This is a genomic window from Lysinibacillus sp. NPDC093712 (assembly GCF_050280025.1).
GTDB lineage: Bacteria > Bacillota > Bacilli > Bacillales_A > Planococcaceae > Lysinibacillus.
This window is the reverse complement of sequence record NZ_JBNNUU010000004.1, coordinates 1-57,671: the sequence shown is the minus strand read 5'-3', so window position 1 is coordinate 57,671 and position 57,671 is coordinate 1. Positions and strand designations below refer to the sequence as shown.

Below are 57,671 nucleotides of genomic sequence, written 5' to 3'. Positions count from 1 at the left end.
CTTATGAAGAAAAAATGGTTATTACCGATTTTTGCATCTTTTATGTTATTTTCAACAATTCAAATAGATAACGCTGAAGCGGCAACTGCAAATGAAGTTACTGAAACAGCGACGAAATATTTAGGTATTCCTTATGCTTATGGTGGTACAACTACTAGCGGATTAGATTGCTCTGGCTTTACTTCTAAAGTCTTCAATGATTTAGGCATTAAATTGAACCGTACATCAAGCTCACAATATCAGCAAGGTACTGCGGTTGCGAAGAGTGACCTAAAAGTTGGCGATTTACTTTTCTTTAACACGAGTGGTAGTGGTATCTCACATGTAGCGATATACATAGGTGATGGTAAAATGATTCACTCTCAAACAGGTAAAGGTGTTAGCTATTCTAATGTAAACGATCCATATTATTGGAGTTCTCGTTACGTTGGTGCAAAACGCGTAGCGGATTTTGACGCTGAACAACAAGCTGAAGTGACAAAAGTAGCGACTGCTGAAGTTAAGGACGCTGCAATTGACTTTTCAGTATATGCTTCACGTGCAGAAGTTGCTGTACAAATTGCAAAAGCTTTAAACTTAGATACATCTGATAAAAATACTTCATTTGCAGACGTAAAACCTACTTATGCACATGCTGGTGCAATTGCTGCTGTAGCAAAGTTAGGTATTTTTACAGGTGATGATCACGGCAAATTTAATCCTTCTTCTCCAATGACTCGTGCACAAATTGCAAAAGTTTTAGTAGTTGCTTTTGGTCTTGAGCATAAAGGTGATGTGGTGACATTTGCAGATGTTCCTGAAAATTATTGGGCAACAGAATATATTTCAATTCTAGCATCAAACGGTATTACAGCAGGTAAAGATAACGGTAATTTCGGTTATGATGAAATGTTAAAGATTTCTCAACTTGAAACATTTATCGAGCGTGCTAAGCAAGTGAATAAGTAATCAGTTTCTACTTCGCTTCGGACAAGGGCTACGTTTGAAGTGAAGCAATGCATGGAAGTTCTTTTAAATAACGTATAGATGGCGGAGAGTTTGCATTTGCAGGCTCTCTTCTTTTTATGAATCCATATGAAATGGGGTGATATAAAAAAATGTCGAATAGTTACAATCTATGATAGTTTTATATGTGAATTTTTGTTAAAATGGACACAATAACACGAGAACATGAAGGGAGGAAATAAGACATTGTACTTTAAAAAAATCAGTCTTATATTATGCGTCTTATTCATTTCAGCTTCTATGTTTACGATACATAGTGCAAATGCAAGTGGTGGTTTTGAAGATGTTACCCCAAAGCATGAAGCTTATGAAGAGATCAATTATTTAGTTAGTTTAGGTGTTATTAAAGGGTATACGGAAAATGGTAAAACATATTATAAACCTAATAATAGCGTAACGCGTGGACAAGTTGCAAAAATGGCAGTTGTTGCTTCTGGTAACAAACCATTAGTTGTCAATAAGTCAAATTTTTCAGATGTAACGGTTGGTACCGAGCTTTCAGGTTACGTTGAACGTGCCATACAGTTAGGGTACTTTAAAACAAATACAACTGGACAGTTCTTACCAAACAAGCCTTTAACTCGTGATGAAATGAGTTACGTATTAACAAAGGCATTTAAGCTTGATGCAAGTGAATTTGAAAATATTGATTCTCCTTTTGTTGACGTAGGCATTACACATCCTTACGTTCAGTATGTTAATACGATTTACTATAATGGTATTACAAAGGGAAGCGGTCAAAACTATAATCCAAATAGCCAAGTGACACGTGCACAGTTTGCATTATTTGTTGCTCGTGCTAAAAGTGAAAAATATCGTTTAGAGTTACCAGTAAAAGGTGAAGCTGTTCCTGATACAACACAGGTTATTGGTTTAATTCAAGTGACAACAGATGGTTTGAATATTCGTAAATCAAAAGACTCTGCATCTAGTTCGAACATTGTAGGGACAGTCGATAAAGGTGGAAAACTATCAGTCTATGCAGTTGAAGATGACTGGTTAAAAGTAACATATAAAGGTGCATTTGCTTATATTTATAAAACGTACGCACAGTTTTTAGACGCGGACGGTAATGCATTAGGGAATATTCAAAAAGAAGTTAAAACAACACAAGGCATCAATCTCTACGTGAAGGCTACTTCGTCTTCTAAAACTATTTCAACAATCAATAGTAATGTCAAACTGCCTGTCTATAAAACGGTTAATGGCTACTATCTAACAGTAGTAAATGGCTTGCCAGGATATATTGTGGCAAATAGCACAGAGGATGTGGAAGTAGAACAACCTTCAAAACCAGATCCAACTCCTCCGCCAGTTGCAGGAGACTTACTAGGTCGTGCAACTGTTGGTAGTCTAAATGTGCGCAAAGAAGCGAACTCAACTTCTACAGTATTAGGTAAATTAAATAAGGGCGACTATGTGCAGGTTAATAGCATTAGTGGCTATTGGGCTCAAATTACTTTTGATGGACAAACAGGCTATGTGCATAAATCTTACTTAAAACTATTAAACCAAAGTGGTAATGCACTGAAAAATCGTATTATCATTCTTGACCCTGGTCATGGTGGTAAAGATCCTGGAGCTGTAGTAGGTTCCAATTCAGAAAAGGCTATTACATTAAAAGTTAGCACACTTGTAAAACAGAAACTTGAAGCAGCTGGAGCGAAAGTGTTAATGACACGTACAGGTGACACATATCCTTCATTGCAAGACCGTGTAGATTTTACCGATGCAAACTTTGGCGAAATCTTTGTTAGTATACATGTCAACTCAGCAACTAACACCTCTGCACAAGGTACTGAAACATATTATGCTGTGACAACTGGAGATATGTATCAAGAAGATATAGATCTAGCTACTTTTGTAAATAACCAAATTGTTAATAACTTAAACATGAAAAATCGTGGTGTTAAAGAGCAACAATATTATGTTATTCGTAACACATTAATTCCAGCGATTCTAGTAGAGCTAGGTTTCCTTACAAATAGTGAAGACCGTGGCAAAATGACAGATGATCAATATATCGAATTATTTGCTGAAGCTATTTATAAAGGGATTTCTCAATACTACGCTAAACAATAAAAATAAAGAGCTACATCGTTCCTATTTAGAACGACGTAGCTCTTTTTTATTGGATAAAAAGTGAGATTCCAGACAATCTATTAGCGCTAACCAAATGTTATTTAGCGTTCGCGTGAAGTGTGCGATTAACAAATTGGGCAAAGTTTTGACGAGTTACAGTGTTGTTTGGTTTAAATGTTTGATCTTCATAGCCTGTAGTAATGTCTAATGCATAGAGAGCCTGTATATCTTTAAAATAGACATGAGATGTAGGGACATCTATGAATGTATTTTTAGTATAGCCTTGAAGCTTAAAGCCCTTTACAAGTGCATGTGCCATTGCGGCACGCGTCATCGGTTGATGGGCGTTAATTTTGCCATCTTCTAAAGATATTATTCCATAGCGAACGCCTGTAGCTAGAACTGCATAGCCATAATCGCCAGCTTTCATATCGCTGGCGTTCAAGGGAGCTGAGCTTGAAGGGGTGATACCAAGTGCACGTAATACCATTTCAGTAGCTTGTATTCGAGTGAGTGTGCCTTGAGGGTTGAATTTGCCATTACTCCCTTTCACAATACCTAATGCATGTAAGTTTTTTATATCATAATAAGCACCGTTTGATGCTAATACATCTTGAAAGAATGGGGCAACCTCAATAGTAGCCTTGTTGGAACCTTTTGTACGTGTGAGCGTTTTAATTTCTGCAATGGTTGCAAATTTTTCGTCAACATTTTTACGATCATCACGACCTTCTATGAAAGAAGTACGTATCGTATATGTGCCAGCGGCTAAATTTTCTGGCATGAAAATTTGATATTTTTCCGAGTGGGTACTAATATCTTTGCGGTCAGCATTAGTTGTGGTCGCATCGGCAGCAAGACCTGGTAAATAACGATCATGCCCTTTACCGACAACGTGATCGTTCGCATCAAGAATCTCTACTTTTAACGTACCACGAGCTGGCACATTGCCATTGTTCTTTACCGTTACTGTGGAGTAGAAGACGAATTTACCAGACGGCGCTACATAACTTTGCACACTGTCAGAGTATAGCGAAAGATTATAGCGACGTGGCACATCACTATCATGATTTTCGGCAACCCAACGTAAAGCGTGCTTCATAAATACTTGGGCGTCTAAGTCGCCTTGTGTTGTAGAATAAGCAACACCGTTTTCGTTATCTTGCCAATCTGCTTTGGCATTAATAGTAATGTAATCATAAATTTTAAATCCGATTTGTACGACTCGACCTTTGCCGTATTGAATGGCATGTGCTGCTCCAAATTCATTTTTCTTCATTGTTTGTGGCTTGTCAGTATAATCGTAATTTGAGAAATATAATAGCGGTGAAGCGGAGCCACCTTGCCAAGGTTTAATGATTTCAACCCACTCTTGATCAGATTTTGTAAGATTTAATTTGCTTTTGCCGAGCTCTTTAGTTGCGTTTTGGATAATTGGATGTACTGAATTACTATTGCTAATTGTTGCGTTACCCAACACTATATCATCGATAAAGCGTGAGTTGAAAACTTCTGATAGGTTATCCCACTCCATGACCCAAGAGTCCACATCATAGATTAATGGGGAGAGATCCATTTGACCGGCCTTCGGAAATTTTGCGGATTCGTTACGAGCTGTTTGGAACGCAAAAATAGCACCGCCACCGTTGCGTACATACATTTTGACATTTTCACGTTGTAGATGATTCATCATGACTGTATAAGGAAAGACGATTGCATCATATTGGCTTAAACTTTCTAAGCTATTTAAGTCCTTTTCGTAAATTTTCTCTACATTGAAGCCCTGTTGTTGATATAAAAGGAAAGCTTTTAGCTCCTTGTTGTATGTAGAGCTATAATCGACCTTTGGAGATACTGTTTGTCCCTCATATGTACCACCGGGGTGTGTGGCGTTGGCATATTTCTCGCTACTTTCAGAGAAAACGATACCAATTTTTTGTGTTGAAGCTTGAGCTTGCGTCGGTAATAGGAATACAACAAGCAGACAAGCGCAGACTGTAATTAATGAAATGAATATCTTCAATAAATCCACATCCTTGTTTTGTATTTTTCTCAAAAATGGTATTACTTATTTTCATCATACACCCAAATAATGACTGAATCGTAGAGATTTAGGTGAAAATGAAATTTTTGAGCTTTTTTATGTAAAATCCATAGAATACTTTCTATAAGTCTATCCGTATTTATGATATAATAACCTTTGTTTTTGTAGGGAAAACTAAAGAATATAATAGTGAATAACAACTATTGATTCACGATAGAGGAGGGCAATAACATCTATTTAGATGTATTACATGTATGAATAAACTGAAGCAAGTTTTCACAAAGGTCAATAAGATTGATACGTTTTCACCGTATTTCTTTTTACCTTTTATATTAGTGCTATATTTCTTTACAAGTCTATTCGATTTTCATCGATTTGAATTATTTAACGTTCGTGTATCAATTTTACCAGCGGTACTAGTAGCACTTGTTTGCTATTATATCGGTGTATATATTATTGATAAATTACAATGGACAATCCCATCATTCGGGTTATCGTTCTTAGGAAAATATGTTATTCACTTTGTTGTGTTACTAACAATAATCGGTTTAGCTGCTTATTTAATGATGATTTTTGGTGGAGGTTTAGGAATTTCTGATGAATCTAATCGTCGTAATCTCGATCCAAAACTAAACTTCTTTAGCCAATTATTATGGTACGGGATTTTACTGTTATTATCTTACAAGATGATTTTAGAAAAGCATATGACATGGAAGAAAGCATTAGTATACGGCACGATTTTTGCTGTTGTAATGTTCTTGTTCCTATTAATGGGCTATCGTACACCATTAATTATTATGCTATTTACTGGAATTATTATTTTCCACTATGTTGTGAAACGTGTGAAATTAACTTGGTTCCTGACAGCATTATTTGTAATCGGTGTTGCATTCTCGATGTTTGGTTTCTTACGAGTAGTGACAGAAGATACAACTAAAGAATTCAATAATCGCGATCAACCAGATGTTGAATTGACAGAAACAGAAAAAGAAAAACTGTTAACAGTTGAACAAAAAGTAAATTTAACACCTAAATGGATGCGTTCAATAAATGGTGAAAGTGTTACAGGTCATATCGTTTTAAGTAAAATTATTGAATACACGCAAGAAGAGGGCTACTTAAAAGGCGAAATTCATAAAGGTATCTTTAGTACGGTTCTTCCTGGTGAGCAAATTTCACCTCGTATGAAGGTGACGGAAGTTGTAAACTCATTGAGCGTGGAAGAAGGGAAATATATTACACGTCCAACAAGAACAACAACGCCTACCTTTATCGGACAATTATTCCTAGATGGCGGCTATGCACTTGTAGCAATTGGCTTCTTACTATATGGTATATTAATTTCATTAATCTATAATAAAGTAAAACAAGGTGGCATCCGTAGCTTCCACTCAGTAGCTTACGCATTTGTCATTACATTGTTTACAGTGTCGATGCACACAGGCTTACTTGATTTAATCTTTATTTTAATGTTAGGTTTTGTAGTAATTGCATCAGCAATTATAAAAACAGAGCAAAGAAAACTTCGATACTAACAGTAAAGGGCTGTCCTCAATAGGGCAGCTCTTTTATGTCGCTTGGAAACGATGCATGTGGGAAGCCCGTAGTGAATCGCGGAATCCCAACGCAATATCGCGGAAAAAAGGTCATGAACCGCGGAATTCCTACGTAATATCGCGGAAAAAGGTCATGAATCACGGAATTCCTATTCCATATCGCGGGTAAAAGGTAGTGAATCGCGGAATCCTTACGTCATATCGCGGAAAAAAGGTCATGAATCGCGGAATCCTTACGAAATATCGCGGAAAAAAGGTCATGAATCGCGGAATGCCTATGCTATACCGCGGGTAAAAGGTAGTGAACCTCGGAATCCTTACGCCATATCGCGGAAAAAAGGTCATGAACCGCGGAATTTCTACGCCATATCGCGAAATTAAGGTCATGAATCGCGGAATCCCAACGCAATATCGCGGAAAAAAGGTCATGAATCGCGGAATGCCTATGCTATACCGCGGGTAAACACGGCTGCACAGCGCTGTATTGTAGGAAACAAAAAAGGACCCTCCAATAAAGTGAGGGTCCTTTTCTTTATTTTACTGTATCTATAAACTGAATATAGTCTTTACTAATGTAAGCTGAACCTGGGTGGAGCTTATCAGATAGTACTTCATGCCAGCCATTAATGTTTGTATTGATAACAATGACAGGCATACCACTTCTAGCATATGTGAAGAGAGGGCTATTGCTAGTAGAAGTGTCTGTACGTACATTTAAACCAGTAGTTGTTGTTAAGCCAATTGTATAAGGATTTTTTGCATCCTTAAAACCTAACGCTTTTTCAGCACGATAGTAGTGTCCAGCAATTTTAGCTCCCCAGTACGGGTCAGATGCATATTTTACGTTAAAGCCAAGTGCTTTCGATCCAACTACTGCACCGTTTGCATAGTTTTTCCCAGGGGCACCACCTGGTGTAATATAGTTTGGTTGTAGGAACTTATCAACAAGTTCGTTAATATTAGCAGCTACACTGTCGAATTTTTTATTAAGTGGGTTAGTGTCATAGACATATAAACCAAATAGGTTGTTTAAGTTTTGTGCATGGTCACTCATACCATAAGCACTTTCATGCTGAGCAAGTGACAAAATTAACATGGCGTTAATATGTGAATTTGCCTCAACCTCTTTTAACGTTTGTCCTAAGCCGATAAGCTTACTTTTCGTTGTAGCTTCTTTATAGAGTGTAATACCTGTACTTTCCATCTCCGCAAGCTTATTCATAATGTAAGCATCGATTTCTTCTGCTGTATATTGTGTTGTTGCACGAGCAGGTAAAAATTGATAATAGTTATAAGCTTCCCCTTTAGAAGAGCCATTCCCATTTGTGAAGTAAATACCATTCCAGCTATAGTATTTTTCACCTTGCTTCATGAAAGCAGGTGCTTTTCCGTAAACATAGCTTGAAGAATATTTATTTGATGCGTAATCGTACAGTGTATGTTTAATTTCCCCATTTTCGTTTGAATAGTAAGAACGTCCCTTACTTAGTGAAAAGGGAATTAACGTTACATCCGCTTGTTTTAAATAGCCAACTTGACCAGCTAATCGAACTTTCACTTGAGCTGCATCACTGCTGATATATTCCATTTCTGTATTACCAGCAACAGCGATTTGATCTTTAATCGTTTCAGAATAAAGTGCAACATAATTATTCGTCACAACATAGCCAGAAGTCATTTTTACAATTTTATCTTTTTGGACAATAACTTGCGTATTTTTTGTTAATGCTTTATCAGCAGCTTCAAAGCTTGTGAAGCCTTGATTGCCGACTAGTGTACCATTTGAAATTTCTTTAATCGCATAAGTAGAGAAGTCAGCACCAGCATCACCTGCAAGCAGCATTAAACGTTGAATAAACGTTGCAGCTTGTCCAATTGTGGCATTTTTTTCAGGCATAAAGTAGCCATCAGAACCGATAATGATTCCTAAATGTGCACCGATTGCTACGGCAGAGCGGTATTCTTTAATAATGGATGCATTATCTTTAAATGTAATGGATGAAGTACCTTTAGGAATCTTTAAATAATCAATAGCTCTCTCCAGCATAATTGCCATATGCTGTCTTGAAATGGCGGCATCAGGTTTAAATGAACCGTCTGTGTATCCTGTTATAATTCCAGCTGAAGCAGCCAATTGAATTTCCTTTGCATACACATATGTATCTGGAACATCTGTAAATGCCATACCGTTATTTGCTTCGAGATTCATTACCTTTGCTAAATAAGAAGCAAATTCTCCACGTGTGACATTGTCATTTGGTCGATAACTGCCGTTAGCATTCGTAACTAAAGCGTTTTTCGAAATTAAGTAGCGCAGGCCATTTTCATGGGCATGCCCTGAAAGTTCATCAGCAGAGGCCATTTGGGGTTGCCAAAAAAGCAAGCTAACTACTGCCATAACCAATGCAAAGATTGATAGTTTTTTCATTTTTTTCCCTCCTAAACTTTAACATCATTTTACCAAAGTTAGAGAGTCGCGATAAGGTCAAATATAAGTATTCTCTTAAAATGCGTCAATATAAATAGTTTTTTTACCAATTATATGTAAATGGAAAATAGCTTAAATGTTCCATAGCTATTTTGGCATATTTTTGATAATCTTATAGAAGTAAAACAAAGAAGGGAAGGTGAGGGCTCTACATTTCCTGAGGAGCGCGAAAAAATGAAAAGAATAGCAAAAATTTTACTGATTTTAGTTGTAATGATGTCGATCGTTGTTAGTCCACTAAATGCCTACGCATTTCAAACAGTAAAGAAGGATTACCCACTTTCAAAAGGTGTACAGTATAAACAATATACATACAGTAATACCTATACAAACTCTATTAATCATTTATCGATTAATGTTGGAGATCCGACGACAGAAGTACAATTAGGGATGCCCGCAGCAGTCAATGGAAAAGAATCGACAGTAGCAAATGCGAATCGTCTTTCTCGTGAGGGAAATCGAGTAGTTGGTGCTATAAATGCAAGTTTTTTTAATATGTCAGAAGGTTATCCATTATTTTTACTAGCTAAAAATAATGTTATTTTGAACGGTGGAACAGTTTCCAGCGGTTCCGACCAATATATGAATGTTCCTACGGCATTTGGGATGACATCTGATGGTCGTGGTGTTATTGATTATTTTGATTTTGACGTGACACTTTCTCATAACGGAACGAATTATGAAATGTCAGGCTTAAATCGTGTACGTAATATATATGAAGCTATTATTTACACACCACAGTTTTATAGTAAAACAACAGATACAAATGAATACGGTTTTGAAATAGTGGTAGACACTGGTTCACCGATTACAGAAAATACATTTGGACAAACGTTAACTGGTAAGGTAACACAAATTAAGCCTTATGGATCGAAAGAAAAATTAACGATACCATCTACTGGCTTTGTTGTTTCTTTACAGGGCGGTGAATGGCACAATAAATTAAGCCAAGTAGCTGTTGGCGATGAAATGAGTGTTAATTTTTCAATTGATCAGCTTTGGCAAAATGCACAATTTATATTGGCGAGCGGTCCTTATTTAGTAAAGGATGGTAAACCATATATTATGATGAGCACTTCAAGCTCACGTGCAAAAGAAGTTGCACCACGTACAGTAGTCGCTACAAGTAATAATGGACAAACAGTGCATTTCATTACAGTAGACGGTCGTCAAACCCATAGTAAGGGTATGAATATGGTGCAGCTTGCTAATTATTTAGTAGCACTTGGTGTCGACAGAGCCATTAACTTAGATGGCGGTGGCTCAACGACAATGGCTGTTCGAAACTACGGCAGTAATAATGTTGTATTAGCGAATTTGCCATCCAATTCGGGTAATACGCAGCGTCTTGTATCTGCCACATTACAAGCAGTTAGTACGGCGCCAACTGGCAAGGCAACACATATTAAATTTACGAATAGTACAAACTACGCAACACTTTTAGTAGGCGCTTCGTCGAGTGTAGCTGTTCAATACGTTTTAGATGATAACTATACGACACTACCACTAGATGGTCATTTATCGTTAGCATCTCAAAACCAAAATTTACAGATTAATGGCTTGAACTATACAGCAACGCAAGCTGGGGATGACCGAATATACATCGGCTATGACGGCTCTGCTGTGCAATCATATCAAGTTAAGGTAGTAGATGCTCCTACAACAATGGCTGTTGCACCAAGCTCTAAAACGGTAGGTGCAGGTGAATCTGTTAGCTTTACGATTGATGCTAAAGACGACGCAGGTAAGCCTATTGTTTATAATCCATCTCAAGTGAAATGGTCTGTAGAAGGTAATATAGGTACAGTTACGAGCGATGGTAAGTTTACAGCGCAAAATCCAGGAACGACTGGTAAGGTAATCGCTACTTTAGGATCGAAGAGTGTAGAAGCTACTGTTACCGTAGCGAAACCAGCGTTGTTTAAGGACATTCCAAATAATTATGTTTACTATAAAGAGATTGAATATTTAACAACTCACAATATTATTACAGGACAGGCTGATGGTACATTTAGACCGAATGACAAGCTAACACGTGCACATGCAGCAGTCATTATTAGCCGAGCATTAGATTTAGATACAAAAAATGTGAAAAACCCAAGCTTCAAAGATATTCAGGCAAATCACATATACTATAAGGAAATAGCAGCTGTTGTAGAAGCTGGTATTATGAGTGGCCGTGAAAATAATACTTTTGATCCGAATGCAACATTGACACGAGCGCAGATGGCGAAAATTGTGGCAATTGCATATAAATTAAAAGGAACAAGTAGTATTGCATTTAAAGATGTTCCAAAAGATCATTGGGCTTACACTTATGTACAACAACTAGCAGCTAACAACATTACGACTGGCTACGACGGTAACATATATAAACCGAACGAAGCAATCAGTCGAGCACACTTTGGTCTGTTCCTTTACAGAACGATTAATAAGTAAAAGATTAATCAAGCCTTGGCATAATAGCGTCCAGATGTTTTCGAGCCTGCTCGAAAAGTACTTCTTAAAACTGTGACCTCCGCCGGGGCTTTTAACTTGATTCAGCTAGTGAGTGGACTTGTGCTGAAGACAGTAAAAAATGAAGTAGTACTTTTCTGCTGTTTTATGCTATGAATAATGGCCATATGGCGCTAGAAACAGGGAGAATCTCGTAGATATTCGAGGCTCCCTTTTTTTTTACTATTTTTAAAAAGAACGAATAAGTGCAATTGTGGTATAATCTCTGTATTAAAAAGTAAAAGGATGTTTTTTAATGAAAATAGGCATTGTGGGGAATTACGGCAATGATAATAATGGTGATGAATCAATATTATACGGCATTCTTCAACAAGTAAAACAAACATTTTCGGTAACGAGTGACGACATTACCGTTTTTAGCAATAACACAAAACAAACATCCGAGCGTTATGGGGTACATAGCTATCCATTGTATTATAAAAAGGGCAATCTATATAAAACGTTTATCCATACGTATAAAAATAACAAACAGTATGTATCGAACTTTGACCTCCTCATCATTGGTGGTGGTGGTATTTTAATGGATTTTTATAAACGTGAGGCTCATCTTTATGGAACATACGCAATGATGGCAAAACAAAGTAATATTCCCTACATTATTTACGGATGTGGCGCAGGACCACTAGATACGATTTCTGGTAAAATTAGTATCCGTGTTATGTGTCGTTATGCAGCAAATATCTCTGTTCGTGATCCTCAGTCTAAAAAACTATTACAAAGTATCGGGGTCAAGAAACCGATTGAAGTGATTGGTGATCCTGCATTTACGTTAAAAGGTGATCGCAAAGATTATGCTGAAAAGCCAAGAAAAATTGGTGTTTCGGCCGTTCCGTATTATAATGCAAACTATTGGCCAGAAGGTAATGTAGCAAAATACGATGCATATGTAACAGGTATGGCGAAAAATTTAGATCAAGTAATTACTGAGCAAAATGCTCACATTACATTTTTTGCAACGAAATTTCCTCAAGATGTAACAGTGACACAAGATATTCAGAAGAAAATGCAGCATCGTGCACATACAGAAATAATTGAAGGAAATCTTGTGCCTGAGCGTTTACTTGAAGTAACAGGCGAGCAAGATATAATAATAGGTACGCGTTTACACTCGCTTATTTTGGCGACCAATTCAGAGACTCCCATTATTGCTGTATCCTATCATACAAAAGTGCAAGATTTTATGTCCTTTGTTGGGGCATCAGATCGTTGCTTACAGATGCAGGATATAGAAGATGATGAGAATGCTCTTTCTAAATTAGTTGGTAAACTAAGTAGCAATTGGGAACAGTCAATTGCAGAGACGAAACAAATTGCTACACACATTCATAAAGAGGCCATGTATGGTCAGGAATTAATGAAAAAGGCAGTGACACGTCTATGAAAAAAATACTCGTCATTAGTAATATGTATCCAACATCTGATCATTTATCATTCGGTATTTTTGTAAAAAACCAAGTTACAGCTCTTAAAAAAGCTGGACTAGACGTTGAAATAGCAGTGAATACAAACCCAGCTACAGGCAAGAAAAACACCATTGTAAAATATGCTAAATGGGGATTTTCTACATTAATGAAGGGTTTAAAAAATCGAAAATCAATCGATATCACACATGCGCACTATGTGTTTCCTTCAGGGATGTTATCGCTACTTTTAAAGAAAATGTTTGGTATACCGTACATTGTTACTGCTCATGGTGGAGACATTGAACGTATGGCAAAGAAAAGTGCGAGAATTCGCAACTGGACAGCGAGTATTTTACGTGAAAGTGAGCATGTCATTGCAGTAGGTCCTGTGTTAGCACAACAAATTGAGCAAGACTTTGATATAGTTCCCGACAAAATCTCAGTAGTTAGCATGGGCGTGAATCGTGAAGTATTTTCAAAAGGTAGACAAGCAGAAGTACGTCAACAATTGCAATTAGCCAAAGAGCCTTTTGTTTTTCTATTTGTAGGAAATGTCATTAAGCAAAAGGGTGTTGAAGAGCTACTGCAGGCATTCCAAATGTTAAAAACGAAAGTGGAGCGTCCTATAGAGCTAATTATTGTAGGCTCTAGAAGAGATGAGGGCTTTTTCCAATCTTTGCAACCATTCTTCAGTGAAGACGTCAAATTTATAGACCCACTAAAACAACAGGAACTTGTAAAGTGGTTCCAGGCAAGTGATGTCTTCGTATTACCATCACATTTAGAAGGATTCGGGCTAGTAGCATTAGAGGCATTAGCGACAGACACACCTGTTATCGCTTCTAAAGTAGGTGGCCTTGTATCACTACTTGGTGAAGGTGCAGGGCATTTAGTGGAGCCTGAAGACGCAATCGCTTTATCTGAGGAGATGCTGCGTGCAGTGAACACGCCGAAAGAACAATATATGAATCGTGAAGCGGTTGAAAAAGTATTAGACGTTCACGATGAAAAAAATATAACAGCAAGATGTATTGCCATTTATAAGTCGGCCATTAAAGGTAGGGATGACTTATGAATAAATTTATAAAAGTTGTCGGGGCCGTTGCGATTATTAATATCGTTGCTCGTGTATTCGGCTTTTTACGTGAAATCATTATCGGTATCCAATATGGGAGTTCCCATACTGCGGATAGTATTTTTACAGCTTACACCATTCCGAATTTTTTATATTTAGTAGTAGGTGGTGCTTTTACGACAGCCGTTATCTCGATTTATAATCGGGAAACGACAGACCGAGCATTATTTGTAAAACAGTCCTTTACCATTGTGTTGTTGACTGTTTCGGCTATGACTATTATTTTATTAGCATTTACGAATCCAATCATGGAGATTTTTAACCAAGAAAAAATTAATGGTGATTATAGTCAAAGTGATTTAGACTTATTGAAAAACTTGTATTTTTGGATGATGCCGTCATCGATATTACTTGTTTTATCTTCTTGGTATAGTGGCTTACTGAATGTCAATGAAAAATTCCACTTATCGAGCTTTGCCATTTTAATTTACAACGCGATTTTCTTAGTAATTGCAGTTGGGTTATCTCAAATTGAAAGTATCAAAGCACTTGGGTACGGTATTAGTGCTTTAGCCAGTGCGGCGATTATGCTGTATTTCTTAATAATTGGTTATCGTAAATTAGATTCCCATAAAGTCGGGTTTTCATTTGAACAAAATATGTCCTCAAAGCAACTTTGGATTATGGTTTTACCAATTATGCTTGGAGGAGCGACGATTCAACTTTATGCCTTATTACAGCGTGTATTTGCTGGAATGCTTTCAGAAGGGGCGGTTGCTGCTGTTAACTATTCTTCAAAACTGATGCAATTTCCACAAGCTATTTTAATTACAGCTGTTACAACGGTAATTTATCCGATACTGAGCCAAAAAGAAGCCAACAATGACCTTGCTTCTATTAAGAACCTTTATTCAAAAGGTTTACATTATCTATTGTTGCTACTTATACCAGTAACAATATATTCTTACTTCTACTCAGAAAACCTTATACAAGTTATATTCCAATATGGTAAATTCGATGCTGACTCGACTGCCATTACAGCACCTGTCTTAGCAATATTCGTGTTATCCATGTATTTCTTAGCTGCGAATACGTACATTACGCGTTTTTACTATGCAAAAGGCGACTCGATGGCACCAGTTATTTTCAGTTTAATTAATGTATTTGGTGTCAATATTGCCGTCATTATGCTAATGGTAGACAATTACGGTGCTGTAGCAATTGCTTGGGGTACATTAATTAGTTCCATTACAAACTATATTATGTTAATTATTTATGCGATACCTAAGTATGACTTAAAAATGGGTATATTCAGCAAAGAGTTGCATTTTTTCAGAGCAATACCGCCAATGATTATCATTACGATTGTCATGTATTTCTCAAGCCATTATTTAGTGTTTGAATACAAGTGGTTAACCTTCATTGTAGGACTAGCTATTTTTATCGCTGTCTTTGTTGGTTCTTACTTAGTATTTGGCATTAATGAGGTAAAAGAATATATAGATAAGCTGAAAAAGAAGTTATTAAAACAATAAAAAATGAAAAGGCTGTGTAAACAGTCAGATATAAAAAATCACCATTTTTTTATTTGTTAAAAATATGCTTATTTTAGACAGAATATCTTTTTTAAAGCATGCTGGGATTACTTCCGGCATGCTTTTTATATTGTATGTAAAGCCTGTGAAAGTACATTTGTAGAGGATTGTAATGATGATTGGATTAAATCTTATAATCGATTGTATTTATTTTCAAAAGGCAAGAAAAGTACCAAACATCATATTTTTGCTAAAAATGCATAGTGTAATTTTTTGAATTGTATTATAATTAGCATTATTCAGGTAGTGAAAAGGATAATGATAAGTTGTAATATGGTATTAACTATTTTAAATACCATAATTAAACAAAAATTAATATTTATTAATAGAGTAAGGTGACAATTATGGCAAGAGGTAGGAAAATTAATTCGAATGGTGAAAGAAGTAAACAATTATTACTTGAAAAAGCTGTGGAGCTTTTCTCTGAAAGGGGATATTATGCTACGAAAATAAGCGATATAGTGAAAGCGGCAGATGTAACGCAGCCGACATTTTATTTATATTTTAAAAGTAAAGAATCGCTCTATAATGATTTGAACATAAGATTTCAACAGGGGTTTAATGAAATCATGTGCAATCAAAATGAAGAAGTAGAAAAGGGGATAGAGGGCTTTATTCAAATGCTAGAGCAAAAGTTATATATGTTGTTCCTTTATATAATTGAGAATCCAAAGCTAACGAAAATAGGCTTTTTTGAATCTAAACAATCATCATGTGTTAAATCTCAATTGACACAGCAATTTATTGAGCTAGTTTATCGTCATGATTGTGCTTGTCTGTTTCAATACCAAAATATCGATGTGAAAATAGTAGCAGATAGTTTAGTTGGCTCATTTGAACGTTTAATATTGACAAATTTATTAGAACAAAAAAGCAAGCCATGTGAACTTGCACGAAATTTAGTGCATGTATTTTTTCTCCTAAAAGAATCTTCTAGTCGTGATAGTGGATGTAGCTATACTAAATAATACTAAAACCCCTCTCCACATAGCTTGGAGAGGGGTTTTAATTTGACTTCCACTACGGGGGCGTACGCTTTCCGCGCAGCACTCGGTAAGCCGCAACCCTCGCTAACACGCGGTCTATTGCGTCTTACGTAACTGTGCTTTCCCGCAGGAAGTCACTGTCCTTCGCTCCAATTTAATTGTTTGAGTGCCTGACACTTAGTAATCAGCTCCTAAATCGTAAAAATCCACTACGATTTCCGCAGGCAAGGCCCCAGCTATTTTTAGCTACGAACGTCCACTAAAATATTCAAATCGCTCCCTGCTCCTTGAAACGTTTGCCAAAACAATTCTATAAGAAAAGCGTTTGATTTTCGCAGCAAGCATCCACTTGAAGCAAAGATCAAACGCAATCTAGTATGGGGTAGCCCCATTTTTATTTAGTTACTGCTATATGGAGATAAATCCCCTTTTGTAGTTTGCCACCTGTAGGTTTTTGAATAGTTGGATGAACAAGTAGCATATATTCTTGCCCTTCAACTAAAGGATCAGTAGGTGTAATCATTAAGGAATTATCTTTTTCCACCTTTGTTGTAAACGAAATTTCGTCTCCGCCTAAAGCAACTAGCTGTACGCTGCCTTCAGGAATAGGTGTAGAGAAAGCTTGTGAAAACTTAACAGTAAACGTTTTAGTAGTAGGCACATTTTTTAGGCTAACTAGTTCTTGATAATCTTTATATTGCGCTTTAATAGCATCATAGTGAGCTTGGAAAATTGGTGCAGTCTTCGTTTGGATGTTTGGTTTCACACCTACTTCATTAATAGTGTGACCTGCAGGGCCAGTAAATTTACCGACAGTAAGCTTTAAATAACTACCGTCATGCAATTCATAGAAGCCTTGCATTGCCCCTTTGCCGTAAGTAGTTTCACCATAGAGAATTGCGGATTGTTGATCTTGTAACGAAGCCGCTAGCATTTCAGATGCACTTGCACTATAGCGATTTACTAAAATACGAGTATCTGCTGGGAATTTAACGTTTTGTTGTTTAGCACGAACTTCGTAAGAGGCATGTGCTTCTTGCAATAAATAAGCGATTTTTGCCTTTGGGAATAAACCAGTAAGCTGTTCTGCTGTTGCAACATAGCCACCGCCATTATTTTGTAAATCCAAAATAAAAGAAGTAGCGCCACGCTGTTTAAGCTGAATCATTGCCTCTTTTACTAGTTGAGCACCATCCTCAGAGAAAGAAGACATTGCTATGTAGCCAACATTACCAAATAATAAAGCAGACTCTACGTTTGGTAGTGTGAATTTTTTACGTGTAATTGTTTTCGTGGAAGTGGAACCGTTCTCGTGTAATAGCTTAACCTGTACTTGTGTACCTTCATTACCGATTAATAGAGAAGAGGCTTCTTCTATAGAGTTACCTACAATGGATTGACCGTTAATGGCAATAATGATATCTCCAGCCACGACACCGGCCTCAGAGGCTCCACCTTCGTCGATTACTTGTAAAATATGAATACCATCCTCATGCTCCTCAATTACGACACCAATACCAATTGTGGATAGATTGATGCTATTCATAAATTCCTCAAACTCTTGTTTAGAAAAATATGTTGAATAGGGGTCTAACATATTAATGATGTCAGAAATGGTTGTTGCCTTTTGTAGGTCTCCATTAATTTTACCAACATAATTTTCCGTAATAATTTCTTTTATTTCTTCAACAAGTTGCTGGTCATTATTTGCAGCAGAAGCGTTTGATAATGGAAAAATGACAAAGCTCAATATGAACAAGAAGGACCATAATACTTTTTTCATAAGACACCTCTTTTCAGAATTATTTACATATATTATACATGAATTTCCATATTGACGTCGAATAAAAACAGACACGTCTATAAAAATAGAACATGTCTGTAAGCAATTCATACTTAGTTTTTCTTGTAAAGCTTATGAATAATGAAGCCTAAAAGTGCTCCTATCATTGCAGGGACAAGCCATCCAAGACTTTGCTCGTACAGCGGTAATGCTTTTAGGATATTTTCATAGGAAGGAACTTTAATATCCATTTGTTTTAAGCCATCGTAAAAACTAACAAAGAATGTCGGGATTAACGCTAAAATATAAACAATTCGTCCACCTTTAAAGAAATGATCGGCAAGCGATAACACCATTAATATCATAGCTAGTGGATAAATAATCAATAGTACAGGAAGTGATGTATTAATGATTGTTGATAACCCAACATTTGTAATGGCTACACTTAATAACGTAAATACGATTAAGAACGTTTTATATGAAATTTGCGGGAATAGTTTATTAAAAAACTGCGCATTGGCTGTCAATAAGCCGACAGCAGTAGAAATACATGCTAATAAAATGGTAAGCGATAAAATAATACTACCGAAGCTGCCGAAAAGGTATTGTGCAGATTTGGCGATGATGACGCCACCATTATCAGATGTACCAATTGCTCCTATACTTGTATTGCCGATATAGCCAAGTGAAATATACACGAAGGCTAAACCAATTGCAGCTACAATTCCTGCAAAAATTGTTGTTTTAACTTGTTTTCTAGTGTCTTTCATTCCCATATCACTTAAGGCTTGTATAATTACAATACCGAAAACGAGTGCACTTAGGACATCCATCGTTAAATAGCCTTGAACAAAGCCCTCGGAAAATGGCGAAATATTGTATTTACCAACAGCCATTCCTGATTCACCCATAGGTGTAATAAAGCTTTTAACAGCTAGTAGTAAAATAACAATCAAGAGTGCAGGTGTTAAAATCTTTCCTACACGATCTACTAGTTTAGAAGGATTGAATGCTAAATAAAGTATAAACGCAAAGAATACTACAGATGTAATGAATAGTGGAGCCCAATGTTCTTGTGCTGCCTCTGAAAGAAATGGTGCAATGCCAATTTCATAAGACACAGAGCCAGTACGCGGAACGGCGAAAAATGGCCCGATTGCTAAATAGACAATTGACGTGAATATGATTCCGAAAACAGGGTGAACACGACTTGCAAGTAACTGTAAATCGCCACCTGCTTTTGCGACAGCGACAATAGCAAGTAAAGGTAAACCTACACCCGTTATTAAAAATCCAATCATCGCTATTGTAATATGTTCACCGGCTTGTTGGCCAAGTAACGGTGGAAAGATAATATTGCCTGCCCCTAGGAACAATGCAAAAAGTAGTAAGCCTACTGCTAAATTCTCTTTGATGAAAATCAAGATGCTTCTCATAAATACTAAAAACTCCTTTATAATTGAAAAAATAAAACTTTCTAAAAATTTTAAATACAGTCATGTATGTTATCATAGGACTATAAAACTTGCAATTAATATACTAATAGTAGATAGTCGGATTCTGTAGTATTCTATAGGATTCATAAATTGTTTGAAAAATAGTCAGTTTTTCCGATTTTTGTTTAGTCACTTCTTTAGTATGATAGACACACAAGGAAATATTTTATCATGAACGGAGGCTATTTGATATGCTAAAATCACAAAAGTGGAGAATTCTCGCTTTAAGCACTATTGCTACTTCATTTTTCGCAATACAGACCGCAGAAGCTGCAACATATACAGTGCAAAAAGGCGATACATTATCCAAAATCGCCCAAACACATCAAGTGACAATACAAGACATAAAAAAATGGAATAATCTATCAAAGGATACGATTTATGTAGCCCAAAAACTAGAGATTACGAAACTGGCGACAACCGAAACGGTAAAACCGTCAAAGCCAACAACAACTACACCTTCTAAGCCATCGACTGCCGTTCATACAGTTATTAAAGGTGATACACTTTCAAAAATAGCAAAGCAATACAATGTGACATTAAAAGAGCTTAAAGATTGGAACGGAATAGAGAACGACACGATTTATATTGGACAAGTGTTAAAAATTTCTCCAGTAGCTGTTATACCCGAGGGTGATACAATACATAACAATGTGACTTCGGATACGGGGACGCCATCAAAAGTAACGAATCAAGATCCTACAGCGAATGGACAAGCTATATACAAAAAAACGGTGGAATTGGCTAATAAATTAATCGGAACACCGTATCTTTATGGTGGAAACACACCAGAAGGTCTTGATTGCAGTGGTTTTATTTTTTATGCTTTCAATCAAGGCGGTTTGAAAATAGGAAGAGATAGCAGCGAAGGCTATTTCAGTAGCAGTACAACGCAAGTAAAAAATCCTGTGCCAGGAGATTTAGTATTTTTTGAAAATACGTATAAAGAAGGCATTTCTCATATGGGAATTTACCTCGGTAACAATAAATTTATTCACGCAGGTACGGATGGCGTAGAACTTTCGGATGTTACGTACTCTTATTGGTCAACTAGATTAGTAGCTTATAAACGATTCGATTCAGTAAAATAATAATTAGGCGATTATTGCATTGCGCAAAAATCGCTTTTTTTTGATAGATAGAATGGAGCGAATCGCTGATAAAGCTTTTCTTTTAAAACTGGTACTTTAATATCCTTCATCCATTTTTGCGGCATCCATCAATCAACGGTTTGTTTACACTAAAAAATCCTTCTTTCTAATAGAAAGAAGGATTTTGTTAATATTATTGTGTTACTCGTGCTGTCCAGCGAGAAAGATCAGCTTGTTGAGCATCAACAAGTTCAGCTGGGAAGATGAATGTCCAAGGTTTTGTTGAGTTCGGTTGGACAGTCAGGATTGGATCCATTGTAAATGAACCTTTTGCGATTTGTTTACCTGTTGCATCGATAATTTCTAACGGTAATTGCTCTAGATTAATCGCTTTATTGTGACCATTACGGATAAAGATTGAAACATTCAGGTTACCATTATCTTCAAGTTTTGCTTGTAGACCAGTGAAGTTAACTTCCGTTTCGCCTAACTTTGGTAATGTATTCACGATTTTTGCAAGCTCTTCTTTTTGTGCTGCTGGTAATTGTTGCTCCCATGAAGGGTCTAATTCTAATTGGTGACCACGTAATGAGACAAGGTTAAAGGCAATTTTCCATCCGTCTTCTGGCACTTCGTCTACTTTAATAGTTGATTTTTCAAATTCAAATACCCATGGACGTGCACTCTCAGCTGGAATTGTGCCAAGTGCTTTAAAATCGAATTTTTTAGATGCTATTAGCTCATCATTTTTATCCATAATGAATAATTCGATTTCACCAAGCTCAATCGCTTCAGCTAATGAAGAACGGAAAAATGCGCGAACAAGCCATTTGCCTGTGCGTGGCTCATCTTCAATACTAATAGAAGAGAGCGATAATTGATTTGGTTTTAATGGCTCTAGCTCATTTGCTAGGAAATTAAAAATGTATTTTTGCTCTTGTGGTACATCCCATTCAGGGTGGAATGAAAGCTTCGTCACAACATCACGATTGTCACCTTTATTAGTAGAAACTTTTCCTAGTAAATCTTTAGAGTCAATTGTGTTCTCTTGTCCGATTTTGTCTGATTTCTTAAAAAATGAAAATAAGCCCATTATTGTACCTCCTGTTGTCCTTCAACCATTTTCATGAAGCCTGTAATTTCGATAATAATAGAACGGCGTAATTCTTGGAAGTTCTTTCCGAATAATTCAAGTCCTTCACGTTGATAAATGCGCATTGGATCTTCCTGTTGGTAATGACGTAAGCCAATACCTTCTTTTAAGTGAGCCATTGCTTCTAAATGTTTCACCCAACCACTATCTATATAACTCAACATAACTTGTGGAATAACAGTCATTACTTGCTCATTTTCTGCGAATTTCTGCATATGATCAAGAAGTTCTTGTTCAGAAGACTGTATATCAGTTAAAATTTGTTTCACTTTGCCTACTTCACGATCAATCGTAACAGGAGTGATGAATAATGAATTAAGTGACTTTTCCATTTGGTCATAAGCCCATTCTACAGAAGGGAGCTCTTCAGGCGCAGCATCGCGCACTGCGAAATCGACCGTTTCGCTTAACATTTTTTTCAGTTCGCCCATTAAATCTTCGCCAGCTAAAATTTTGTCACGTAAACCATAAATAACAGTACGTTGATCATTAATAACATCGTCTAATTTTAAATTGTACTCGCGCATGCCATATTGCGAGCCTTCAACAATGCGCTGTGTACGATTGATTAGCTCTTGTACATCTTTGTTTTGAATGACATCATTTTCATCCACAACCATTTTTGCAGAGAATTTTTCAACTTCTTCTTTTGCATAGCGGCGGAACATATCATCTTCAATAGAGAGAATGAAGCGGCTTTCGCCTACGTCACCTTGACGGCCAGAGCGACCTCGCAGCTGGTTATCAACGCGTCGACTTTCATGCTTCTCGGTACCGATAACATAAAGTCCACCAAGTTCATGGACATCGTCGCCTAGCACGATATCTGTACCACGACCAGCCATATTTGTAGCAACGGTAATACGACCTTTTTGACCTGCTTGAGAGATAAGCTCAACTTCTTGTTCAACCGTTTTAGCATTTAACAATTGGAATTTTAATCCCTCTTTTTTCAAATGATCTGCAACCGTTTCGGATTGTAGAATGGATGTTGTCCCAATTAACACTGGCTGTCCTTTTGCATGGCGTCGTTTTGCTTCAGCAGCAACGAATTTATATTTGGCTGCTTGCGTTTTGAAAATCATATCAGGCTGGTCAATACGTTGACGTGGACGGTTTGTTGGAATTTGAATTACTTCCATACCATACACTTCACGAATTTCTTTTTCCTGTGTTTTCGCTGTACCTGTCATCCCAGAAAGCTTCGGATACATACGGAAATAGTTTTGAATTGTAATTTGCGCTTGTGCTTTATTTTCTTCGGTAATCGTTACGCCTTCTTTTGCTTCGATTGCTTGGTGTAAGCCATCAGAAAGAGAGCGGCCTTCTAAAATACGCCCTGTGAACATGTCAACAAGCTCAATTTTATCTTCTTTAACAATATAATCAACGTCACGCTGGAACATGACATGTGCACGTACAGCTTGGATCACATAGTGATAAAGCGTTTGATGTTCTAAATCGTATAAATTATCAACATCGAATGCAGCCTCTACTTTTTCAATGCCTTTATCTGTTAATGAAGTTGCCTTTGTTTCATCATCGAAATCATAGTCTTCTTCAGCTTTAAAGCGTTTTGCTAACATTGCTGCAATGCGGTGTAATTCATCATTAGCAGGCATTTTACCAGCAATAATTAGTGGTGTTTTTGCTTCGTCAATAAGCACACTATCGACTTCATCAATGATGGCAAAATGATAAGCACGTTGCACTTTATCGGCTAAGCTATGTGCCATGTTGTCACGTAAATAGTCGAAACCGAATTCTGTACCAACACCGTACGTAATATCTGCGTTATACGCTTGCTTTTTTTCAGTTGGTTCCATCATCGGAATATTTAACCCGACTGTTAAACCTAGGAAACGATGAATTTGACCAACAAGCTCAAAGTCACGTTTAGCTAGATAGTCGTTTACTGTAATGACATGAACACCTTTACCTTCTAATGCACGTACATAAGAGGGCAGTGAAGCGACAAGTGTTTTACCTTCACCTGTAGGCATTTCAGCAATATTGCCTTCAGTTAATACAAGGCCGCCAATCAGTTGTACATCAAAATGACGCATACCTAAAACACGCTTTGAGGCTTCGCGTACAACAGCAAATGCATCTGGGATAATTGATGTTATTGGTTCGCCTTGTTCTAAGCGGTCCTTGAAAATAAAAGTCATTTCTCTTAATTCAGCATCTGACTTGTTGACATATGTTTCTTCTAAATTATTAATTTGCTCTACTATTTTATAGTAGCGTTTTAATTGACGAGCACTTGTTTGCTCGTTGTTGAGTTTAAAAATTGAGAACATGAATTTACGCTCCTTTAAAGTTGTCTAAATGCTAGACACCTCATTATTCTATCAAATTTTACGAATGATGACTACATTTGACATTAAGTAATACAAGTAGAATAATAGAGAAAAATGTAAATTGTGAAATGGTGGAAAATGAATAGAAAAAGTATATTTCAGAGCTTGTTCATGCTATAATCAATTTGGATTCAAATGTAGATTATTTTTTTGAGGGGGAGAGACATGCTTTACGTGTCTTTAATAGCAGCATTCGTTGCTTCCATTTTGTTAACTCCACTAGTTAAACGTTTAGCGTTTAGAATTGGTGCCGTTGACGCGCCTAACTATCGAAAAGTACATGCACGCATAATGCCAAGGCTTGGTGGTCTGGCGATTTTCATTGCATTTTTAATAGGGTTGGCGTTCTTACAGCCACAAGGTGAAAATAGTTTAGCGATTATTATCGGAGCTTGTATTATTGTAGCAACTGGTGTCATTGATGATATGCGCGAAATTTCCGCAAAGGCAAAAATGCTTGGCCAAGTTGTTGCTGCCCTTATTGTTATTTTTGTAGGCGGTATTCAAATTGACTTTATTAACTTGCCATTTGGTGGGCAATTAGATTTTGGTTTCTTAAGTATTCCATTTACTATATTATGGATTGTTGGTATTACAAATGCGATTAACTTAATTGATGGCTTAGACGGTTTAGCTGCAGGTGTTTCTTCTATTGCACTAATCACATTATCAGGTATGGCATTTATAATGGGCGATATGTTCGTATTAGCCTTTGCAGCAATTTTAGCTGCAGCAACGATTGGTTTCCTATTTTATAACTTCCATCCAGCAAAAATCTTCATGGGAGATACTGGGGCACTATTTTTAGGATTTATGATTTCTGTATTAGCATTATTAGGATATAAAAACTTTACAATCATTTCGTTAATTATCCCAGTTATTATGCTAGGTGTACCGATTTCTGATACATTCTTTGCAATTGTTCGTCGTTTACGTATGAAGAAAAAATGGTCAGATCCAGATAAATCGCATTTACATCATCGATTATTGGATATGGGCTTTACACATCGTCAAACAGTACTTATTATTTATGGTATTGCGATGATGTTCGGCTTAGCTGCCATTATCTTCTCAATGGCTAAATTATGGGGAGCAATTTTGCTTATTACAGTTATTTTAATCGCCATTGAAATTTTCGTCGAGATTATTGGCCTTGCCGGCAAAAACTATAAACCACTATTAAATTTCATGCGGATTTTTAATAAATAACATTAGAACCAACCATACTATATGGTTGCTCAGACTGAAGACAAACTCAAAGTGATTTTGAGTTTGTCTTCAGTCTTTTTTTGCAGAGATTTTTCCATGTACCGCTCATGTATCGCTAGCGCGGAAAAAGCTTGTTGCTTCGCGGAAATATGGACTTAAAGCGCGGAAATAATCCCGTGAAACGCGGAAAAATGGTGACGAAGCGCGGAATTAATCCCGTGAAGCGCGGAATCTCCTCCTTGTATCGTATGACTATCAAAGGCAATAATAAAAGGAACTACCATGAGCAGACGAAAAAAACAACCAGTGGCCGGTTAAATACCAGCAACTGGTTGTTTCGCAAAGATTTATTGTGCTGACTCGTTAGTAGAACTGTCGTCGCCAGCTGCATTATCTTTATCTGTATTATTATTTGTTAAAGTAGAAGAAGATTTTAAAGCAAGATGGTTTTTAAGAATTTGTGACACATCATCAACTGATTGTTGGTCTAATTGATAATAGTAAACACCTGTAGACATATCATCGCTACCATCTAAAGTTAACGAATCGATGCGTGGTTTACCTTGTTTTAAATAAGACAGGAATGATTTCATTTCACTAAATGTCATATTTGTTTTCATATTATCGCCAATTGCCTTAATGACATCGTCATACTTTGTAATCGAACCGACTGAAGCTACTTTATTTGTAATAGCTGTTAAAATTTCTTGTTGTCGTATACCACGTTGGATATCATTATCTTGTTTACGTGTACGTGCTAGTGCAAGTGCTTGACTACCACTTAAATGTTGTAAACCTGGTTTTAAATTAATCGTATTACGATCAAATTCATCTTTTTCATGTAGAGCATATGGTACTTCAGCTTCAATGCCACCTAATGCGTCGACAACATCAATAAATGCATTGAAGTTCATGCGCACATAGTAGTCGATTGGAATATCTAGAAGTCCTTCAACCGTTTCAATTGTTGCCAGCGTACCACCTAAAGCATGTGCATGCGTGATTTTATCTTTATATCCTACTGAAGGAATATAAACGTAAGAATCACGAGGAATGCTTAACATTTTAATCGTTTTTGTATTGTTGTTTAATGTAGCTAAAATCAGTGCATCTGAACGTGAGTGATCAGAACCTTGTCCACGATTTTCACTATCATCAACACCTACAAATAAAATAGAAACATTATCATGAACCGGTTCTACTTTTTCTTCTCTTAGTGTAGAAACATCGCGACCTTCTAATTCTTCATGTGCTGAGTTTGCAGCGTGTTCGGCTTGTTTTGTAATATAGACTCCGTAGGCCGTAACGCAAATTAGGAAACTAGCAACAAGTAGTAATGCTACTTTTATTATGAAAGAAGCTTTAGAAGACCTCTTTTTCCTTTTTACATTCGTTCTTTTCATGTCTGGTATATTCTCCTCTTGATTTTGGGAATAATTACGTGATTGAACTAAAATTTATTCAAATTAGCACTGTGGTGTAACTGAGTAAGTTAGCTCAATATTAAAATTATACTATGGACCTTCAGCATTAGACAATTAAAACTATTTATTTCACAATAAATTCGATAAATTGCGCGCTCTCGAATGAGATGGATGCTTGTCCATTTGTAAGTTCTGTAATCCAATTTATAAATTGATTTTCTTCCTCTTTTAACACGGAAACAATGATTTCGACACCTTCCAAGTAGCGAATTTCCTCTAATTCGTAAGCGGAGTTACGAATCTCATTTTCTACTTTTCCGAGCCAAGTGTAGTCAATTACAATTTTCATTAGATGGTGTAGCTTACGTTCGACAACTTGTGCAGCGAGTAATCCTTCTGTCGTTGCTTTACCATACGCACGAATAAGACCGCCACCGCCCAATTTAATACCACCAAAGTAGCGTGTGACGACAACGACCGTATCTTTTAAGCCTTGTTTTTTTAATACCTCTAACATTGGGACGCCTGCCGTGCCGCTAGGTTCCCCATCATCATTTGCCTTTTGAATATGATCATGCTCCCCAATTATATAAGCAGAGCAATTATGTGTCGCATTATGATGCATTTTTTTTATGCGCTCAATAAACATCATTGCATCCTCTTCGCTTTCAGTTCGTTCTATATAAGTGAGAAAGCGAGATTTAGAAATTATGATTTCACTTTCTCCATAGCCTTTTACAGTTAAATAGTTATTTCTCATATGTGTCATTCTCCTTTAAAATAGGGTTGTATGCTATAAATTTCATAAAGAAAAAGCATTAATTTTTATCATTGTGATGCTATAATAGGTTTAGACTTAGATTCTATGAAATTGGTCTTTCAAAATACTATGTGGTAATAAGGACATTAGACTGGGGAGTACACTATGTTTTCAAATGATACCTTCGATTTAAAGTCGCTTGATGACGTATTCAATCGAATGTTAGAAACAATAATGAGCTCTAAAGACGATATTTTCATTATAAGTGAACAAAGCCGTAGAAGCTTTGAAGATATGCAACAAGAGCTAGAAATTGTTCGAAAACAGATTTCAACTGTCATCGATGAAGGCGATGCTTTAGAAAAAAGCACGCAACTTGCTAAGCAAAGACTTGTGTTAGTGAGTAAAGCTTTTGATAATTATACCGAAGAACAAGTTAGAGATGCATATGAAACGGCCCATGATTTTCAATTGAAGCTCTCCGTCATTAGAACACAAGAAAAGCAACTTCGCGACAAAAGAGATGATTTAGAGCGACGTCTAAGAGGATTACTCGATACAATTGAACGTGCTGATCATATTGTCAATCAAGTAAATGTTATTTTAAATTATTTAACTTCTGATTTAAAAAATGTTGGGTTAGCGCTTGAACAAGCGAAAATGAAACAAGATTTTGGTATACGAATAATCGCAGCGCAAGAAGAAGAGCGAAAACGTTTATCAAGAGAGATTCATGATGGACCTGCCCAAATGTTGGCCAATGTCTTAATGCGTACGGACTTAATTGAAAGAACGTATCGTGAGAAGGGCATTGAATATGCTTTGACTGAAATTGCTGATTTGAAGAAAACGGTGCGCAATGCGCTATCAGAAGTGCGACGTATTATTTATGATTTACGTCCTATGGCACTAGATGATTTGGGAATTGTGCCGACATTAAAGAAATATTTGTCGACTGTGACCGAATATAATCCTGGTGTTGAAATCCATTTTCAGTCAAGAAGCACAGAGCAACGGATTCCATCAAATTATGAGGTATCCATTTTCCGATTAGTGCAGGAATGTGTAACAAATGCTATGAAACACGGGAAATGTAAGGATATTTGGGTAAAGCTTGAATGGTTGAACAATGCGGTAAATATTGTCGTAAAAGATGATGGCGTTGGATTCGACCAGAAAGTCGTAAAAGATCATTCCTTTGGTATTTTAGGAATGCGAGAAAGAATTGAAATATTAAATGGTACAATCTCAATTGAAAGTGAGATAAATCGTGGCACCACGGTATTATTTAAAATTCCGTTAGAAGTAGATTAAAGAAAGAAATGTGTTGCAGAATTTTAGGGGGTAAAGACTAATGACGAAGATTATTATTGTAGACGATCACCAGCTATTCCGAGAAGGAGTTAAACGCATCTTAGATTTTGAAGATACGTTTGATGTAATTGCAGAAGGTGACGATGGCACAGATGTCGTGAACTTATACGCGGAAAATCAACCAGATGTTGTTTTAATGGACATCAATATGCCAGGGAAAAATGGTGTTGAGGCAACAGCTGATTTAATAGCAGAATATCCAGATGCAAAAGTAATTATGCTATCTATCCATGATGACGAAACATATGTAACACATGCACTAAAATCAGGTGCACTTGGCTATATGCTAAAAGAGATGGATGCAGACGAAATCGTAGAAGCGATTAAAGTAGTGGCTAATGGCGGCTCTTATTTACATCCAAAAGTAACAAAAAATTTAGTAGCAGAATTCCGTCGCCTTTCTGAACATGAAAACAAAGGTAATTTCCACCAAACAGAGATTCGTCGTCCATTCCATTTACTAACAAAACGTGAATGTGAAGTTTTACAATTACTAACAGATGGTCAATCTAACCGTACAATCGGTGAGACACTGTTTATTTCGGAAAAAACTGTTAAAAACCACGTTTCAAGCATTTTACAAAAAATGAACGTAAACGACCGTACGCAAGCTGTAGTAACAGCCATCAAAAATGGTTGGGTTGAAGTACGATAACTGCATAGTATAGAATTGAAGGCTGTTTTTAAAAGCTACTTTAACAGATAAAGTAGTTTTTAAGGCAGTTTTTTTGTTGTGCAACATTTTAAATTATAAGACGTCTTAAGAATGATATAAGCACCTAAAAGTAGAAAATGCGCAACAAAATTCCTACTAATGCATTTATATGCTACAATATTGCGCGGGAGGTTTTATGATGTTAAAGAAAAGTATTCTAGCAGTTTTAACCTTATTAGTGTTAACTGCCTGTGGCAATAAAGAAGATGATTTAACTGCAAAAGAGCGTGAAAAGGTTATTGAAGATGGTACAGTAGGCTTTGAAATGATGGGTGGAGAAGTCGAAAAAGCAACGAATGTACCAGCTAATGAGGAAAAAGCAATTATAGCGGCGTTTGATGAATATATTGCCGCATTCAATGATAAAGACATCCATCGTTATATGAATACGATATCTAAGAACCCAAAAGGATTTAATTATGATGAAGATAAAGTATTTGCAGAGAAAGTATTTGATCAATCCGATACGAAACGCGATGTTGCAAATGTGACTATTGCGAAGTATGAACAGGAAGAAGCTCAAGTATTTGCCAATGTGACAACGCACTCACTCCAACTTGAGACCAATGTAGAACACGAAAGTGCCGGGCGTCAAGTTACGGTGTTTGTGAAAGAGGATGGAGCTTGGAAAGTGACGAGCGTCTTTTATATTGGCGATGACTCAAAATCTAGCACCGGCAATCAATAAGGGGAAATCTTTCCCTTTACTATACATAGAAAATGAATGTGAAGTGGACGTCATCGTTTGAACAGCGATTCAATCCTGATGCAATTACGTTAGGTCGTAATTCAATTCACATTCATTTCTTTTTGAGGTAAACTTGGAACATAGGAGAGTGGACATGAATGAGGACGGCAATCGTAACAGATAGTACTGCATACATTACGCCAGAAGAACGCGCGCGCTTAAACATTCGTATGATTCCGTTAAGTGTAAACATCGCAGGTGAATTATTCGCAGAGGAAGTAGATATTACTGCTTCTGAGTTTTATGATAAAGTACGTGGGGCAAAAGAGTTCCCTAAAACAACACAGCCACCAATTGGTGAATTTGCTTCTCTCTTTGAAGAGTTGGCAAATGATTATGACGAAGTAATTTCCATTCATTTATCGAGTGGTATAAGTGGTACATATCAAGGAGCTGTCCAAGCAGGAGAAATGGTGGAAGGTATTGATGTATACGCATTTGACAGCGAGATTTCTTGCGCTGTTCAAGGCTTTTACGTGCTACGTGCAGCTGAAATGGCGGCAGAAGGTTGCTCAGCACAAGAAATATTAGCAGCATTAGTGGATATGAAGCAGTATATTCGTGCTTACTTCATTGTAGATGACTTAGCGCACTTACAACGTGGGGGACGTCTATCTTCAGCAGCAGCTTTAATCGGAGGCTTATTACAAGTAAAGCCTGTTTTGCATTTTGTAGATAAGGTAATCGTACCATTTGAAAAAATTCGCACACGTAAAAAAGCACTAAAGCGTGCAGAAGACTTACTAGCTGAAGATGCAAACAAGTATGACAAGATGGATGCAGTAGTCATTCACGGCAACTGCCAAAAAGAAGCCGAGGAATGGTTAGCGCAGCTCGCTGCGACATACCCAAACGTAAACTTTAAATTGAGCTATTTCGGCCCAGTTATTGGCACACACTTAGGTGAAGGCGCAATGGGACTAGGTTGGACAAAAAAATAAAATGAAAAAGTCTCTACAACTTGTTGTAGGGACTTTTTTTATTGCATTAGGTAACTGTCCTTAGTTGGAGTGAGAATCGCCGATAGAAACGCGTGAATTGCCGGTAAAACACGAGGAATCGCCGATAGAATTGCTTAAAACGCCGATAAATTCTGTCCAATCGCCGATATACCTGAGTAAATCGTCGATAATCCTGCAGAACCCCCTGTTAGAACCATTATCACAAAAAGAAAGGAGCAAATTAGAATGAAATATAAAGGATGGCTGTTGCCTCCTGCGTTGCGGGACTTTCATGAAGGTCGTATATGGCTAAGGGAGCATTCACCTTTTGCAAAACATGATATACAGCAGGCCATTAATAAAAAGTATCTTCATATAATAGAAGGTATTCAAACAACACCACGAATGAGATGTAATCGTTGCTATAATGACAAGCCGCAGTTCTTTACAATGTTTAATTGTTCAAAATGCCAGCAACAATGTGTGTATTGTAGACATTGTCTGAGCATGGGCAGAGTGAGTAGCTGCACACAATTGATAATATGGAGAGGACCGAAAGCGTATAGAAAAAGACAGCATACACTCCAATGGACTGGCCAACTGACGGAACTTCAACAACAGGCAGCTGATGAAATGCTTGAGAGTGTCAAAGTAGGTCGATGTCATTTAATTTCAGCGGTATGTGGGGCTGGGAAGACTGAGCTGCTCTTTCAATCTGTACATTATGCGTTGGAAAAGGGGTTACGGGTTTGCATCGCGGCGCCACGAACGGATGTGGTGCTAGAGTTATTTCCGCGCTTTCAACGGGTTTTTCCTCAAACGGTCATTCATGCTTACTTTGGAGGGGCGCCGAAACAGGACGGTTATGCGCAACTAATACTGGCTACGACTCATCAGCTATATCGCTTTGAACAGGCATTTGATGTGATGATTATTGATGAGGCGGATGCTTTCCCTTATTCATTCGATGAAACATTAGCAAGAGCCGTGAAAAAAGCCAAAACTGCAAAAGCCTCAACTTACTTTATTACAGCTACACCATCACGGTCATTAATCAAAGAGTTTGATCATTGCTCAATTATTCCAAAAAGATATCACAACAAGCCTTTGCCAGTACCACGCTTCAGCTCGCTATGGGGATATGAAAAAAGCTTAAAGCGTGGAAGACTTCCGAGAAAGCTAAAAGTATGGACAGAGGAGCGGCTTACTAAAAAAGAGCCTTTTCTTATATTTTTCTCGAAAGTTGAATTGTTGAAAATTGCAACGCCACTTTTTCAAAGGCTACATGCAAATATTTTAGCCGTTCATGCTGAGGACCCTGAAAGGAAACAGAAAGTACTTCAGCTACGTAATGAAGAAATTCCTGGGTTACTAACGACGACTATATTAGAAAGAGGTATCACGATAAAAAATGTACAAGTCGCTGTTGTTGGGGCAGAATCGGACATTTTTACTGCAAGTGCATTGATTCAAATTGCTGGACGAGTAGGGCGGCATGAAAATTATGCAGAAGGAGATGTGGTGTTTTTTCATCATGGCATTACAATAGCGATGGATGAAGCACGAGAGAAAATAGAATATAACAATAAGATAGGGTTCTCGCAATGCATAAAGTAGAAATATTTTGTTTATTATGTGCACAGCCTTTGCGTATCGTTCCTAGCTGGAAAACACTTTTAATAAGAAACTTCTCACCTTGCCTTTGTGAAACATGTGCCTCCAAATTTGAGCGTTCATTTACAACAACAGCGCTTTATCAATATAACGATGCAATGAAGAAGTATTTGCATCAATATAAATTTCTTCAAGACGTTGCACTCGCTAAAGTATTTCGACAGGAGTTACATGCACAATTTAAACGAGAGACAGCAACAATTATTCCGATTCCAATGCACCCTATTAAGCAACAAGAGCGTACCTTCTCACATACGGAGGAGCTACTAAATGCAGCTAATATTCCTTATAAACAACTATTAGAAAAAACAACCATAGAAACACAAAGCTCAAAAAATAGGGAGCAACGTATAAAATCAGCTCCACTTTTTCGACTAATGCCTACAGCACAAGTTGAGCATAAAGATTATCTCCTTTTTGACGATATACAAACTACAGGGACAACACTACGGCATGCGAAACAAGTTTTACTAGAAGCAGGCGCCCGAAATGTTCGAACCTTCACATTAATTAATGGATGAAAATGCTAAAACATCATGTATAATAGATTACGAATTTAGGATTCGTGTAATTAAATAGTGATCATGCAAGAGGAGGAAGAATAGATGGCTGAGGTTCGAAATTGTCCAAAATGTAATGAGTTTTTTAATTATACAGGGGTCAGAGAAGTATGTCATAAATGCGCGCAATCAGAAGAGGAATTATATCAAATTGTTTATCGTTTTTTACGAAAACGTGAAAACCGTGCGGCTACAGTAGAACGAATTGTGGAAGCAACTGGTGCTGAAGAGGAACTATTGTATAAGTGGGTTCGTAAAGGTCGTTTACAGCCGGCAATGTTCCCGAACTTAGGCTATCCATGCGATAACTGCGGTCATTTAACGACAACAGGGAAACTGTGTACAAAATGCCAAGACGAATTAAAATCAGATCTTCGTACATTTGAGGCAGCGAAGGAGTTCCGTGAAAGTGTAGCTGAGCATGATCGCGTAACCTATCATGCTGAACGTAAAAAATAACATTAGCATTGTTTTTTTACACTAGAGTTGAGCTTCCTTCAGTTACACATGTTTAATGCTCATGCGAATCAGCAAGCAAATTGTAACAGGAAATTCAAAAGGACGAAGTTAAATTATACACCTTAAAGATGGTTGATAAGCGAAAGTGTGTTAATTTTAAACAAAATTAGCACACTTTTTTATATTTGAAAACTTAACATTGTTGGAGACAATCCGAAATAATAGTAAGATAAGCTTTTAAGATAGGGGGACGAACATGAAAATCACATCGTATGGTGTTAATGCTGTTAACGCATATAAAAATCAAATACGTAATGTCAAATCTGGCGACAACAAAGCGTCATTTGCTGACAAAATTGAAATTTCAAAAGCAGCGCAAGAAATGCAAGGGGTAACGACATACAGTACTGAACGAGCTGAACGCGTGCAACAATTAAAGGCAGATATTGATTCTGGAGAATACAAGGTCAATGCTCGCAAAGTTGCTGAAGATATGCTGAAATATTATCGTTTCTAGGAAATACAGAAAGGGTGCTTAGTAATATGACTGTAGAAACAATTTGTTCTACATTAACAATATTAGAGAGAATGCATAAAAGCTTACTCGAACTAGCCTTTAGAAAAACAGAAATTATTAAAGCTGGCGATATCGAAGCACTAGACCAAATGCTCAAGGATGAGCAGGCACATGTAGCGGCCATTGATAAGCTCGAGCAACAGCGCCAGGTACAGGTAACCGAATACCTTGGAGCAAAAGGAATTGCTTCAACTGACAAAATGTCTGTTGCTGATGTCATCGAGGCTGCTGAACAAGAAGCTGAAAAAGAAGCACTTTCAGCTGTTCGCAATCGACTAATGCTAATCATCAACGATTTACGCAAACAAAATGAACTTAATCAAAAATTGGTATTCCAATCATTACAATTTGTCAATCTAACATTAGATGCACTAAGCCCACGCCCAGAGCAAATGAATTACTCTGGTCGTGAAGTACGTGGTACGAATACAATCGCAAAAAAATCGTACTTCGATTCGCAAGCATAATTCTTTAAATCGTTACTAAAGGGAGGAAAAAAGATGCGCTCAACATTTATGGGCTTAGAAACTAGTAGAAGCGGTTTATTTACACAACAATCCGCTTTATATACAACAGGTCATAATATTTCAAATGCCAACACACTTGGTTACTCACGCCAACGAGTAAACATGCAAGCTACGCCAGGTTTTCCAACGGCAGGCTTAAACACGCCGAATTACCCTGGACATATGGGAACAGGGGTAGAGACAGGTTCCATTCAACGTATACGCGATGAATTTATTGACCGTCAATACCGTCAGGAAACAAATAAGTTAGGTTATTGGGAGTCACGTTCAAATGCGATATCCCAAATGGAAGATATAATGGATGAACCTTCTCAGTACGGTTTAAACGCAGCATTAGAGCAGTTCTGGAAAGGTTTGCAAGATGTTAGTACGGGTCCGGAAAACGCGGCATCACGTAAAGTGGCTATTGAACGTGCCAATCATTTAGCACAATCATTTAACTATATCGATACACAATTAAAAACAATTCAAGGCAACTTAGGTAACGAAATTAGTGTTTCAACAAACCGCATCAATTCATTACTAAAGCAAATTGCTTCTATTAATAAGCAAGTGCAAGAGGTTGAACCAAATGGTCATGTACCAAATGATTTATATGATGCTCGTGATGTGTTAATCGATGAATTAAATAGTTACATCCCGGTCTCAGTCGAACGCGTTCCTTCTGGTGGACTTGCTTCTAGTGTAGCTGAAGGCAGTGTAACTATTACATTTAAGCCATATGGCACGAACACAGCCATTAAATTAGTGAATGGTAAAGATGCTGCTAGCATCGAAGTAAATAGTGGTGCTACACAAATTGATGGAACGGATTTATCGAAAGTATTTACGAGCATCAATGTAACTGGCACAGGTACAGCAGATTCAGGCACGATTACATATGACCAGTTAGAGCCTGGCAAAGGTAAATTATTATCATTGATCAACTCTTATGGATATCAAGATGGGGCAGATGTTAAAGGCTATTACCCAGAAACGATGGCTAGCCTTGACAAACTTGCCTCAGAATTTGCAAATGTCTTTAATGCGATGCATAAGCAAGGGTATGATTTAACAGGTGCTCAAAGCACAATCGATTTCTTTGAACCGATTGATAATACAAAACCAATGTCAGCCGGAAATATTAAAGTGAATGATGAGCTTTTGAAAGATTCTTCAAAGTTGGCTGCTTCTAGCAAGCCAAATGAAGAAGGGAACGGCAAATGGGCACTTGAGCTTTCAAATATCCAATCAAAAGTTCAAGCAAATTTAGACGGCGCAACATTTAACACATTCTATCAAGGAATCATTGGTAAGCTCGGTGTCGATGGAGAAGAAGCAGCGCGCTTAAACGGAACTTCTGAAACACTTCTTGTGACAATTGGCAACAGCCGTGCTTCGATCACTTCGGTATCACTTGATGAAGAAATGACGAATATGATTACATTCCAACAAGCATATAACGCAAATGCACGTATGATTACTGTTATCGATGAAACATTAGACAAAATCATTAACGGCATGGGTCGAGTAGGAATTTAACTAAAAACTAATTGAGTACGACTAAAGGAAGGAGCTTTTACAAACATGCGCGTAACACAATCCATGTTATCGAATAACATGCTTCTAAACTTAAATAATAGCTACGGAAAAATGTCGAAGCTACAAGATCAAATTACTTCAGGCTCAAAAATCACGAGACCTTCAGACGACCCTGTTGTAGCAGTAAAAGGGATGGGCTATCGACGAGACCTAGGTAGAGTTGAACAGTATACACGTAACATGAATGAGGTTAATAACTGGTTAGATACATCTGACGAATCATTAAATCAAGTGGGCGAACAAATGAAGAAAGTGCGTGAACTTGTTATTCAAGCAGCGAATGATACAAATACACCAGATGAACGAGCAAAGATTAAATCTGAGATTGACCAAATTCGCAACCAAATTCAAGATGTAGCCAACACGAAAGTAGGAGACCGCTATATTTTCAGTGGCACAAAAACAGGACAACCAATATTTATAAATGGCACTCTTAACAATGCAAATGTCAATTCCGAAGATGTTAAGATTGAAGTGTATGATGGTATTGAAATGAAAGTCAATACTGCAGCTGTGGATTTATTTAAAAGTGTAGATGATATGATGGGCAAAATTTCGGATGTGCTAGACCCGAATAGAGTTCCTCTTGCTACAAGTGACGAAATCAGCTCAACATTAGGTGGCGTTACAAGTACGAGTACAACTGATGATATTACAACGATGCACAATAAAATTCTCGAAGCGCAGGCGGATGTTGGAGCACGCCAAAATCGTGTGGAATTAATGGAAAACCGCTTATCTATTCGTGAAATTAGCGTGACAAAGCAATTATCGAATAATGAGGATGTCGATTACTCAAAAGCTATTACCGAAATGGTAACGTCAGAATCGATTCATCAGGCAGCATTGTCTGTTGGCGCTAAAATTATTCAACAATCTTTAGTAGATTTTATTAGATAAAATATAGTGATTTTTTTCGCTAATAAATCAAAGCGTTTGAACATTTTGTTCAGACGCTTTTCTTGAAAGGAGAAGTGTACATGAGACTTCCACAAATTCAAATTCGTACAACGGACGCACAAATTGACCTTAATATTGCTAAGCCACAGCAATACATTAAACAACCAAGTGCTACGCAGCATATTGAACAGCCTGCTGCAATACTTGATATCAATACAACACGTGGTGTCCTAAAAATTGATTCATCCCAAGCAAGGCGTGATTTAGGCTTAATTGGACCATTAGAATCAAGTGCAAATTATGCGCAAAAAGGGAAACAAGAGGCGATGAAGGGCATGGCACGAAGAGCAAGAGAAGGGCGACAAATGATGGAGGGTGCCGGCAAAGACCAAGGTAGAGCAACTATTCAAAATATCGCCAAACAAAACCATGGCCCTCACCGTGTTCAATTTAATATAAAATTTGTGCCTTCTGTTGATTCCGTAAAAATCGACTATACGCCAGGCACTACTGACGTCAATATACAACGAAGAGAACCAGTAATTGACGCCCAAGTGAACAAACCAATCCATGAATACACACCAGGTAAAGTAACTGGTACAATGATACAAAGACCAGATGTTGACATTGACGTCATCGTTTAAAGGAGTGCACCCGAAAATATGAAAATTGCTACTAAATTTTTAGGAGAAGTCGAAATCGTTGAACAAGATATTCTGACATTTGAACATGGCTTACTTGGATTAGAAGAAGAAAGAGAGTTTGTTTTACTACCAATCGATGCCGACCTACCACTAGCATTACTTCAGTCTATTCAGCATGTAGAAATCGGCTTTGTCGTTGCCTATCCATTTGCTTTCAAAAAAGATTATAGCTTTGACATTAGCGAAGAAGATCGCGAGCAATTACAAATTGATAAACAAGAAGATGTTCTTCCATATGCTATTGTCACAATGAAAGAGACATTCCAAGACTCTACGATTAACTTGTTAGCACCCGTTATTTTAAATATTGCTAAAAAAAGAGGCAAGCAAATCGTTCTCCAAGATAACAAAGCCTTTCCATTACGTTATCCAATGCTGCCATTGGAAGGAAGTGCGAAATAATGCTAGTACTCTCAAGAAAAAAAGATGAATCTATTATGATAGGCGAACAAATCGAAATAAAAATATTAGCAGTCGAAGGTGAGCAAATTAAACTGGGTATAGTTGCGCCGAAAACGGTGAAAGTACATCGCTCCGAAGTTTTTGAAGCCATTCAAGCTCAAAATAAAGAAGCACTCGCTTCATCTTCAAATTTTTTAGATCAGCTGAAGAAAAAATAAAATAGTAGCTATGAATCTATTACATAAAAAAATAAAAAAACTTTTAAAAAAACTATTAAACTTTTCCAACTACTCACGATATATAGATTGTAGGGTAAGGGAAGTACATATATACAACCTAAACCGACAATATTCCACACGGACGTGGAATAACAAAACAAACATTCAAGGAGGAATTCCAAATGAGAATTCAACATAACATTTCAGCTTTAAACACACACCGTAACCTTTCTTTCAACAACACTGAAGCTTCTAAAAATCTTGAGAAGTTATCTTCTGGTTACAAAATTAACCGTGCTGGCGATGACGCTGCAGGTTTAGCAATCTCTGAAAAAATGCGCGGACAAATCCGTGGTCTTGACATGGCTACTAAAAACGCTCAAGACTCAATCTCTTTAATCCAAACTGCTGAGGGTGCTCTTAACGAAACACACTCTATCTTACAACGTATGCGTGAACTAGCAGTTCAATCTGCAAACGATACAAACGTAACTTCTGACCGTGCGGATTTACAAAAAGAAATTAACGCATTATCTGAAGAAATTACACGTATCTCAACTGATACAGAGTTCAATACTCAAAAATTATTAAATGGTTCATTTAAAGATAAAGTATTCCATATTGGTGCAAACAATGGCCAAAAAATCGATTTAACTATTGCTAATATGGCGGCATCTTCATTATCTGTTTCTAAAATTAGTATTTCTTCTCAAACAGGAGCAGATGCTGCTATCACTACTATTAATGACGCTATTACTAAAGTTTCAGATGCACGTTCTAGCTTAGGTGCTGTTCAAAACCGTTTAGAGCACACTATCAACAACTTAGGTGCAACTTCTGAAAACTTAACAGCTGCTGAATCTCGTATCCGTGATACAGATATGGCTAAAGAAATGATGGGCTTCACTAAGAACAATATCTTAATGCAAGCTGCTCAATCGATGTTAGCGCAAGCTAACCAACAACCACAAGGCGTTCTTCAATTATTACAATAATTGATTAACATTTAGGTTAAAATAAAGGAATCTGTCTTACGGCAGATTCCTTTATTTTTTTTATTTTAGGACGATAATAGATAGGAGGTGATTAAATTTGAGTAAATATAATATCGAATATGTATTAACTAATAACAATTTAAAAACAATGAGAGTAAATAATTTCTTTTTACATAGTAAGTATAATCCTATTCAAGAAGCAAAGAGAATTGTAGAAAAAGAGTTTGAACCCAATTTCGTTCATGTAGTTTTTGGGTATGGATTAGGTTATATTATTGAAGAAATGAAAAATAAATTAAGAGAAAATGATAAGTTGATTGTTATTGATCCTTTATTTAAGGAGTTTAACAAAGAATTAATAGATGATAATATTGAATTTACTCTTATTGAAGAGATAAAAAGTGAAGTTATTGAAGGGGTCGTATCCTCTAAATTAGGAAATTTTAGTAAACAAGTAAAGGTAATATGCTCACCGAATTATGATAAAATTTTAAAAGAAGAATACCTGATTGTTTTAGAAAGCATTAAAACAGTGCAACGGCTTCAACAAGTTGGAGAAAATACGATAAGACAATTTTCCCTAGACTGGCAGGAGAATTATGTACATAATATTTTGCATTCATATATGAATCATTCTTTAAAAGAATTAAAACAGGTTTATAACTGCCCAATAATTGTAATTTCAGGAGGCCCATCTTTAAAAAAGCAGATTGTAAAGTTGAAGGAAATAAAAGAGAAAATTATTACAATTGCCTCTGGATCAACGATCAATTCTCTATTGAATCATGGAATTGAACCTGATTATGTCGTTTCTATAGATGGAGGAATAGCCAATTATAATCATTTTAAAGAAATAATCAATATAAAGTCCCGATTGATTTTTGGTTTTAGTAGTCATTATAAAATTCAAGAGATATTTCCAAACATAAAATACTCCCTTTTAGATGTTGGAGATAGTGCATTTCAAAATTACTTAAATAACGTATTTAGTTTAGATGTGCCTCTTATTGCAGGTGGAGCTTCTGTAGCGAATTTTGCTTTTACAGTAGCTTGTTATATGACGAGCGGCCCAATTGCAATTATTGGCCAAGATTTAGCTTATACGGATAATAAATCTCATGAAGATAGTAATAAACACTTTATAGAAGTAGATGAATCATACAAGAAAAGTCGTGGGATGTTTGAAATAACAGGGTACTATAATGATAGTGTTTTAACGGACTATGCGTTTTTACTTATGAAGAGGGATTTTGAACGGCTTAATAGGCAAATTGAGCATCCGTCGCCTATTTTCAATTGTACAGAAGGGGGCGCGAAAATAGGAGGGATGGAACAAATCCCATTCTCTGAGTTTTGTGATTCATTTATTAATGAAGAAACTAACTTAAAGTTAAATAGTCCATCTAAATTACAATCAAAAGGTAATGATTTTTTTATTGGAAAAATGCAAGCTGAGATAGCGATTTATAATAAGATTATTGGAGAAATTCAAATTGGTCTAGCTAAGTTAAATAGCAATAAATCGAATACGGTATTTGAAAAAAGTGTATTACGTGAATTAGATAAGATAGATAAATCTATAAAAAAGTACAAGACTAGAACCGCAATGAATCATATATTTGATCCTATTACAATGGATGTCCTACGTAATTATGAATCCGTACCAAATGAAAGTAATCGAGCAACTTTTGATAGAGTATTCAATCAGAATAAAGAACTTTATTCAAGACTATTAGATGCTTTCAAATTAACAAGACAATATGTTTTAGATGTTATAGAAAAAACAAATAAATTAATGTGAGGTTACAATGATGAGTGAACTTTTAAACGATACAATTATAAGCTTTAATGAATATATGGAGAGATTACCTGAAGGATGTCTGATGATTGCAAATAACCTTCGTGATGATCGTATTGCTGAAGCTCTTAATCATATCCGAGATTTTTCAGAAGGTGCAGGCTGGATAGCGGAAGCAAGTAGGCTGTTAAAAGAAAATAATGTGGCTATCACTCTCGATATGACAAAGATTGTAGATTATTTATCAGAAATAAATGATGGTTTGTCAATTGGTGACTATAATTTGGTTGCAGATATATTTGAGTATGAGATTGTTCCGTTCTTTTCCGATGTTGAATTAGGAGCTTCTAAAATCTAATGCAGTTTGAAAAAATGGAAGCACGGGACGGAAATGCCACATTAAAGGTAAATAATATATTGCTATATAGTAAGTATCGGCCGATTACAGATACGGAAAAGTTCATTGAAAGTGAGTTTAATAATGACGATAAAGGATACGTATTAATCGGATTAGGATTAGGCTACCATCTACATGCTTTATTAAAACTAGTTACTGATTCGAAGCCAATTTTTGTCTATGTTTTAGATAGTCAAGAAATAGACTTATATGAGTCTATTTCTGGTAGTAGAAAATTGCCGAGCAATGTTACTATAACTACAGACTATAGAGAAATTGCTAATGTAAATGATTATCAAATTATTATGCCACACGTTTGGTTACAAGTAATGGATAAACAACATCCACTTTATTATTTGCTAATGGATATTAAAATGAAGCAGATGTCGTATAAACGCTTCTCATCAATGATGGAAATGAACTTTTATGAAAATATTCAGCAACGGATTTTCTCATTACAGCATTATCAAGAAAGTTTAAAGCAGAAAAAGTTTTCTTGTCTCATTTCTAGTGGACCTTCTTTAGATATTACTAAAAAGTGGTTGGAAGTTGTAAAAGGAAAAGCGTACCTACTATGTGTAGGATCTGCTTTGAAAGTGTTATTAGAGGAAGACATTGTACCAGATGGGGTCATTTTATCAGATTGCCAGCCAACAATTTTCGAACAATTAAAGGATTCCGGATATACTGGAGTGCTCTTCTTTTTAAGTACTGCAGATTTTAATTCGGTAAGGTACCATAAGGGAGATAAATATATATTATTACAAAAGGGATATGAACTTTCAGAACAATACGCTAAGAAAATGAATTATCCATTGTTAGAAACGGGTGGTTCGGTAGCTACTACGGGCTTTAGTTTGTTGGAGTATCTAGGATTTAAGTCAATAGTATTGTTTGGTCAGGATTTAGGTTTTATGAATGAATACACACATGCCACTAATTCTACTTCAGGAAGAAATGTATCAAAAGACGAGCAGTATATAGAAATAGAGTCCAACTCTGGAGCACCTATTAAAACATTGCCAAATTTATATAGCTACTTAACATGGTTCAATCGAAATTGTAAAGAAAGTACATGTTATATTTATAATACAGCTAAAAATGGTGCGAAAATAGAAAATGTCCCATTGATAGACGAAAAACAACTTTATGAACTTATTAAAAACTCATAGATTTATGAGTTTTTATTTATGATTATAAAAATTTGTCGATATATATCATATGAAAACATAAGACATAAAATTTGTTTCATAGATTTTTAAATATATTTTATATGGTATTTGATCGCTATAAGATAGGAGTTTTATAATGATGTCGTTAGAAAACAAAACCGTGCTAGTAACAGGTGGTACAGGCTCTTTTGGTAAAAAATTTATCAGAAAGGCACTTACATTAGGTGTGAAAAAAGTTATTGTTTTTAGTCGTGATGAACTAAAACAATATGAAATGAAACAAGAATTTCAAGATGAACGCATTCGATTCTTTATTGGTGATGTGCGCGATAAAGACCGTTTATACCGCGCTTTTGATGGTGTGGATATAGTGATCCATGCAGCAGCTATGAAGCATGTCGATGCATGTGAATATAACCCGTTTGAAGCAGTGAAAACAAACATTCATGGTGCACAAAATATTATTGAGGCAGCTATCGACCGTGGCGTAGAAAAGGTAATTGCACTTTCAACAGATAAAGCATGTAGCCCAGTGAATTTATACGGTGCAACAAAATTAGCTTCTGATAAACTATTCGTTGCAGCCAATGCTTATGTAGGCGAAAAGAAAACTAGATTTTCAGTTGTTCGCTATGGCAATGTAGTTGGTAGTCGTGGTAGTGTTGTGCCATTTTTTAAAAAAATCAAGGATACTGGGAAGTTACCTGTTACAGATGAGCGTATGACACGGTTTTGGATTACACTTGATCACGGAGTGCAATTCGTATTAGATAATTTAGAGCGCATGTATGGTGGGGAAATTTTTGTCCCAAAGATTCCGAGTATGAAAGTAATGGATTTAGCAAAAGCCATTGCTCCAGAATGTGAAATAGAAATTATAGGAATACGCCCTGGTGAAAAACTTCATGAAGCGATGATTATGGAAGATGATGCACGTCATACATTAGAGTTTGATGATTACTACGTTATCCGTCCAGAACTTACATGGTGGTCTCAACATGAGGGTGGTAAAGGTAAAGTTTTAGCAGAAGACTTCTCTTATACTAGTAATAATAATTCTGAATGGCTTACAGTTGAACAACTGGAAAAGTTGATGAATGAAATATAGTAATGAAATGAGAGTAATAATAAAGTTTTAAAACAGTTTAATTCTAAAATGTCGAATGTTGTATTTTAGTCTAATTTTACATAAAATGGTAGCGGGTGATAAAATGGTAGTTACAGCAATTATCCAAGCTAGAATGGGTTCAACACGGTTACCAGGGAAAATCTTAAAAGAGGTTAATGGAAAACCGTTATTAGAGTATCAAATGGAAAGAGTTAAGGCATCAAAAGAAATTGACCAAATTGTAGTAGCTACTACTAAAAATTGTGAAGATGATATTATTGAACAATTTTGTGTGAAAAATGACATAAAATATCATCGGGGACCTGAAACGGATGTTCTAACTAGATATTATGAAACAGCTTGTAAATTTGGGGGGGCAACAATAGTTCGTTTAACTTCGGATTGTCCAATTATCGATCCGATTGTTATAGATGAAACAATTTCCTATTACAAGGATAATTATGGTTTTTTTGATTACGTAACTAATACTTTGGTAAGTGCATACCCACGTGGTTATGATGTTGAAGTGTTTTCTAAAGATGTTTTAGAAAAAGCTTATAAAATGGCTTTTTCTAAAAGCAATCGAGAACATGTGACTGCATATATATATAACAATGCAGATGTCTTTAATATAGGCCATTATGGAAAAGAAAGTTTTTATAGTAACTATCGCTTAACTGTAGATACTAGTGAGGATTTTCAATTAATAAGTACCATTATTTCAAAGTTATATCATGATAACCCTCTTTTTAATTTGCATGACATTACGGCTTTATTTAATAAGCATCCAGAAATCGCATTAATTAATTCAAATGTAAAGCAGAAAAAGGTGGATTAAACAGTGAAAATCATTATAAGAGCCGATTCATCTTTTAATATTGGTTCAGGGCACATAATGCGTTGTTTAACGTTGGCTACAGAATTAAATAAAAGGGGACATAATGTTGAATTCATTTGTAGAGATTTGCCAGGGAATTTAATTCAATATATTGATCATGCAGGTTTTAATGTCTATACATTGCCAAATAACAATACCCAAAATAAAACAAAAACAGTCTACGAATCTTTAAGTCATAATTGGGAAGAGGATGCAATATTAACTAGTGAGATATTAAAAGATTTAAATGCTCAAATTGTTATATTAGATCATTATGCTTTTGATGAAAAATGGGAAAATGAAATTTATCAATATGTACATCAAATATTAGTTATTGATGACTTAGAAAATAGAAAGCATCAATGTGATTTTTTATTAGACCAAAATTTCTATTTTACAAAAAAAAATAGATATGTGGATTTAGTTAATCAAAAAACTACAAAATTATTTGGTCCATCGTTTGCATTATTGAGGGATGAGTTTTTACTAAATCGAAAAAAAATAGAAGAAAAATCTATTAAAAATATATTGGTGTACTTTGGTGCATCCGATGTAACACAAGAAACAAAAAAAGTATTGAAAGCACTCAATAATTTATCCTCCAGTTATGAACTGATAATTGATGTATTAGTCGGTATATCCAACCGCGAATACGAAGAATTAGTAAAAGAATTTTCTGCTTATAAACATATAACTTTTTATACACAAACAAATGATTTTAGTAGTTTTATGAAAAAGGCAGATTTGTGTATTGGAGCAGGGGGAAGCACAACTTGGGAAAGATGTTGTATTGGCTTGCCAAGTATCGTTATTCCGGTTGCTGAAAATCAGATTATTCCAATGGAAGAATTAAATAAAGCGAATGCAATTATTTTAATGGAAGCAACCCATGATTTTAAAAGATACGAAGAAAAGATTAAATCGGTTTTGGATATGCCTGTAAGAGAGCTTCAAAAAATTCGTAAAGCAGGTTTTGATATATTTGATGGACTTGGTGTAAATAGGGTTGTAGATATTTTAGAAGGTAGAGGGATTGGAAATGGATATTCAAAAACATTATAAAAGTTTATTTGAAAAATATGGGGATTCCCATAAATCCTCTCAATGGGCGGACAGAGAAAGCCAAGAGAAAAGATTTCAATATTTATTAGAAATCGCTGATATAAAGCAACTTGAAGGAAAAAAATTATTAGATTTTGGTTGTGGTACTGGACATTTGGCTACATATTTAACAGAACAAAATATTGATGTTCAATATATAGGAATAGATATCGTTCCAGAACTTCTTGAATGTGCTAAAGTGAAACATCCTGAATCTCGTTTTTATAGTGTAGATGAAATTCCTGATGAAAAATATGATTATATAATTATTAGTGGTGTCTTTAATAATAAAATGGAGGATAACGTAACTTTCTTCCAAGATACAATAAAAAACCTTGTTGAAAGATGTGAAAAAGGTATTGCGTTTAACATGTTAAGTCATTATGTAGATTATTATGAAGATAATTTGTTTTATTTTAAGCCTGAAGAAGTATTTTGTTTTTTGAAGGAAAACATATCCCCTTATATTGTTATACGTAATGAGTATCAATTAAAACCCAATACTATTCCTTTTGAATTTACAACTTATATTTATATGAAATAGGTGAAAATTTATGAAATGTGCCATTATGCAACCAACATATTTGCCTTGGTCAGGATACTTTAATCTAATTCAAAATGTAGATTATTTTGTTTTTTTAAACGATGTACAATTCAATAAAAGATCATGGCAACAAAGAAATCGTATATCTTTAAATGGCCAAGAAAAATATATGACTATCCCTGTTCATAGCAAAGGAAAGCCTAATCAACTTATAAATCAAGTGGAAATTGTGTTAGAAGAAAATATTTTAGAAAATCATTTTAAAACATTAAAATTTGCATATGAGAATCATCCTTATGGCAATGAAGTAATTACTCTTTACGAAAAAAATATTAATTTAAATATGAATTTACTACAAGATATCAATGTAATGTTAATAAAAGATATTTGTGAAATATTGGATATAAAAACTAAAATTCTATTTAGCAGTGATATTCCTGTTAGTGGGCAGAAATCAATGTATTTACATAATATATGTAACTACTTAGAGGTAACAGAATATTTAAGTCCAATAGGATCTAAACAATATATAGAAGAAGAACAAATTTTACCTCAATCAAATATTAGTATTCAATATCAAAATTTTGAGCCAAAGCAGTATGCTCAATACCTTTGTAAAGAATTTATTCCTTATTTATCTATACTTGATGTTATTGCGAATATTGGCATTGATAAAACTAAAGAATATATTAAATGAAGGAGAATATAAATGGACATTATTGTAGTAGGTGGAGGAATTGCAGGAATTGTAAGTGCTTTATTATTAGCAGATAATCATCATGTGACACTAATTGAGCGTGCAGATTCTTTAGGCGGATTATTACAAACAAGAAAAATGGATAATGATCTAAGCTTTGATTTTGGCACACATGTTCCTCGTAAAACTGGAATTGAGGAATTAGATCAAGTATTATTTGGTAATATAGATAATTCAAAATGGAATGAATTTGAATTTCTTGAAGTGGGTAATTATTATAAAGGAAGACTAAATAAAGACAGTCAGTTTATTAATACGCAAATGCTTGAAAAAGAAGAATATTATAAAGGGCTTGTCGAATTATTAAATACATCGATTATTGAAAATGAATCAGAGTTAAATGCAAATGATTATTTAGAAAAAACTTTTGGTAAAACATTCAAAGAAAAAATATTTGAACCTATATTGTTAAAATTATATGGAGAAGAACTAAATGATTTAAATAGTCGTGCACATCTATTGTTTGGTTATGGACGTTTAATTTGTGGAAATCAATTGATGACTAATCATTTAAAAGAAAGTGTATTTTACGATAACAAAATAGCGAATACATCAAATGCAATAGGTGCTTCATTTAAAAAAAGTTTGTACCCTAAAACGCCAGGTATTAATCAATGGATAGAATCATTAGAGGACCTATTAAATCAAAAAAAAGTAAGAATAATAAAAGGCATTAGCATAGATAAAGCTGTATTTGATAATTCAGGAAATATAATAGAAATCGAATTAAATAATGGTGAGAAATTACATAGTGATTTAATAACATGGACAATTCCAATTAATATTTTTTCAGAGTTAATTGAAGGTCCATTAGAAAAAAATCAAACAGAAAAGAAATTTAGGGCGGTTGGTTTATTCGACTTTGAATTCGATAAACAATTTCAATGTAATAATCATTATATTTATTGTAATGATGAGCATATGAAAAGCTTCAGAATAACATTATATTCAAATTTATCCGATTCTAATCGTAATACTTGTACAGTTGAAGTTATTGATAACTATGAAAATTTATTAAATTTAAGTATTGATATTATTGTTGAAGAATTGAAAGATATGGGAATTATAAATATTGACTCTAAAGTGTTATTTTCAAATAAACAAATATTAAAAAATGGCTTCCCAATATCATTTATGGATTTTTATGGAAATGATATTAGTTTGCAAGAAAAATTACAAGACCAAGTGAATAACGTTCTTTTCTTTGGTAGAAATAGTAAAGAGTTTTTCATGGAAGAAGTTCTATCGAGTTTATACTATAAACTAATAAATAGTGGACTATAAAACTCTAGAATATAGGAGAGGGCATAGGTGGATAAAGTGATTAAAATTGGAGATTGTTATATTGGTAAAGATTATAAACCATTTATTATTGCTGAAATGTCGGGTAACCATAATCAATCCCTAGATAGAGCGCTTAAAATCGTTGAACTAGCTGCTGAAGCTGGTGTTGATGCAATTAAATTACAGACATATACGGCAGATACTATGACCTTAAATATTTCTTCAAATGAGTTTTTCATTTCTGACGAAAATTTATGGCAAGGTGAATCATTATATAATTTATATAAAGAGGCTTACACGCCATGGGAATGGCATGAGTCAATTTTTAAACGTGCAAATGAACTAGGATTATTAGCATTTAGCTCTCCATTTGATGAAACTGCTGTAGACTTTTTAGAATCCCTAAATGTACCTGCATATAAAATTGCATCTTTTGAAAATGTTGATATTCCACTTATACGTAAAGTTGCACGTACAAGAAAGCCAATTATTATTTCAACTGGTATGGCGACAGCATCTGAACTTGAAGAAGCTGTACAAGCCGCAAGAGCTGAGGGTAATAATAAAATTATTTTATTAAAATGTACAAGTACATATCCAGCCACACCTAAAAACTCAAATTTGTTAACTATCCCACACATGCGTGAATTATTCGATACAGAAATAGGGTTATCCGATCATACAATGGGGATTGGTGTATCTGTAGCAGCAGTAACATTAGGTGCAACTGTAATTGAAAAACATTTTACAACATCACGTGCCGAGGGTGGAGTGGATGCTGCATTTTCGATGGAACCTCATGAATTAAAGATGCTTGTAGAGGAAACTGAACGAGCATGGAATAGTTTAGGGAAAATTCAATATGGCCCAACTAGTGCAGAGAAGGATTCAACTAAATTCCGTCGCTCCCTTTATATAGGGGAAGATTTACAAGCAGGAGACATCTTAACAAAGGAGAATGTTCGAAATATTCGACCAGGATTAGGTCTACCTACAAAATATTACGATATTGTAATTGGTAAAGCAATTAAGCAGGACGTAATAAAAGGAACACCATTAAGTTGGGAGTTATTACTATGAGTGATTCACCTCGATTTATTTCATATGGCAGTCAAAGTATAGATGAGGATGATATTCAAGCCGTTATAGAAACATTACGTTCGCCTAACTTAACACAAGGACCGAAAATTGCACAGTTTGAGCAAGCTGTGGCAGATTATGTTGGTTCAAAATATGCGGTAGCTTTTTGCAATGGAACAGCAGCTTTACATGGCGCTTGTTACGCAGCTGGAATTGGTGAGGGGGATGAGGTAATTACTTCTCCTATCACTTTTGCTGCAAGTGCAAACAGTGTGCGTTATGTTGGTGGCACAGTCGTTTTTGCGGATATTGATGAACGTAAGTATAATATAAATCCTGAACAAATCCGTTCAAAGATTACATCAAAAACAAAGGCAATTATTCCTGTGGATTTTACTGGACAACCTGTCGATATAGATGCAATTATGGAAATTGCCAATGAACATAAACTAGTTGTCATTGAAGATGGTGCACATTCTTTTGGTTCTAGCTATAAAGGGCGTAAAATTGGAACACAGGCAGATATGACAATGTTTAGTTTTCACCCTGTAAAGCCTGTAACAACAGCAGAAGGTGGCGTAATAGTTACAAATAACGAATGTTATTATAAAAAATTATTAAAGTTCCGGAGCCATGGAATTGAGCCAACAGTTTATGCTAAAGAGCAAGGTGACTGGTATTATGAAATGACAGAATTAGGCTATAATTATCGGATGACAGATTTACAGGCAGCCCTCGGTGTTTCACAAATGAAAAAGCTTGATCACTTTATTAAGCGGAGACAAGAAATTGCTGCAAAGTACAATGAAGCCTTGAAACACGTTCCTGGAATTACAATACCAAAACAATTAGAAGATACTGAATCCGGCTGGCATTTGTACATGATTCAATTAGATGAAGCAAATCGGAAACAAGTATTTGATGCTATGCGAGCTGCAAATATTGGTGTCCATGTGCATTATATACCTGTTTATTGGCATCCGTATTATCAAAACCTAGGTTATGAGCGGGGGCTATGCCCAGTAGCGGAGGAATGGTATGAAAAAGCGTTAACATTGCCTATACATCCTCGTTTAACTGATGATGAAATTAACTATATTGTGAGCATTTTAAGCGAACAAGTTTCATTATAAGAGCTTTTAATTTGAAATTAATAGATTTAAAGAAATACAAGATCATCTGGTGATATCTAAATAACGTTATTAACGATTGTTTTATTAATTCATTAAAAACCTCTAGTTCAGAAAATTATAATCTGAGCTAGAGGTTTTTTAGAAGAGTATCATTGAAAGTAAGTAGTTAGCGCAAAAAGGTGAAACATTCCAAAAAACTTCCGATACTAAATATAAGAACAAGAAATGTTTAGGAGGTTACATATTATGCGTATTGCAGCTCAAGGACAGTCTACAGATGTAGGAACTGCAACTTCAGCAACATTTTCTAAGAAAGTTGGTTCAGAGGAACTCCCGATGACAACTGTTAAATCGCAGTCAGTAGGGCAATCAAGAGAATTACCAACTGAAGACCAAGAAGTATCAAAAGACAAGCTGCAAAATGTGGTAGACACTGTAAATGAGTTTTTACAAGTAAATCATAATGCTTCTAAATTTGTGTTGCATGACGGTTTAGATCGTTATTTTGTACAGGTTGTTGATACCCAAACAGAAGAAGTCGTAAAAGAAATCCCCCCTAAAAAACTTTTAGACGCATTTTATGAGATGCAAAAGCTATTAGGGATGATTGTAGATGAAAAGATATAAATATTAGGAGGAAATTATTATGGTAAATAGAGTCGGTGGATTAGCATCAGGAATGGATATAGATGCATTAGTAAAAAAATTAATGACTGCGGAAAAAGTGCCATTAAACAAGCTATATCAAAAGAAACAAACATATGAATGGCAGCGAGACGCATATCGTAGTGTTAATACGAAATTAAAAACATTTGATACGTACATTGCTGATAATTTAGTCTTAAAAAGTTTCCTTTCTAAAACAGCAGCTAGTTCAAATTCTAATTTAGTATCTGCTACTGCAACAGGTAGTGCTTCGGGAACACTTTCTATAGAAGGTGTTTCGCAATTAGCTACAGCAGCCCGTAAAGTTGGTGATCAAGTAAGTGCTGTAGGTTCAACGAAAATGTCTGATTTAGGTGCAACAGGGACGATTGAATTTAAAGCAATTCAAAGCAATGGCCAATTGGCAAGTGAAGCAACAAAAATTGAAATTACTTCTGATATGACCGTGAATCAGTTTATTAGTAAAGTGAATTCTAGTAACGCAGGGATTAGCGCTGTATTTGAAAACGGCCGATTCTCATTTACTGCCAAAAACACTGGTGACGTTAAAGGCGATGAGGAAATCAAAGTTACGGGTGGGGTAGAAATTTTCAACAAGTTAGGATTTGCTGATCCTAGTAAAGTCCAAACTACAGAAGGGAAAAATGCTATTTTCACCGTAAATGGTATTGCAACAGAAAGAACAACAAATACATTTACAATTTCGGGTTATAGTGTAACGTTAAAAGATACATTTAACGGTCTTCAAACAATTTCAGATAAATATAAAGCTGCTATGGAAGAATTTAAAAATGCCACAACTAATTTAGCAAATAAACAAGCAAATCTTACAACAAAGCAAAATGCGTATGGTGCTAGTGATATTAATAGTTACACAGCCGCTCATGAACAGGCTTATGCAGATGCTTTTGGAAAAACTTTAACTATTTCACAACAACTCCAATATAATAAACTAGGAAATGATACATGGAGAAACTTATCAACAGATGAAATAGATTTCATCAAAAATCAGTCGTCGGTACAAGATATCAAAGATAATTTGGATGGAAGTTCTTTAAGTGATGAAAGCAAAGCAAAGTTAAAGAAATTTGATGACAAAACACTAGATGCTTTATTTTCAAATAAAGATCAATTAACAGATTTTAAAGCTCAAGCTGATTACGCACAGTATGGCACAAAATTAAAAGATTTTGACCAAAATGCCATTGATGCGCTTAAACGGTTCCCATACGACAGTAATGATACAATTGAAAAAATTCATAAAGATATTGACGATAATACAGAGTTTTCACAAGAAGTAAAAGATGCCTTAAAATCTTTAAGTAAAGATGATTTAACTAATTTAATAGCAACAGATTCGGCAACTATAAAAACTTATCAAGAAAAAGCTCAGGCTGATGACTTAAAACAAAAGTATAGTCAATTTGGAGATGCTTTAATTAAAGGATTGCAAGATGGATCTAAAAAGGTTGAAGATTTAACTGACAAACAAAAAGAAATTTGGAATAACTTAACACCTGGGAAAAAGGCTGAATTTAACGCGCTTGCGGATCAAAATATTACACGTTCAGAGTACTTAACTGCAGATGCTGAAGAAAAAGCAGCCACTACTCGTTTAAATGAAGCTACTAAAACGCAAAATGCTGCAAAAGCAGATGCTGATGCAGCTGGTATCTTAAATGGTGATGGTAGTGTAGATGATACGAAAGTAAATGCCGCACCAAAAGCACAAGCAGTGACAATGACATCAACAACAAATGTTGATGACATTATGGCTAAAATTAAAGAATTTGTCACTACTTATAATGGTTTAATTAAAGATTTTACTGATCAAACGAAAGAAACAAAATATCGCGATTATACACCATTAACTAGTGAGCAAAAAGAAAGTATGTCCGAAAGTGAGATTAAACTTTGGGAAGAAAAAGCGAAGAGTGGTTTACTAAGAGGAGATACCCTTATTCGTGAAGGACTTTCTAGTATGCGTTCTTTAGTATATCAATCAAATCCAGCTATTGACTCTAAATATAATACTTTGTTTAGTATCGGTATTACGACAACTAAAAACTATAATGATGGCGGCACATTGGAAATTGATGAAACAAAGTTACGCAAAGTTTTAGAAGAAGACCCAGACGCAGTCGAAAAACTCTTTAAAAATAGTGAAGGTAAAAAAGACGATGTAGTCGATGGTAAAACAGTTGATACACGTGGTTATTTAGACAAGTTACGTGAATCGATGAAAACTTTAGAAATTAATATTGAGAAAAAAGCTGGTCGTTCTACGATGACGGACGCTCAATATGCAATCGGGAAAAATTTAATGGATACTGAAAGTCGAATTAGCACTTGGAAGAGCAAACTCGAAAATATCGAAGCTCGTTATTGGAAGCAATTCACGGCGATGGAACAAGCGATCAATAAAGCCAATTCACAATCAAGTATGTTCTCACAAGGTTCTTGATGAGGCTTTTAATGAAGCAAGGTAGGAGAAATTTATGCAACTAACCAATCAACTATTACAGGCGTCTGCAAATCTATATAAATTATTAGGCGATATCCCAAATGGCGAAGATCGTGATGACTACGTGGATACAATTAATAACTTGTTGGACAAGCGTGGAACGATTATCAATGGATTGAAACAAGAAGGTTTTAATTATGATGAACAAGATCGCGTTCATCGTACTTTGCTTGAATTAGATAATGGCATTAAAGAACGATTGGCTGCTGTAATGAGCGCAGTAAAGCAGGATATGGCAAACCTTCAAAAAACGAAAAAAAGTGAATCGCAATATTTTAATCCATATGGCAATGTCCGTGTGATGGATGGGATGTATTACGATAAGAAAAATTAATTTCTATATTAGCTTTTCTTTGTTTAATGGTTTAAAATAGTAAATAAGTAACATCTAAAAGGAGTTGTCCTTTATTGGCAGCAAATTTAACAGCACAAAACGCGTATAAGCAAAATAGTGTCACAACTGCTTCACCTGGGGAGCTAACATTAATGCTTTATAATGGATGCTTAAAGTTTTTAAATAAAGCTAAACTTGCGATTCAAGATAAAAATATTCAAGACAAAAATACAAATTTATTAAAAGCACAAGCGATTATTAGTGAGTTTATGGCTACACTTAATATGGACATTGAAGTGTCGAAAAATATGTTAGCACTCTATGAATATATGAATCGCCGTTTAGTAGAAGCAAATATCCAAAATGATGTTAGCATCATTGAAGAAGTTGAAGGCTTAGTGACAGAATTTCGGGATACTTGGAAAGAAGTTATTCGCATTAATCGACAACAACAATTCGGTAATGGGAATAACGGACAAGTTTAATAAAAAAAGAGACCATCGCTTGATGATGGTCTCTTTTGTTTATTAGACAAATTATGCAAATTAAAAAACGATAAAGTTATTAAGATTATATAAAAATCGACAAGAGGAACTTTACATATAGTCATAAAATAGGTGATTTAACGGTAAAATATGTTACTAATTCCCTCTAGATGAAAATCGTGTATTCGTGTCATAATCAAGCTAACTAAATGTTTGAAAAGTATTGGGGTGGGGAAAATGATATTTAAGCGTCAAGAAGGCTTTCGTTTTAAATTTGACGAGCCGGTTAATATGACTTTTGCGATATATGAGAATGGTAAAGTGAATCATGCACAAACTGCAATGGCGGATTTATTGGATATTAGTCCGAGGGGATTAAAGATGTTTACTGAGGTTGATTTAGGTGTACGTCCTTCTCCTCTTGATTTACGGTTTGTTCTTGATACAAGAGAAATTCGAGTATATGGCGAAGTGATTTGGAGCCGTCCTCATGGTAATGGGAAACAATACGGTGTATTTTTCAATAATCAAGGCGCTATTGAGGATTTGATTGTTGACGAGTTGAAATTGCGTCGTAAAAAAGAAACGGCTGAAGCAAAACAGAAAAAAATAAATTCATAAAATTTTATTGAAAAAAGAATTATTTTAGAGGAATTTCACACACTTGTGTAGAAATAAGAAGTATAGCAGTTATAAAGGAGGAGTTTACATGTTAAACTTTAACATTCGTGGTGAAAATATTGAGGTAACGCCAGCTATTCGAGAGTATGTAGAAACTAAAATCGAAAAAGTTGAACGTTATTTTAACGAAGATGTTAACGCCAATGCTAACGTAAATTTAAAGGTTTATAATGACAAGCAAACAAAAGTGGAAGTTACGATTCCAATGAAGAACTTAACACTTCGTGCAGAAGAACGTCATAATGATATGTATGCTGCAATCGACTTAATTGTTGATAAATTAGAGCGACAAATTCGCAAGCATAAAACAAAAGTAAACCGTAAATTCCGTGAGCGTGAAGGTGCAGGACTTTATTTTGCTATAACGCAAGCTGCAGCTGATACTGTAACAGAGGAAGACGAATATTCCATTGTACGTACTAAACAGTTTGATTTAAAACCGATGGATCATGAAGAAGCTGTCTTACAGATGAACATGTTAGGCCATGATTTCTACATTTTCACTGATGCGGAATCAAACGGCACAAACATTGTTTACAAACGTAAAGATGGCAAGTACGGCTTAATTGAAACAACTTAAATAAATGATTAAGAACCCTCAATTATGAGGGTTCTTTTTTTATTCCTATAAAAGATGGGAGGGCTTCAGTAGGATTAAGGGTACGCGTAAAGTTTTACATAATAATCATAGAGGGCATTTCAATCTAAAATAAGTACGGCAAGCGTCCTTATTCCGAGGATATATAGTAGAAAAATAAAAAAAGAAGATTTTTAATAAAGTTTGTTGACTAATCTATAATTAACATGTTATTATTTAATCCTGTCGTCAAACACTAATTGTATTATTGAAATATTAATCAAATACAGTGTTGACAGATGAAATATTATCGTGGTATATTATATTCCTGTCACTTTGACAGCAAAAATAACTTTTAAAAAAGTTATTGACAAACATAATTATATTTTGATATAATAATTTTTGTTGCTGCGAAACGCAGTGCAACATGAACCTTGAAAACTGAACAAGCAAAACGTAATCATTTAGTTTTTATTAACTAACATATGTTAGTGAACGAAACAAAATTTTGGACATCAAAATTGATGCCAGCAAAACAATTTGAGCTAATCAAATTTCTTTTATGGAGAGTTTGATCCTGGCTCAGGACGAACGCTGGCGGCGTGCCTAATACATGCAAGTCGAGCGAACAGATAAGGAGCTTGCTCCTTTGACGTTAGCGGCGGACGGGTGAGTAACACGTGGGCAACCTACCCTATAGTTTGGGATAACTCCGGGAAACCGGGGCTAATACCGAATAACTTGTTGT

50 protein-coding genes and 1 rRNA gene are annotated in these 57,671 nt (G+C 35.6%); 43 read left to right on the top strand and 8 right to left on the bottom strand.

Going from position 1 to position 57,671, the window contains the following annotated elements:
• Positions 1-3 precede the first annotated feature (3 nt).
• Entirely contained in the window at positions 4-948 is a 945-nt protein-coding gene (locus ACQKNX_RS15870) for an NlpC/P60 family protein (protein WP_427429717.1), read from the top strand.
• Between the two features lie 243 nt (positions 949-1,191).
• On the top strand, positions 1,192-3,087 hold the full coding sequence (locus ACQKNX_RS15865; protein WP_427429716.1) for an N-acetylmuramoyl-L-alanine amidase: 1,896 nt from the start codon (positions 1,192-1,194) through the stop codon (positions 3,085-3,087).
• Between the two features lie 97 nt (positions 3,088-3,184).
• Here the strand turns inward: ACQKNX_RS15865 and ACQKNX_RS15860 are convergent, their stop codons facing one another.
• Positions 3,185-5,110, bottom strand: coding sequence for an S-layer homology domain-containing protein (locus ACQKNX_RS15860; RefSeq protein WP_427429715.1), 1,926 nt, complete (start codon positions 5,108-5,110; stop codon positions 3,185-3,187).
• Between the two features lie 275 nt (positions 5,111-5,385).
• On the opposite strand from ACQKNX_RS15860, the gene ACQKNX_RS15855 reads away from it, so the two are divergent.
• Positions 5,386-6,666 (top strand): oligosaccharide repeat unit polymerase, encoded by a 1,281-nt coding sequence (locus ACQKNX_RS15855; protein ID WP_427429714.1) that lies wholly within the window; start codon positions 5,386-5,388, stop codon positions 6,664-6,666.
• Positions 6,667-7,219: 553 nt separating this feature from the next.
• Here ACQKNX_RS15855 and ACQKNX_RS15850 read toward each other — a convergent pair.
• Positions 7,220-9,115 carry an S-layer homology domain-containing protein gene (locus ACQKNX_RS15850; protein ID WP_427429713.1) on the bottom strand — a complete coding sequence of 632 codons (1,896 nt, stop codon included), beginning with the start codon at positions 9,113-9,115 and terminating at the stop codon, positions 7,220-7,222.
• A 234-nt stretch (positions 9,116-9,349) separates the two neighbouring features.
• Between ACQKNX_RS15850 and ACQKNX_RS15845 the strand changes: the two genes are divergently transcribed.
• From ACQKNX_RS15845 to ACQKNX_RS15825, 5 genes are all read left to right on the top strand, one after another.
• The gene (locus ACQKNX_RS15845) at positions 9,350-11,614 is read left to right on the top strand and encodes an S-layer homology domain-containing protein (RefSeq protein ID WP_427429712.1); all 2,265 of its coding nucleotides are present in this window, start codon (positions 9,350-9,352) and stop codon (positions 11,612-11,614) included.
• 313 nt (positions 11,615-11,927) lie between these two features.
• The gene (locus tag ACQKNX_RS15840; RefSeq protein ID WP_427429711.1) at positions 11,928-13,073 is read left to right on the top strand and encodes a polysaccharide pyruvyl transferase family protein; all 1,146 of its coding nucleotides are present in this window, start codon (positions 11,928-11,930) and stop codon (positions 13,071-13,073) included.
• Positions 13,070-14,170 (top strand): glycosyltransferase, encoded by a 1,101-nt coding sequence (locus ACQKNX_RS15835; protein ID WP_427429710.1) that lies wholly within the window; start codon positions 13,070-13,072, stop codon positions 14,168-14,170. Before ACQKNX_RS15840 ends, ACQKNX_RS15835 begins: the two co-directional genes overlap by 4 nt.
• The gene (gene murJ / locus ACQKNX_RS15830; protein ID WP_427429709.1) at positions 14,167-15,705 is read left to right on the top strand and encodes a murein biosynthesis integral membrane protein MurJ; all 1,539 of its coding nucleotides are present in this window, start codon (positions 14,167-14,169) and stop codon (positions 15,703-15,705) included. The genes ACQKNX_RS15835 and murJ overlap by 4 nt, the downstream gene beginning before the upstream one ends.
• A 404-nt stretch (positions 15,706-16,109) precedes the next feature.
• Positions 16,110-16,733: a TetR/AcrR family transcriptional regulator gene (locus ACQKNX_RS15825; RefSeq protein ID WP_427429708.1), complete on the top strand. Its 624-nt coding sequence runs from the start codon at positions 16,110-16,112 to the stop codon at positions 16,731-16,733.
• 412 nt (positions 16,734-17,145) lie between these two features.
• Here the strand turns inward: ACQKNX_RS15825 and ACQKNX_RS15820 are convergent, their stop codons facing one another.
• Both ACQKNX_RS15820 and brnQ read right to left on the bottom strand, forming a co-directional pair.
• Positions 17,146-18,534, bottom strand: coding sequence for a S41 family peptidase (locus ACQKNX_RS15820; RefSeq protein WP_427429707.1), 1,389 nt, complete (start codon positions 18,532-18,534; stop codon positions 17,146-17,148).
• A gap of 113 nt (positions 18,535-18,647) precedes the next feature.
• On the bottom strand, positions 18,648-19,970 hold the full coding sequence (gene brnQ, locus ACQKNX_RS15815; RefSeq protein WP_427429706.1) for a branched-chain amino acid transport system II carrier protein: 1,323 nt from the start codon (positions 19,968-19,970) through the stop codon (positions 18,648-18,650).
• A gap of 251 nt (positions 19,971-20,221) precedes the next feature.
• Here brnQ and ACQKNX_RS15810 point away from each other — a divergent pair, with 251 nt between their 5' ends.
• Positions 20,222-21,121, top strand: coding sequence for a LysM peptidoglycan-binding domain-containing protein (locus ACQKNX_RS15810; RefSeq protein ID WP_427429705.1), 900 nt, complete (start codon positions 20,222-20,224; stop codon positions 21,119-21,121).
• Between the two features lie 193 nt (positions 21,122-21,314).
• Here ACQKNX_RS15810 and ACQKNX_RS15805 read toward each other — a convergent pair whose 3' ends face one another.
• Complete coding sequence (locus ACQKNX_RS15805) at positions 21,315-22,214, bottom strand: accessory Sec system S-layer assembly protein (RefSeq protein ID WP_427429704.1); 900 nt, start codon at positions 22,212-22,214, stop codon at positions 21,315-21,317.
• The gene (secA2, locus tag ACQKNX_RS15800; protein WP_427429703.1) at positions 22,214-24,577 is read right to left on the bottom strand and encodes an accessory Sec system translocase SecA2; all 2,364 of its coding nucleotides are present in this window, start codon (positions 24,575-24,577) and stop codon (positions 22,214-22,216) included. Before secA2 ends, ACQKNX_RS15805 begins: the two co-directional genes overlap by 1 nt.
• Positions 24,578-24,802: 225 nt before the next feature.
• On the opposite strand from secA2, the gene ACQKNX_RS15795 reads away from it, so the two are divergent.
• Positions 24,803-25,846 (top strand): glycosyltransferase family 4 protein, encoded by a 1,044-nt coding sequence (locus ACQKNX_RS15795; protein ID WP_427429702.1) that lies wholly within the window; start codon positions 24,803-24,805, stop codon positions 25,844-25,846.
• Between the two features lie 347 nt (positions 25,847-26,193).
• Here ACQKNX_RS15795 and ACQKNX_RS15790 read toward each other — a convergent pair whose 3' ends face one another.
• Together ACQKNX_RS15790 and ACQKNX_RS15785 are read right to left on the bottom strand one after the other, a co-directional pair.
• Positions 26,194-27,249 carry an LCP family protein gene (locus ACQKNX_RS15790; protein WP_427429701.1) on the bottom strand — a complete coding sequence of 352 codons (1,056 nt, stop codon included), beginning with the start codon at positions 27,247-27,249 and terminating at the stop codon, positions 26,194-26,196.
• Between the two features lie 145 nt (positions 27,250-27,394).
• A complete protein-coding gene (locus ACQKNX_RS15785; protein ID WP_427429700.1) occupies positions 27,395-28,030 on the bottom strand; it encodes a YigZ family protein in 636 nt (211 codons plus the stop codon).
• 165 nt (positions 28,031-28,195) lie between these two features.
• Here ACQKNX_RS15785 and ACQKNX_RS15780 point away from each other — a divergent pair, with 165 nt between their 5' ends.
• The 33 genes from ACQKNX_RS15780 to ACQKNX_RS15620 form a co-directional block, all read left to right on the top strand.
• Positions 28,196-29,344 (top strand): sensor histidine kinase, encoded by a 1,149-nt coding sequence (locus tag ACQKNX_RS15780; RefSeq protein ID WP_427429699.1) that lies wholly within the window; start codon positions 28,196-28,198, stop codon positions 29,342-29,344.
• 40 nt (positions 29,345-29,384) lie between these two features.
• Positions 29,385-30,059 carry a response regulator transcription factor gene (locus tag ACQKNX_RS15775; protein ID WP_340820895.1) on the top strand — a complete coding sequence of 225 codons (675 nt, stop codon included), beginning with the start codon at positions 29,385-29,387 and terminating at the stop codon, positions 30,057-30,059.
• Positions 30,060-30,255: 196 nt separating this feature from the next.
• The gene (locus ACQKNX_RS15770; RefSeq protein WP_427429698.1) at positions 30,256-30,807 is read left to right on the top strand and encodes a nuclear transport factor 2 family protein; all 552 of its coding nucleotides are present in this window, start codon (positions 30,256-30,258) and stop codon (positions 30,805-30,807) included.
• A 158-nt stretch (positions 30,808-30,965) separates the two neighbouring features.
• A complete protein-coding gene (locus ACQKNX_RS15765; protein ID WP_427429697.1) occupies positions 30,966-31,808 on the top strand; it encodes a DegV family protein in 843 nt (280 codons plus the stop codon).
• A gap of 246 nt (positions 31,809-32,054) precedes the next feature.
• Entirely contained in the window at positions 32,055-33,425 is a 1,371-nt protein-coding gene (locus ACQKNX_RS15760; RefSeq protein WP_427429696.1) for a DEAD/DEAH box helicase, read from the top strand.
• Positions 33,413-34,003, top strand: coding sequence for a ComF family protein (locus ACQKNX_RS15755; protein WP_427429695.1), 591 nt, complete (start codon positions 33,413-33,415; stop codon positions 34,001-34,003). The genes ACQKNX_RS15760 and ACQKNX_RS15755 overlap by 13 nt, the downstream gene beginning before the upstream one ends.
• Before the next feature lie 84 nt (positions 34,004-34,087).
• Positions 34,088-34,501 carry a TIGR03826 family flagellar region protein gene (locus ACQKNX_RS15750; protein ID WP_427429694.1) on the top strand — a complete coding sequence of 138 codons (414 nt, stop codon included), beginning with the start codon at positions 34,088-34,090 and terminating at the stop codon, positions 34,499-34,501.
• A 256-nt stretch (positions 34,502-34,757) separates the two neighbouring features.
• The gene (gene flgM, locus ACQKNX_RS15745) at positions 34,758-35,018 is read left to right on the top strand and encodes a flagellar biosynthesis anti-sigma factor FlgM (RefSeq protein WP_427429693.1); all 261 of its coding nucleotides are present in this window, start codon (positions 34,758-34,760) and stop codon (positions 35,016-35,018) included.
• 26 nt (positions 35,019-35,044) lie between these two features.
• Entirely contained in the window at positions 35,045-35,545 is a 501-nt protein-coding gene (locus ACQKNX_RS15740; RefSeq protein ID WP_427429692.1) for a flagellar protein FlgN, read from the top strand.
• Positions 35,546-35,578: 33 nt separating this feature from the next.
• A complete protein-coding gene (flgK, locus tag ACQKNX_RS15735) occupies positions 35,579-37,126 on the top strand; it encodes a flagellar hook-associated protein FlgK (RefSeq protein ID WP_427429691.1) in 1,548 nt (515 codons plus the stop codon).
• A 45-nt stretch (positions 37,127-37,171) separates the two neighbouring features.
• Positions 37,172-38,086, top strand: coding sequence for a flagellar hook-associated protein FlgL (gene flgL, locus ACQKNX_RS15730; RefSeq protein WP_427429690.1), 915 nt, complete (start codon positions 37,172-37,174; stop codon positions 38,084-38,086).
• 80 nt (positions 38,087-38,166) lie between these two features.
• Positions 38,167-38,730, top strand: a complete 564-nt coding sequence (locus ACQKNX_RS15725) for a DUF6470 family protein (protein WP_427429689.1) — start codon at positions 38,167-38,169, stop codon at positions 38,728-38,730.
• A gap of 18 nt (positions 38,731-38,748) precedes the next feature.
• Entirely contained in the window at positions 38,749-39,192 is a 444-nt protein-coding gene (gene fliW, locus ACQKNX_RS15720; protein WP_427429688.1) for a flagellar assembly protein FliW, read from the top strand.
• Positions 39,192-39,410 (top strand): carbon storage regulator CsrA, encoded by a 219-nt coding sequence (gene csrA, locus ACQKNX_RS15715; protein WP_427429687.1) that lies wholly within the window; start codon positions 39,192-39,194, stop codon positions 39,408-39,410. Before fliW ends, csrA begins: the two co-directional genes overlap by 1 nt.
• Before the next feature lie 182 nt (positions 39,411-39,592).
• A complete protein-coding gene (locus ACQKNX_RS15710; protein WP_141903808.1) occupies positions 39,593-40,405 on the top strand; it encodes a flagellin in 813 nt (270 codons plus the stop codon).
• Positions 40,406-40,502: 97 nt separating this feature from the next.
• On the top strand, positions 40,503-42,206 hold the full coding sequence (locus ACQKNX_RS15705; protein WP_427429686.1) for a motility associated factor glycosyltransferase family protein: 1,704 nt from the start codon (positions 40,503-40,505) through the stop codon (positions 42,204-42,206).
• Between the two features lie 7 nt (positions 42,207-42,213).
• Positions 42,214-42,561: a hypothetical protein gene (locus tag ACQKNX_RS15700; protein WP_186436121.1), complete on the top strand. Its 348-nt coding sequence runs from the start codon at positions 42,214-42,216 to the stop codon at positions 42,559-42,561.
• Positions 42,561-43,772 (top strand): motility associated factor glycosyltransferase family protein, encoded by a 1,212-nt coding sequence (locus tag ACQKNX_RS15695; RefSeq protein WP_427429685.1) that lies wholly within the window; start codon positions 42,561-42,563, stop codon positions 43,770-43,772. The genes ACQKNX_RS15700 and ACQKNX_RS15695 overlap by 1 nt, the downstream gene beginning before the upstream one ends.
• A 139-nt stretch (positions 43,773-43,911) precedes the next feature.
• A complete protein-coding gene (gene pseB, locus ACQKNX_RS15690) occupies positions 43,912-44,880 on the top strand; it encodes a UDP-N-acetylglucosamine 4,6-dehydratase (inverting) (protein WP_427430029.1) in 969 nt (322 codons plus the stop codon).
• A gap of 103 nt (positions 44,881-44,983) precedes the next feature.
• The gene (locus ACQKNX_RS15685) at positions 44,984-45,718 is read left to right on the top strand and encodes a cytidylyltransferase domain-containing protein (protein ID WP_141903969.1); all 735 of its coding nucleotides are present in this window, start codon (positions 44,984-44,986) and stop codon (positions 45,716-45,718) included.
• Between the two features lie 3 nt (positions 45,719-45,721).
• Positions 45,722-46,819, top strand: a complete 1,098-nt coding sequence (gene pseG, locus ACQKNX_RS15680) for a UDP-2,4-diacetamido-2,4,6-trideoxy-beta-L-altropyranose hydrolase (RefSeq protein ID WP_427429684.1) — start codon at positions 45,722-45,724, stop codon at positions 46,817-46,819.
• A complete protein-coding gene (locus ACQKNX_RS15675; protein WP_427429683.1) occupies positions 46,797-47,402 on the top strand; it encodes a class I SAM-dependent DNA methyltransferase in 606 nt (201 codons plus the stop codon). The genes pseG and ACQKNX_RS15675 overlap by 23 nt, the downstream gene beginning before the upstream one ends.
• Before the next feature lie 10 nt (positions 47,403-47,412).
• Positions 47,413-48,099, top strand: a complete 687-nt coding sequence (locus tag ACQKNX_RS15670; RefSeq protein ID WP_427429682.1) for a WbqC family protein — start codon at positions 47,413-47,415, stop codon at positions 48,097-48,099.
• A 12-nt stretch (positions 48,100-48,111) separates the two neighbouring features.
• A complete protein-coding gene (locus ACQKNX_RS15665) occupies positions 48,112-49,443 on the top strand; it encodes an NAD(P)-binding protein (RefSeq protein ID WP_427429681.1) in 1,332 nt (443 codons plus the stop codon).
• A gap of 36 nt (positions 49,444-49,479) precedes the next feature.
• Positions 49,480-50,523: a pseudaminic acid synthase gene (gene pseI, locus ACQKNX_RS15660; protein ID WP_427430028.1), complete on the top strand. Its 1,044-nt coding sequence runs from the start codon at positions 49,480-49,482 to the stop codon at positions 50,521-50,523.
• A complete protein-coding gene (gene pseC, locus ACQKNX_RS15655; RefSeq protein WP_427429680.1) occupies positions 50,520-51,656 on the top strand; it encodes a UDP-4-amino-4,6-dideoxy-N-acetyl-beta-L-altrosamine transaminase in 1,137 nt (378 codons plus the stop codon). Before pseI ends, pseC begins: the two co-directional genes overlap by 4 nt.
• A 246-nt stretch (positions 51,657-51,902) precedes the next feature.
• Positions 51,903-52,283: a flagellar protein FlaG gene (flaG, locus tag ACQKNX_RS15650; RefSeq protein WP_427429679.1), complete on the top strand. Its 381-nt coding sequence runs from the start codon at positions 51,903-51,905 to the stop codon at positions 52,281-52,283.
• A gap of 19 nt (positions 52,284-52,302) precedes the next feature.
• Complete coding sequence (gene fliD / locus ACQKNX_RS15645) at positions 52,303-54,786, top strand: flagellar filament capping protein FliD (protein ID WP_427429678.1); 2,484 nt, start codon at positions 52,303-52,305, stop codon at positions 54,784-54,786.
• Between the two features lie 34 nt (positions 54,787-54,820).
• Positions 54,821-55,180, top strand: coding sequence for a flagellar protein FliT (locus ACQKNX_RS15640; RefSeq protein WP_427429677.1), 360 nt, complete (start codon positions 54,821-54,823; stop codon positions 55,178-55,180).
• A 74-nt stretch (positions 55,181-55,254) separates the two neighbouring features.
• Positions 55,255-55,665: a flagellar export chaperone FliS gene (gene fliS, locus ACQKNX_RS15635; protein ID WP_427429676.1), complete on the top strand. Its 411-nt coding sequence runs from the start codon at positions 55,255-55,257 to the stop codon at positions 55,663-55,665.
• A 237-nt stretch (positions 55,666-55,902) separates the two neighbouring features.
• Positions 55,903-56,286 (top strand): PilZ domain-containing protein, encoded by a 384-nt coding sequence (locus tag ACQKNX_RS15630; protein WP_402762547.1) that lies wholly within the window; start codon positions 55,903-55,905, stop codon positions 56,284-56,286.
• A gap of 88 nt (positions 56,287-56,374) precedes the next feature.
• Positions 56,375-56,926: a ribosome hibernation-promoting factor, HPF/YfiA family gene (hpf, locus tag ACQKNX_RS15625; protein ID WP_340826329.1), complete on the top strand. Its 552-nt coding sequence runs from the start codon at positions 56,375-56,377 to the stop codon at positions 56,924-56,926.
• A 556-nt stretch (positions 56,927-57,482) separates the two neighbouring features.
• A 16S ribosomal RNA gene (locus tag ACQKNX_RS15620) occupies positions 57,483-57,671 on the top strand; the annotation flags it as partial.

Excerpts from the sequence above, each read along its gene's own strand:
- ACQKNX_RS15870 (WP_427429717.1), top strand. The coding sequence starts at position 4 with ATGAAGAAAAAATGGTTATTACCGATTTTTGCATCTTTTATGTTATTT.
- ACQKNX_RS15855 (WP_427429714.1), top strand. The coding sequence starts at position 5,386 with ATGAATAAACTGAAGCAAGTTTTCACAAAGGTCAATAAGATTGATACG.
- ACQKNX_RS15850 (WP_427429713.1), bottom strand. The coding sequence starts at position 9,115 with ATGAAAAAACTATCAATCTTTGCATTGGTTATGGCAGTAGTTAGCTTG.
- ACQKNX_RS15845 (WP_427429712.1), top strand. The coding sequence starts at position 9,350 with ATGAAAAGAATAGCAAAAATTTTACTGATTTTAGTTGTAATGATGTCG.
- ACQKNX_RS15840 (WP_427429711.1), top strand. The coding sequence starts at position 11,928 with ATGAAAATAGGCATTGTGGGGAATTACGGCAATGATAATAATGGTGAT.
- ACQKNX_RS15835 (WP_427429710.1), top strand. The coding sequence starts at position 13,070 with ATGAAAAAAATACTCGTCATTAGTAATATGTATCCAACATCTGATCAT.
- murJ (WP_427429709.1), top strand. The coding sequence starts at position 14,167 with ATGAATAAATTTATAAAAGTTGTCGGGGCCGTTGCGATTATTAATATC.
- ACQKNX_RS15825 (WP_427429708.1), top strand. The coding sequence starts at position 16,110 with ATGGCAAGAGGTAGGAAAATTAATTCGAATGGTGAAAGAAGTAAACAA.
- ACQKNX_RS15820 (WP_427429707.1), bottom strand. The coding sequence starts at position 18,534 with ATGAAAAAAGTATTATGGTCCTTCTTGTTCATATTGAGCTTTGTCATT.
- brnQ (WP_427429706.1), bottom strand. The coding sequence starts at position 19,970 with ATGAGAAGCATCTTGATTTTCATCAAAGAGAATTTAGCAGTAGGCTTA.
- ACQKNX_RS15810 (WP_427429705.1), top strand. The coding sequence starts at position 20,222 with ATGCTAAAATCACAAAAGTGGAGAATTCTCGCTTTAAGCACTATTGCT.
- ACQKNX_RS15805 (WP_427429704.1), bottom strand. The coding sequence starts at position 22,214 with ATGGGCTTATTTTCATTTTTTAAGAAATCAGACAAAATCGGACAAGAG.
- secA2 (WP_427429703.1), bottom strand. The coding sequence starts at position 24,577 with ATGTTCTCAATTTTTAAACTCAACAACGAGCAAACAAGTGCTCGTCAA.
- ACQKNX_RS15795 (WP_427429702.1), top strand. The coding sequence starts at position 24,803 with ATGCTTTACGTGTCTTTAATAGCAGCATTCGTTGCTTCCATTTTGTTA.
- ACQKNX_RS15790 (WP_427429701.1), bottom strand. The coding sequence starts at position 27,249 with ATGAAAAGAACGAATGTAAAAAGGAAAAAGAGGTCTTCTAAAGCTTCT.
- ACQKNX_RS15785 (WP_427429700.1), bottom strand. The coding sequence starts at position 28,030 with ATGAGAAATAACTATTTAACTGTAAAAGGCTATGGAGAAAGTGAAATC.
- ACQKNX_RS15780 (WP_427429699.1), top strand. The coding sequence starts at position 28,196 with ATGTTTTCAAATGATACCTTCGATTTAAAGTCGCTTGATGACGTATTC.
- ACQKNX_RS15775 (WP_340820895.1), top strand. The coding sequence starts at position 29,385 with ATGACGAAGATTATTATTGTAGACGATCACCAGCTATTCCGAGAAGGA.
- ACQKNX_RS15770 (WP_427429698.1), top strand. The coding sequence starts at position 30,256 with ATGATGTTAAAGAAAAGTATTCTAGCAGTTTTAACCTTATTAGTGTTA.
- ACQKNX_RS15765 (WP_427429697.1), top strand. The coding sequence starts at position 30,966 with ATGAGGACGGCAATCGTAACAGATAGTACTGCATACATTACGCCAGAA.
- ACQKNX_RS15760 (WP_427429696.1), top strand. The coding sequence starts at position 32,055 with ATGAAATATAAAGGATGGCTGTTGCCTCCTGCGTTGCGGGACTTTCAT.
- ACQKNX_RS15755 (WP_427429695.1), top strand. The coding sequence starts at position 33,413 with ATGCATAAAGTAGAAATATTTTGTTTATTATGTGCACAGCCTTTGCGT.
- ACQKNX_RS15750 (WP_427429694.1), top strand. The coding sequence starts at position 34,088 with ATGGCTGAGGTTCGAAATTGTCCAAAATGTAATGAGTTTTTTAATTAT.
- flgM (WP_427429693.1), top strand. The coding sequence starts at position 34,758 with ATGAAAATCACATCGTATGGTGTTAATGCTGTTAACGCATATAAAAAT.
- ACQKNX_RS15740 (WP_427429692.1), top strand. The coding sequence starts at position 35,045 with ATGACTGTAGAAACAATTTGTTCTACATTAACAATATTAGAGAGAATG.
- flgK (WP_427429691.1), top strand. The coding sequence starts at position 35,579 with ATGCGCTCAACATTTATGGGCTTAGAAACTAGTAGAAGCGGTTTATTT.
- flgL (WP_427429690.1), top strand. The coding sequence starts at position 37,172 with ATGCGCGTAACACAATCCATGTTATCGAATAACATGCTTCTAAACTTA.
- ACQKNX_RS15725 (WP_427429689.1), top strand. The coding sequence starts at position 38,167 with ATGAGACTTCCACAAATTCAAATTCGTACAACGGACGCACAAATTGAC.
- fliW (WP_427429688.1), top strand. The coding sequence starts at position 38,749 with ATGAAAATTGCTACTAAATTTTTAGGAGAAGTCGAAATCGTTGAACAA.
- csrA (WP_427429687.1), top strand. The coding sequence starts at position 39,192 with ATGCTAGTACTCTCAAGAAAAAAAGATGAATCTATTATGATAGGCGAA.
- ACQKNX_RS15710 (WP_141903808.1), top strand. The coding sequence starts at position 39,593 with ATGAGAATTCAACATAACATTTCAGCTTTAAACACACACCGTAACCTT.
- ACQKNX_RS15700 (WP_186436121.1), top strand. The coding sequence starts at position 42,214 with ATGATGAGTGAACTTTTAAACGATACAATTATAAGCTTTAATGAATAT.
- ACQKNX_RS15695 (WP_427429685.1), top strand. The coding sequence starts at position 42,561 with ATGCAGTTTGAAAAAATGGAAGCACGGGACGGAAATGCCACATTAAAG.
- pseB (WP_427430029.1), top strand. The coding sequence starts at position 43,912 with ATGTCGTTAGAAAACAAAACCGTGCTAGTAACAGGTGGTACAGGCTCT.
- ACQKNX_RS15685 (WP_141903969.1), top strand. The coding sequence starts at position 44,984 with ATGGTAGTTACAGCAATTATCCAAGCTAGAATGGGTTCAACACGGTTA.
- ACQKNX_RS15675 (WP_427429683.1), top strand. The coding sequence starts at position 46,797 with ATGGATATTCAAAAACATTATAAAAGTTTATTTGAAAAATATGGGGAT.
- ACQKNX_RS15670 (WP_427429682.1), top strand. The coding sequence starts at position 47,413 with ATGAAATGTGCCATTATGCAACCAACATATTTGCCTTGGTCAGGATAC.
- ACQKNX_RS15665 (WP_427429681.1), top strand. The coding sequence starts at position 48,112 with ATGGACATTATTGTAGTAGGTGGAGGAATTGCAGGAATTGTAAGTGCT.
- pseC (WP_427429680.1), top strand. The coding sequence starts at position 50,520 with ATGAGTGATTCACCTCGATTTATTTCATATGGCAGTCAAAGTATAGAT.
- flaG (WP_427429679.1), top strand. The coding sequence starts at position 51,903 with ATGCGTATTGCAGCTCAAGGACAGTCTACAGATGTAGGAACTGCAACT.
- fliD (WP_427429678.1), top strand. The coding sequence starts at position 52,303 with ATGGTAAATAGAGTCGGTGGATTAGCATCAGGAATGGATATAGATGCA.
- ACQKNX_RS15640 (WP_427429677.1), top strand. The coding sequence starts at position 54,821 with ATGCAACTAACCAATCAACTATTACAGGCGTCTGCAAATCTATATAAA.
- ACQKNX_RS15630 (WP_402762547.1), top strand. The coding sequence starts at position 55,903 with ATGATATTTAAGCGTCAAGAAGGCTTTCGTTTTAAATTTGACGAGCCG.
- hpf (WP_340826329.1), top strand. The coding sequence starts at position 56,375 with ATGTTAAACTTTAACATTCGTGGTGAAAATATTGAGGTAACGCCAGCT.